The sequence below is a fragment of the Umezawaea sp. genome, from assembly GCF_057122925.1.
This window is the reverse complement of sequence record NZ_DBNGPQ010000052.1, coordinates 1-56,455: the sequence shown is the minus strand read 5'-3', so window position 1 is coordinate 56,455 and position 56,455 is coordinate 1. Positions and strand designations below refer to the sequence as shown.

Below are 56,455 nucleotides of genomic sequence, written 5' to 3'. Positions count from 1 at the left end.
AGGCCACGCACCGGACCCGCGCCTCCATCCGGCCGCGGCGGGAGACCACGGCGGCGAGCGCGCCCTCGGCGAGCCCGGCGCGGGCGGCGGTGTCCGGGTGCACCTCCACGTACGCCTCGGGCACGGCGTCGTTCAGCTCCGGCACGTTCCGGGTCTGCGCGCCGGACTGGTAGTGCTGGAGCACCCGCCCGGTCGTGAGCTGCACGGGGTACTCGGCGTCCGTCGGCTCGGCGGGCCCCCGGTGGTCGACCGGGATGAACCGGGCCAGCCCGTCGGGGTGGGCGAAGCGGTCGAGGAACACCCGCGGCGAGCTGCCGGGGCCGACCACCGGCCAGTACAGGGCCTCCCCGCTCGCCAGCCGGTCGTAGGTGGCGCCGGAGTAGTCGGCCGCGCCGCCCGCGGAGGCCGCGCGCAGCTCGGTGAACACGTCCTCCGGCTCGACCGGGAACCGGTCCTCCGGCTGGCCGAGCCGGATCGCCAGGCCCCGCAGCACGTCCAGGTCGCTGCGCACGCCCTCCGGCGGCTCGACGGCCCGCTGCCGCAGCAGGATCCGGCCTTCGAGGTTGGTCATCGTGCCGCTCTCCTCGGCCCACTGCGTGACCGGGAACACCACGTCGGCCAGCGCGGCGGTCTCGGACAGCACGAGGTCGGCCACGACCAGCAGGTCCAGGTCGGCCAGGCGGTCGGCCACGTGGTCGGAACGCGGCGCGGACACCACGACGTTGCTGCCGAACACCAGCAGTGCCTTCGGCCCGGTCGGCGTGCCGAGCGCGTCCAGCAGCTCGTAGGCGGACCGGCCGGGCCCCGGCAGGTCGTCGGGGTCGATCCCCCACACGCCGCCGACGTGCGCGCGGGCCGCCGGGTCGTCGATCTTGCGGTAGCCGGGCAGCTGGTCGGCCTTCTGGCCGTGCTCGCGCCCGCCCTGGCCGTTGCCCTGGCCGGTCAGGCACCCGTAGCCGGAGCCGCGGGTGCCCGGCAGGCCCAGCGCGAGGGCGAGGTTGATCCACGCCGACACGGCGTCCGAGCCGCTGGCGTGCTGCTCGGTGCCGCGCCCGGTGAGGACGTAGGCGTTGTCGGCGTCGGCCAGCAGCTGCACGGCCGCGCGCTGGTCGGCGACCGACACCCCGGTGACGCGCTCGACCCGTTCCGGCCACCAGCCCGCCACGACCCGCCAGGCCTCCTCGAACCCGGTCGTGCGCTCGGCCAGGTAGTCCTTGTCCAGGTGGCCGTCGGCGACCACGACGTGCAGCAGCCCCAGCGCCAGCGCCAGGTCGGTGCCGGGCGCGGGCCGCAGGTGCAGCGTCGCCAGCTCGGCGGTGGCGGAGCGGCGGGGGTCGACGACCACCAGGTTCGACCGGCGCAGGTGCTGGAGGAACGGCGGCATGGTCTCCGCCGGGTTCGACCCGACCAGCAGGATCGTGTCGGCCCCGCCCAGGTCCTCGACCGGGAACGGCATCCCGCGGTCCAGCCCGAACGCCCGCATCCCGCCCGCGGCGGCGCTCGACATGCAGAACCGGCCGTTGTAGTCGACCTGCGAGGTGGCCAGGGCGACCCGCGCGAACTTGCCCAGCGCGTACGCCTTCTCGTTCGTCAGGCCTCCGCCGCCGAACACGCCGACCGAGTCCGGCCCGTGCTCGGCCCGCAGCTCGCCGAGCCTCGCCGCCACGAGGTCGAGCGCCTCGTCCCAGCTCGCGGGCTCCAGCACGCCGCACCGTCGGACCAGCGGCGTCGTCAGCCGGGCTGGCGACGTGAGCAGCGCGGCCGACGTCCAGCCCTTCTGGCACAGGCCACCGCGGTTCGTCGGGAACTCCCGCGGCGACACCGCGCCGTCCGTCAGCGTCATCGCGCACTGGAGCGCGCAGTACGGGCAGTGGGTGTCGGTCACCCGACCGACGCTAGGAAGGGCCTGTTAACGCTGGAAGGCAGCGTGTTTCGCGGAGGGGAACTTGCCTGCTCTAGCCCCACCGGGGCGCGGTGAGGCTAGAGGACCTCGGACACCAGGTGCACCGCCCGGTCCAGCCCGCCGAGCGACTGGCGGCTCGACCTGGGGTGCAGCGCGTGCACGGCCAGCCGGAACAGCGTCGCCCGCAGCAGCACCTGCGGCCAGTCCGGCAGGTGGCCCCAGCGCTCCACGATGCCCCGGTCCGCTCCGCCCCAGGCCAGCGCGTCGACGACCACCACGGCCGCCGCCCAGCCCGCCGGACGCCAGTACGCGGCGAAGTCGATGATCGCGGGCGGCTGCGAGCCGGAGAACAGCACGTTGCCGAACAGGTCGCCGTGCACGACCTGCGGCTTCGTCGCCACCGGCTTGCGCGACACGGCCAGCACCTCGAACATCCGGCCGCCGAGGTCCGGGTCGAGGTCCGGCTTCTCCTCGCCCCACGCGCACCGGTCCGCGACGGCGAACAGGCCCGTCCGCGAGCCGAGGAACCGCGGTTTCGGCAGTTCGGCGGTCGCGTGGTGCAGGCGTTCCGCCACGGCGATCACCTCGTCGTGGCGCGGCTCGGCCCGCCCGGAGAGGTGCTTCGTCGCCGCCCAGCCGCCGACGACGTACCGGCCGTCGGTCGAGCGCAGCGGGCGGCCGATCCGCAGGTCGGGAACCGACAGCGCGTCGAGGGTCTTCGCCACCCAGGTGGCTTCGGCCGGGTTGGCCGCCGGGCGGATCGCCGCCTCACCGCAGCGCCACACTGGCCCGCCGTCGATCAACTCCGGCTCGGCGTCTCTCGCGCCGAAGGCCGCACGCACGTGCGACGGGGGCGGCTCCGGAGTTGGGGTCACGGTTCGGCACGCTACCTGCCTCCGCCGTTCAGGTGGTGGAGGTAGGCGGCCGTCACGGTGCGTGCCACATCACCCGCGGGTGAACAGCACCGCCATCGCGACGAGTCCGAACCCGCTCACCACGCACCACGAGACGAGCGCGACCGGCGACAGGTCGCCGTCCTCGCGGGCGCGCGCCACCTCGTCCAGCCGGTCGTTGAGGCGTTCGAGCGGGTAGACCGTCCAGTGCGCGAGCCGGTCCAGCAGGCGTTCGTAGGTCGAGCGGAACCGCGACAGGTTGGGCGCCACGGGGGAACCGTATCCCCGCGGACGCGGTCGTGTCCGAATTTTCCTGATCGAGGAATGTCAATCCCCTGAGCGGCCGGCGGGCCGCCCAGCGGTTCCTCCTTTTGACGGGTTGCCGGATCTGCCAGGACCCCTACTTTGGAATTGAGCCTCGCGGCTTCCCTGCGTTTTCCCTGTTTGCGAGGAGACACCCTGTGTTCAAGAAAGCATTTCTGACCGCCGCCCTGACAGCGGCTGCCGTCCTGACCCCGTTCAGCGCCGTGCAGGCCTCCGCACAGCCCGCGCCGCCCAGCGCGGCAGCGGTCACCGTGTACTACAGCACCGCCAGCGCACCCACGTTCCGGAGCGTGATCCGGCAGGGCGCGGCCAACTGGAACGCGCGCGTGACCAACGTGAAGCTGGTCGAGAACGCCTCGGCCGCCACCCTGACCTACCGCGAGGGCAACGACTCGCGCGGGTCCTACGCCAGCACCAACGGCCACGGCCGCGGGTACATCTTCATCGACTACAGCCAGGCACGGGTGTACAACCCCACCCGCATCGCGGCCCACGAGACGGGCCACGCGCTCGGGCTGCCGGACCACTACTCGGGCCCCTGCTCCGAGCTGATGTCCGGCGGTGGCCCCGGCCCGTCGTGCACGGTCGCCGTGCCGAACTCCGCCGAGGTCTCCAGGGTGAACTCCCTGTGGGCCAACGGTCTCGCGTCGACGAAGTCCGACGTCTGGACGACGACGATCTTCGACCCGTCGCTCGCACTGGCGCTCGCGGGCTGACGACCTGACCGGCCGTGGAGGGCGACACCCCTGAGGTCGCCCCCCACGGCCGGTCGCCGCGGCACCGCTCGCGCGGCGCCCCACCAGTGCGCGGAAATCGCGATCAGGGGAAAGGCTCCACCAATTCCACCCGAGCCTCGACCTGTTCCGGTTCGAGATCGTTCGACAGTTCCGGGGCCGACGTGCGGGTGATCCCGTCGAATTCACAATTGACACCGTCGAATGCGCTGTCGATGAATTCGACGATCATCAGAAGAGGCCGCCCCCCTCACGGGGAGCGGCCTCTTCGGCGGTCGGTCCGCGACCTAGTAGGTCGGCAGGCTCGGGTCGACCTCGCGGGCCCACGAGAGCACGCCGCCGCCCACGTGCACGGCGTCGGAGAAGCCCGCCTTGTGCAGTGCGGCCAGGGCCTCCGCGGACCGCGCACCCGACTTGCAGTGCAGCACGATCTGCTTGTCCTGCGGCAGCTCGGCGAACGCCTCGCCGGACAGGATCCGGTCCTTCGGGATCAGGACCGAGCCGGGGATGCGGACGATCTCGAACTCGTGCGGCTCGCGCACGTCCACGAGCAGGAAGTTCTCGCCCGCGTCCTGCTTGTGCTTGAGCTCCAGCGGCGTGATGGTGCTGCCCGCCGCCGCCTCCTGCGCGTCCGTCGAGACGACACCGCAGAACGCGTCGTAGTCGATCAGCTCGGTGATCTTCGGGCTCTCCGGGTCCTTCCGGATCTTGATGGTCCGGTAGGTCATGTCGAGCGCGTCGTAGACCATGAGCCGCCCGAGCAGCGGGTCGCCGATGCCGGTGAGCAGCTTGATCGCCTCGGTCACCATGATCGACCCGATGGACGCGCACAGCACGCCCAGCACGCCGCCCTCGGCGCACGACGGGACCATGCCCGGCGGTGGCGGCTCGGGGTAGAGGTCGCGGTAGTTCAGGCCCTGGCCGCCGGGGGCGTCGTCCCAGAAGACGCTGACCTGGCCCTCGAAGCGGAAGATCGAGCCCCACACGTAGGGCTTGCCCAGCAGCACCGCGGCGTCGTTGACCAGGTACCTGGTGGCGAAGTTGTCCGTGCCGTCCAGGATCAGGTCGTAGTCGCGGAAGATGTCGAGCGCGTTCTCCGAGTTCAGGTGCACCTGGTGCAGGTTGACCTTCACGAACGGGTTGATCTCGGCCACGGAGTCGCGAGCGGACTCGGCCTTGGGCTTGCCCACGTCGGACTGACCGTGGATGACCTGGCGCTGCAGGTTCGACTCGTCGACGATGTCGAAGTCGACAACGCCCAACGTGCCCACACCGGCCGCGGCCAGGTAGAGCAGAGCGGGACTGCCAAGGCCACCCGCGCCGACGACCAGCACCTTCGCGTTCTTCAGGCGCTTCTGCCCGTCCACCCCGACGTCCGGGATGATCAGGTGCCGGCTGTACCGGGCGACTTCTTCCTTGGTCAGCTCCGCTGCGGGCTCCACGAGCGGCGGAAGCGCCATCTGTCCTCCTCGACGAAACATGTCCTCGTAAATCGGACAACACCAGACTGCCCGTTCGTCTTCCCGGATGGGAAGTCGTCCCAACCGGTGGACGTCGCTACTTGGGCGCGACCGGGAACGCGTTCGTCGTGCAGGTCTTGCCGTCCGCCGGGACGCGGCCCTTGTTGCTCTCGTCGACCTCGTTGAGCTGGGCCACGTAGTCGTTGGACACGCCGAACGTCTGCTGCATCATCACCGGCGCGGGCGCCCCGGCCTCCTGGCACGCCTCGTGGCCGTGGCCGAGCGCGTGGCCGACCTCGTGGTTGATGGCGTACTGGCGGTAGGACGAGATGTCGTTGCTGAACGCCTTCGCGCCGCGCAGCCAGCGGGCGTTGTTGATGATGACCCGCTTGATGTTCGGGTCCCAGCACGACGACTCGTACTGGATCTGGAAGCCGCAGATCTGGTGGGTCGTGTTCGTGCTCGTCAGGCTGATCGTGAAGTCGGCCTTCGTGGTGCCGTCGACGCGCTGCATCCCGACCTCGCCGGTGCCGACCCAGCTCCGGTTGTCGGAGAGGAACGACGCGATGGTCCGCGCGAACGCGTCCTTGTCGCCGCCGTAGTCGGCGGGCTCGACGCCGTCCTCGATGGCGATGGCGTAGGTGTAGACCTTGCCCTGGCCGACCACGTCGGTCGTGCCGGGGATGACCTGCCAGGTGCCCGCGCCGTTCTCGGAGTACGCGGGGCCGTCGGGCAGCACGGCGGTCGGGATGTTCAGGTCCAGCTTCGGCGGCGGCGTCTCGGACGCCGCGGGCGGCCCCTGGTTCGTCGACGTCAGGTCGGAACGGGGCTCGGTGCCACCACCGCCACCGTCCTCGTCAGCGCCGCCACCCAGGCCCGCGGCGCCGATCTGGAACGAGGCGGGCACCGCGCTGTCCAGCACGACCAGCAGCGTCAGCACGAGCAGCACGGGGATCGCGTAGACGCGCCAGCCGTAGTTCGACACCAGGCCCGCGACGCCCGTGCGGCGCCTGCGCGGCCGGTACTCCTCGGCCTCCGCCGGGTCCGGCTCCCACGAGGCGGCCAGCGGCTCCGCGCTGGTCCGGCGCGCGCCACGGCGGTAGCGCTCCTCCGACGTCGGCGGGGCCGAGGACCGGCCGTCCGCGGACGGGTGTCGCTCGCCCGATGGGCCACGGCCTCCCTGTGTCGTCCGGTTCACCGCGTCAGGGTCCCACATCGCCCGTTCAGTGGCCTGCACACCGTCACCACGTCCCCTCCCGCACCGACTCCCACATGCCGAGCACCGCACGCGCGACGGACCTGGGCCGCTCCATCTGGGCCACGTGACCGGTGTTCGGCAGCACGAGCAGCCTGCCGCGCGGCAGCGACCGGGCCGTCCGCGGCGCCCGCCGGACGCTGATCAACCGGTCTTCGGCACCCCACACCACCAGCGACGGCGCCCGCACCAGCCGGGCGAGCCGCCACATCGACCGCTGCCCGGCCGACACCCACAGCCGTACCAGCGACAGCGTGCTCCCGTTCAGCGCCGCGTTCACCCACGGCTGCCCGCCCATCTCGGCGGCCTCCTCCATGCTCTCCACGATCCGGTGCTCCGGCACCACGTCCGGCTCGGCGAAGACGAGCCGCATCACCTGCTCGGTCCGCACGCGCGCGCCGAGCGCGTCCAGGCTGCGCTGCATGGACCGCCCGATGAACGGCAGCACCGTGAGCGGCAGCCGCGGGTCGGACACCCGGCGCAGGCTGGGCCGCAGGTCCGGCATGGCGGGCGACACGAGCGTCAGCGTCCGCACCAGGTCGGGCCGCACGGCGGCCACGATGAGGGACACGGTGCCGCCCATGGAGTTCCCGGCCAGGTGCACCGCGCCCCGGTCGAGCGACTCGATGTAGTCGATCATCGTCCGGGCGTGGCTGACCATGCTGTAGTCGTACCCGGCCTCCGGCTCCGACCGGCCGAAGCCGGGCAGGTCGGGCGAGTACCCGTCGGCGTACCCGGCGAGCTGCGTCGACAGGTCCGTCCAGTTCGTCGAGGACCCGCCGAGCCCGTGCACGTAGACGGCGGTGGCCGCCGGGTCGCCGGGCGTGCGGCGCACGAACAGCCGGTGCTCGCGAGCCGTCACGTACTCACCGGGGTACGGCCGGACGCTCGTGTCGAGCGGCGGCAGCGGCGAGGTGGACAGCGGCACACGGGTGAGGGCGGGCCGTGCCGTCTCCAACATGTCGGTCATCACTCCAGGATGCCTGGTCAGCCGCTCGCCGGACGAGATCGGGGGAAGGACCGTTCACGAAAGAGGGCTACCAGCGAGTAAGGTTGCCGTCGGGCAGCGGGGGGCACACTCCTCGCAGGCTCTGCGATGACCTGGCTGGAGGCACGATGACGGAGACGGCCCAGACTGCGGTTGGGCACCAGAGCAGCACCCCGGCCGGACGCGGAGTGCGGCTCCCGCGCACCGCGCGCCGCGCCCAACTGCTCACCGCGGCGCAGGACGTGTTCGTGACGAACGGCTACCACGCCGCCGCGATGGACGAGATCGCCGAACGCGCGGGCGTCAGCAAACCCGTTCTGTACCAACACTTTCCGGGGAAGCTGGAGCTGTACATGGCGCTCCTCGACTCCCACGTGGACGAACTCGTGGCCAGGGTCCGCGGCGCCATCGGGTCCAGCACGGACAACAAGCTCCGCGTGCACGCGGCGGTGGCCGCGTTCTACGACTTCGTGGACGGCGAGGGCCAGGCGTTCCGCATGGTCTTCGAATCGGACCTCCGCGGCGAACCGGCGGTGGCCAAAGCGGTGGAGCGAGCCACCACGGACAGCGTGGACGCCATCACCGAGACCATCACGGCGGACGCGGGCCTGGACGAAGCGCGGGCGAGACTGCTGGCGACGGGCCTGGTGGGCCTGAGCCAGGTAACCGCGAGGGCCTGGCTGGCGGACAACCGCAAGGTCCCGAAGGAAGAAGCGGTGAACCTCATCTCGAACCTCGCCTGGCGAGGCATCGGCGGCGGCTTCCCCCTCCAGCACTGAAGAAGAACGAACAACGAGAGGGTCGCAGGCAACAGCCTGCGACCCTCTCGCCACGAAAGCCGGACCCACCACAAACCCAGGACGAGCGCCCTGGAGCAGTGGCCACCCGGTCCCCGAGGACCAGCAGCCACCCGATCCCCTGGAACCGGCAGCCACCCGATCCCCTGGAACCAGCGGCTACCCGATCCGACAGAACCAGCAGCCGGATCCGACGGGCCCAGCAGCAACCCGGAGCCCCAAGCCCCCTCACAAAAACCGCCGAATCCGCTCCCCCACCTCCCCCGCCCTCTCCATGGGCAACATGTGCCCAGCTCCTGGGAGAACGACCAACTCAGCCTGCGGCAACTCCCCGGCGACAACACGGGCATGCCGAACCGGGGTCAGCAAATCCGCCCCACCCGCCAGCACAACAGCGGGCACCCTGGCCAGCTCCGCCAACGCCTTGCCCCGGTCGTGCGCGGCCACCTCGTTCCGGAAGTCCACGAAAGCGCCCCCGGCACACCGCGCGATCATCCTCGACGCGGCCACCACGTCCTTCCACGAGGCCCGCCGCCCGAACAGCATCCACCGCAGCCCCACCGGCATCACGCGCGCGAACCCCAGCACCGCCCGGCGGCCCAGCCACCGCCCCAGCACCCTCTCCGCGGCCCGCACCGGCGGCAGCCCACCGCTGGACGTCGCCACGAACACCGCGCCGCGCACCCGGTCGTACACCGCGGGGTGCCGCTCGGCGAGCGCCATCATCGTCATGCCGCCCATCGAGTGCCCGACCAGGACGAGTTCACCGTCCGGCGCGCACGCCTCCAGCACCTCGGCCAGGTCGTCGGCGAGCTGGTCGAGCGTCCGCACCGTCCCACCGCCGGACGCGCCGTGCCCGCGGTGGTCGTACCGCAGCACCCGCCCCGGCAGAGCGTCCGCGACCCGGTCCCACGACGTCAGGTCCAGCGTCCACCCGTGCAGCAGCACCACCGTCACGTCGGACGGCGGGCCGCTCACCACCACGTTCAACGTGGTTCCGTCCGAGACCCTCACGGCAGCAGGAACGAGCGTCGCCACGCGCGCATCCCCGGCTTCCCCACGAGCCCTACCTCGTCCAGGAACTTCATGATCCGCTCCCCCGACCACCTGATCGTCTCCTGCCAGGCCGGGTTCCCCAGCGCGGCCCGGTGCGCCTCGTCCACGTCCAGCCCGACGGCGGCGTAGGCCTTCGGGTTGATGATGCTGCGGGTGATGAACATGGCCACGGTGGCCAGCAGCCACCGCTGGTACGGCAGCTCCGCCTTCGACACCGACGCCATCCCCCGCACCACCTCCTCCCGCGCGAACCGCACGTGCCGCGCCTCCTCCAGCACGTGGATCCGGTTCACCATCCGCACCAGCGGCTGCACCGTCTCGTCGGCCATCGTCTCGCGCTGCAACCGGTCGAGCACCTCCTCGGCGACCAGGATCGACCCGTACAGGGCGGGCCCGTACCCGATGACCGGCAGCAGCCGCCCCAGGCGGTGCACGTGGGCGGGAGGCCCGTAGGGCGGGCACCCGATCCGGTCCACCATGCGCGCGAACATCGTCGAGTGGCGGCACTCGTCGGCGATCTCGGTCAGCGCGTACTGGACGTGCATCGTCGTCGGGTCCGACCGGTAGACCTCCTTGAGCAGCATCTGCATCAGGAGCACCTCGAACCACAGCCCGACGCTCGCGATGCTCGCGATCTCGTGCTTGCTCAGCTCGACGCGCTGGTCCTCGCTCATCCGGTCCCACAGCGGCGTGCCGTAGAGCGAGCAGCGGTGCTCCGGCGTGTACCGCAGGCCGTCGACCAGCGGCGCGGCCCAGTCGATGTCCACGTCGGGGTCGTAGAACTTGTCTGCCGAGGAGTTGAGCAGCCGTTCCGCGGTCTTCTCGCGATCGGCGACCTTCAAGGGCCTCGTCATCAGGTCCTCCGCATGGAGTAAGTGTTACTTGAGGTAACGGTTACTTCTGGTAGCGTGCGTCACATGGCTCGCACTGTCAAGGGTGGTTCGGACGCACGCCGCGAACGGTGGAAGGGGCACCGCGAGGCCAGGCGTGCGGAGTTCGTCGAGGCGACGATCAGGGCGGTCGCCAAGCACGGTCCCGACGTGGGCATGGACGAGATCGCGACCGAGGCGGGCGTCAGCAAGCCCGTCCTCTACCGGCACTTCGCCGACAAGTCCGACCTCTACCTCGCCGTCGGCCGTCGCGGCACCGACATGCTCATGGACCGCCTCGGCCCGGCCATCGAGAAGGACGGCCCGATCCGCGACCGGATCCGCGGCATCGTCGACGCCTACCTGTGCGTCATCGAGGAGAACCCCAACCTCTACCGCTTCGTCGTGCGCGGCTCGTTCACCGACCGCCCGGTGGAGCAGGACGTCGTCCACGAGGACAAGGCCCTGATCGCCGCGAACCTGGCCCGCATCCTCGGCGACTACCTGCGCGCGTTCGACATGGACTCCGGCGGCGCGGAACCGTGGGCGCACGCGCTGGTCGGCATGGTCCAGAACGCGGGCGACTGGTGGCTGGACCGCCAGTCGATGAGCAGGCAGAGCCTCAGCGAGTACCTGGCCACCATCATCTGGCACGCCATCGACGGCCTGCTCCGCTCGGCGAACATCACCGTCGACCCGGACACGCCCCTGCCGGGCAGCGTCTTCACCACCGGACCGACCTTGCGCCTGATCAACTCGGAGGAAGCGTGAGCGCCGACGAAGAGGGCTACACCGGCAGGGCGGAACTGCTGGCGGACGGCCAGACGATCGAGGTGGACGTGGACCTGAGGGGCTTCTTCCAGCCGATCGACGGCCGCTACCACTGGTACGGCCGGATAGCCGCGAACGCCCAGGTGACCACCCTCGCCGAATCGGGCACCAGAACGGCCCTGCTGCGCACCCCGACGGGCGAGGCGCAGGGTGCCCTGACCGACCCGGACCCGTGGCACCGCTACCGGGTGAGCGGCACCAGCACCCCACCGTTCAAGGTCGACTGACAGACGACTGACAGAGGTCCTCCAAAGGTGAGGACCCCAACCAACCTGACCGTGCCCAACGCAAGCGTGACCGGTTTTACCAGGGGATTCGCCCCTCACCCTTGTTGATCGGGCAGGCCACCGCCCCTGCCCGCAAGCCCGATCGAGGGACCCCGAGCCGAACCGGCCACACCACAACGGCACGGGCGGACAACTGGCAACACACCCCACAAATGCCACAAGGGACCACCCGATCAGGTGATCCCTTGTGCAGGAAAAGCCTAGTCCCCCGAAGCGAACCCGACCCGACGCGTGTCGCTGGGCCCGATCTCGACGTAGGAGATGCGCGTCGTGGGCACCACGAACCGGGCACCCTTCTGGTCCACCAGCACGAGCTGGCCGCTCTGCTCCTTGAACGCGACGGCGACCAGCGACTCAACCTCGTCAGGGGTGAGACCGCTGGACACGACGAGCTCCCGCGGGCTGTCCGCGATGCCGACCCTGACCTCCACGCTGACCTCCGTGCACAAAGATTCGACGCTCAACCGGCTAACCGGCGACCATGACCGACATCAACCCTAGCCGAGCCCGAGGTTCCCCATGCGCCGCGTGTGGCTCTGCTGGAGCCGCCGGAACAGGCCGGCGATGCCCGCGAGGTCGCCCGATCCTCGGATGATCAGCTCGGCGAGCCCGTCGCGTTCGGCCACCACGTACTGGGCCTGCGTCAACGCCTCTCCGAGCAGCCTGCGGCCCCAGAGCGTGAGCCGGTCCTTCAGCTTCGGGTCGGCCGCGCAGGCGGCGCGGACTTCGCGCTCGGCGAACGCGGAGTGGCCCGTGTCGTCGAGCACGGCGAGCACCAGCGCCTTGGTGCCCTCGTCGAGCCACTCGGCGATCTCGCGGTAGAAATCGGCGGCCAGACCGTCGCCGACGTAGGCCTTGACCAGTGACTCGTGCCACGACCGGGGGGCCGTGGACGCGTGGAAGTTGTCGAAGCCGGCGACGAACGGGCGCATCACGTCCTCGATCACCACACCGCGCTCGGCGAGGTAGCGCTCCAGCTGCGCGTAGTGGCCGATCTCGGCCGCCGCCATCGCCGAGAGGTCGGCCCTGCCCGCCAGAGTCGGTGCTGTGCGGGCATCTTCCGCCAGCCGGTCGAACGCCGACAGCTCGCCGTACGCGAGCGCGCCGAGCAGGTCGACGACACCTTCCTCAACGCTTCCGCCCTCGACGACCCCGGCCGTCTCCGCCTCGCTCATGGGTCCGAGCCTAGTCGGGCGCGGTGTTGCGCGGCGGTGACCGGCAGGTCTCGGTCGGTGGTCGAAGTCGCGTGGAAACCCCGAACGACGTGCCCGGCGGGTAGACTCGCTCTTTGACGCCCGGCGGTCGACGCTGCGCGGCCCAGGTCGGCATGCCTGCCGACGGGCTCGCGGCAGTGGAGGAGCCGCGGTTGCAGATCACGGCGGCATGGTGCCGCCACGTGAGGGTGCGCGCACAAACCTCGCTGGCCCTCCCGCTCCACGCCCGGCCACTCCCGATCCGGCCCGCTGGCGGTGGTGCGGTCGAGAGGCCCGTCCAGGGCCCGTGCGCGCTGGTATGAGAGAGGCGATCACCCTGACCGCTAGCGATGAAGACCTGACCAATCTCGACCCGGTGGCACTGGAGCACAGCGAGGCCGGTGTCCCCGACGAGGACACCTCGCAGCCGCTGATGGCCAACGCGCCCGTCGAGAACACCGCCCCGACGTTCGCCGAGCTGGGGGTGCGCGAGGAGATCGTGCGCGCGCTCGGCGAGGCGGGCATCGAACGCACGTTCGCGATCCAGGAGCTGACCCTCCCGCTCGCGCTGGCGGGTGACGACGTCATCGGCCAGGCCCGCACGGGCACCGGCAAGACGCTGGGCTTCGGCATCCCGCTGCTCCAGCGCATCGTCTCCCCCGGCGACGGCACGCCCCAGGCGCTCGTGGTGGTCCCGACCCGCGAGCTGTGCCTCCAGGTCACCCGCGACCTGACCGAAGCCGCGAAGTACCTCGACATCACCGTCCTGGCGATCTACGGCGGCCGTCCCTACGAGCCCCAGATCGCGGCGCTGCGCAAGGGCGTCGACGTGGTCGTCGGCACGCCCGGCCGCCTGCTCGACCTGGCCGAGCAGCGCCACCTGGTGCTCGGGAAGGTCCGCAACCTCGTCCTGGACGAGGCGGACGAGATGCTCGACCTGGGCTTCCTGCCCGACATCGAGCGCGTGCTGCGCATGGTCCCGGACGAGCGCCAGACGATGCTGTTCTCGGCGACCATGCCGGGCCCGATCATCACGCTCGCGCGCACGTTCCTCACCCAGCCCACGCACATCAGGGCCGAGGAGAACGACGCCAGCGCGATCCACGAGCGCACGGAGCAGTTCGTCTACCGCGCGCACGCGCTGGACAAGGTGGAGCTGCTGGCCCGCCTGCTCCAGGCGAAGGACCGCGGCCTCTCGATGATCTTCACGCGCACCAAGCGGACCGCGCAGAAGATCTCCGACGACCTCGCCGAGCGCGGTTTCGCCGCGGCGGCGGTGCACGGCGACCTCGGTCAGGGCGCCCGTGAGCAGGCGCTGCGCGCGTTCCGCGCGGGCAAGGTGGACGTGCTGGTCGCGACGGACGTCGCCGCGCGCGGCATCGACGTGGCGGGCGTGACGCACGTCGTCAACTACCAGTGCCCCGAGGACGAGAAGACCTACGTGCACCGCATCGGCCGCACGGGTCGCGCGGGCCGCACGGGCGTCGCGGTCACGTTCGTCGACTGGGACGAGGAGCCGCGCTGGAAGTCGATCAGCGACGCGCTGAACCTCGGCAAGCCGGAGCCGGTGGAGACGTACTCGACGTCGGACCACCTGTTCACGGACCTGGACATCCCGCCGAGTTCGACGGGCAGGCTGCCGCTGGGCCAGCGGACCCGCACCGGTCTGGACTCGGAGCCCGAGGAAGACCTCAAGGGCGACAAGAAGGGCGGCGCGCGCAAGCGGAGCCGCAGCCGCACGACGCGCTCCGGCGGTTCGTCCGCGGGCACCGAGCAGCAGGCGAGCACGTCGAGCACCCCCGCGACGAAGACCGCCGAACCGGGTGAGGAGGACGGCCAGCGCCGTCCCCGCAGGCGGCGCAGCCGCGGCGGCGCACCGGTCACGGGCGAAACCGCAGCTCAGGCCCCCGAGGCAGTGGCGGAGAGCGCGCCGGGCGAGAACGGCGAGCGTCCCGCGAGGCGCCGCAGGCGGCGGCGCGCGGGCGGCGAGTCGGGCGGAAACCCGGAGGCGGCTGCGAACGACGCCGTGTCCTCGGCAGACTGACACCTGACGCGAGCGGTGCACGAACGAACGATCGGGAGCCAGGCAGTGGGACAGTCGGAGCAGGTCGAGGATTCCGCACTCCTGGCTCCCGAGTCGAACGGGGCTACACCTCCGCCCGAGGACGTGCTGGTCGCGCCCTCGGCGGACACCCCGGAGCCCCCTCCGGACCTGCCCGAGCGGTCGTTCCGCACGCGCGGGGACTTCATCGCCGCCGCGCTGCTGGCGGTGGTCGTCCTGGTGACGGGGTCGCTCGTGTACCTGTTCAGCGACGCGCGGGCGACGACGTCCGAGACGACCTCCGCGCCCGCGCCCGAACTGCCGGTGGCCGACAAGCTGCCGCCGTCGCTCGCCGAGATCTGGCGGGCGCCCAGCGGCGGCACCCAGGCGCCGACGTGGATCGGCAGCGTCGTCGTGACCGGCGACGGTGGCGAGGTCGTCGGCCGCGACCCGCTGAGCGGCGACGTCCGCTGGCGCTACCGCCGCGACCTGCCGCTGTGCACGATCACCGCGGCCTGGGACAAGGCGCTGGTGTCCTACAGCAAGGGCACCGGCTGCTCCGAGATCACCTCGCTGGACCCCGTGAGCGGCGCTCGCGGCCCCCAGCGCAACGGTGACGCCGAGCTGGGTTCGCGCCTGCTCACCGAGGGCTCGCACGTCCTGACCACCGGCAAGGAGTACGTCGAGGTCTACCGCAAGGACGACCTGGTCCGCTCCCTGGAGTACGGCAAGCTGCGGGCCATCGTGAACCCGAACAAGCAGCCCCGCACCGGCTGCGAGTACAGCTCCTTCGCCGTCACGACCGGCAAGATCGCGATGATCGAGCGCTGCTACGCGAACGACCCGTCGGACCGCCTCACCGTGCTGAAGCCCAACCCGGAGAAGTCGGACTCCCCCGAGGTCATCAGCAGCGTCGTGCTCGGCACCAAGGGCGCCCGCGTCGTCGCCGTGACGACCAACCGCGTCGCCGTCGCCACGCCCGGCACCCCCGCCAAGCTGTCCGTGTTCGACGCCGACACCGGCGGCCTGGTCAACGAGTACCCGCTGGACCTGCCCGAATCCGACCTCGCGGGCGACGCGCCCGGCGGCGTCGTGCCGATCACCGTCAGCACGGCGAACGTCTACTGGTTCACCGGGTCCCGCACGATCGCCCTGTCGCTGGAAGACCTCGGTCCGAAGTGGACCGCGCAGGACACGATCGGCGCGGGCAGCACCCTGGCGGGCCAGGTCCTGATCCCCGTCGAGGACGGCCTCAAGGTGCTCGACCAGCTGACCGGCACCGAGATCGGCACGGTCCCGGTGAACCGCAAGGGCTACGAGGGCAGCATCCAGTCCAGCACGATCGGCCCGGTGGTCCTGGAGCAACGCGGCGGCACCCTGGTGGCCCTGCGCTGACGGTCGCGGTTCACCAGACCGAACCAGCCCCGTTGCGGCAGACTGAAGCCGTGTACTCGCAGATCAGCCCCCACCGCGCCAGCAGGGTCGACCTGCCGGGCCGCTACGGTCCGGTGGCGGCCTTGCGCGCCACCCCGGTAGGCACCGACCTGGGTGCCACGGCCCTGCTCGTACCGGGCTTCACCGGTTCCAAGGAGGACTTCGCCCCGCTGGTCGACCCGCTGTCGGACTCCGGTCTGGACGTCGTGGCGATCGACCTGCCGGGCCAGTACGAATCAGCGGGCCCGACGGCGGAAGCCGACTACCGGCCGTCGGTGCTGGGAGAAGCACTGGCGGAACTGGCGGCGAAACTGGCGGCCGAGGGCCGTCGGGTCCTCCTGCTCGGTCATTCCTTCGGCGGACTGGTGGCACGCGGCGCGGTGTTCGCGGGCGCCCCGATCGCCGGTCTGACCCTGATGTCCTCCGGTGCCGGTGAACTCCCCTCGGGTGAACGCCGAACCGCCCTGGACCACAGCGAGATCATCATGCGGGAATTGGGCGTGGAAGCGGCGCAGAAGATCGCGGAGCAGAGTTCCTCGCGAAGCCCGAAATGGCAGAACCCGCCGGAGCGGCTCCGTGCGCTCCTGCGAGACCGCTTCCTGAAATCGGCTCCGCAGAGTCTGCTGGGCATGGGGGCGGCGATCCGCACGGAGCCGGACCTGGTGGCGAAACTGGCCCGCACCCTGCGCACGGCGCAGGTCCCCTGCCTGGTCGTGTGCGGGGAGGCGGACGATGCCTGGTCACCGGCGGGCCAACGAGACATGGCAGAACGCCTGGACGCGGACTTCGCGGTACTACCGGGGGCGATCCACTCACCGAACACGGAAACGCCGGAAGCCCTGCTGACCACCCTGCTGCCCACCTGGCGTGCGTGGCTCACGTCGTGACGTGCTTCGCGTCGTGACGTGGTTCGCGACGGTAGGTGGTTCGCGACGGTAGGTGGAGTTGATCGGGCAGGCCGCCGCTTCTGTTGGCAAGTTCGATCGAGGGGGTCTGGGTCGTTCCCTTCCACCACCCCGCTCGCGCGATTGTCTCGTACGGTTTCCGGAGTTTGTCAAGGCGGGAAAGATGCCTTGACAAACTCCGGAAACCGTGAGGTCGCTTGTCGACCGGGGCGGTGGAGGGTGGGAGGTTTGAGGCTCCGGGTTGGGTGGTGGGGCTGGTTGGCAGGGGATGCCTTGAAAAGGTGGCCCGGTTGCGTTGTCGTGTTTGGAGGTGCCTCGGCTCCGTCGCCGAGCTTGAAAAGGTGGCCCAGTTGCGTTGCCGTGTTTGGAGGTGCCTCGGCTCCATTGCCGGGCTGAAGGTCGCTCGGCTTCGTCGCCGTGACTGGAGGTGGCCCAGTTGCGTTGCCGTGCTTCGGGTTTGGGCGGGTTGAGAGTCCCGCCGTGAAGGTGCCTCGGCTCCGTTGCCGTGCCTCGTCGTGGGCTCGGTGGGAGTCCCGCCCTGGTGGTCCACGCCTGTGCGGTGTCGGGCTGCGGGTCGGGCTTCGCCCTCGCCTCGGGTGTGCCGGTCCCGTTGGCCCCTCTGGTCATGCGCCGGCAGCGACTGCGGTCGGTGAGGCCTCAGGCCCACCAGTAGATCCACAAGCCCGTGAAGCCCACCAGCAGCACTCCGAGTGAGAACAGGGCCGCTGTCCAGCCTCGGCGTCTGTCCGCGAAGATCTGGCAGACGACGGCCAGTGCCGCCACCACCCAGTGGCCGATCACCACTCCCCACCCGAGGCCCGGCAGGTTTCGGCCTCCCGCGTACCACTGCACCGCCACCGTCGCCACGGCCAGCAGCACCAGACCCACCGCGAACGCCCCGCTGATGCCGCGCCAGGCGCGCGCGACGAGTCGTTCGCGGCGCGGTCTCGCTTCGGGTGTGTGGAGTTCAACCGTGATCGGTTCGCTCATGAAGCCTCCTCAGGGTGCGAGCATGGCCCACGGGTCCAGCGAGGGTGCGGCCTGCTGGCCTTCCGGGCAGCTGCGCCGGAAGTCGCACCAGGTGCACTGCCTGCCGGTGCGCGGCGGGAACAGGATTTCCGGGTCTCCGCCGGCGGCCAAGGTATCGGCTGCCAGGCTCAGCTCGTCAGCGGCTTCCTCCGCCCGCGACACGTGCCTGCCCAGGCTCTCGTCGGTGTGGTCCCACGCCGAGACGGTCCCGGTCGGCAGGTGGTGCAGTTCGACGCGGTGGCAGGGCTTGCGGAGCGTCCGCCGCGCGGCGAGCGCGTAGAGCGCCAAGGCCAACGAACCACGGGCGTCGTCGACCGTCAACGCGTGCCTACCGGTCTTGTAGTCGACGATGACGAGTTCGCCGTCGCGCAGGTCGATGCGGTCCACCCGGCCCTCGGCGACGATCTTCGACGTCGAGGTGGAGACCCAGCGCTCGATCCCGACGGGCTCGATGGTCGTGTCCAGCTCGCTCACGTAGTCGCGCACCCAGCCGTCCGCGCGCTCGCGGTAGACCGCCGCCTGCTGGGCGTCGCGGAAGCCGTCGTCCTTCCACTGCCGGTGCACCAGCGCCACGGCCTGGTCCGGGGTGCGCTTGGCGGCGGGCAGGTCGAACAGGGCCTTCAACGCGTTGTGCACCACCGCGCCCAACGTGTTGTGCGCCCACGCTCCGCCGCGCGGTGGCGTGGGCCTGTCCAGGTACGCCATGCGGTACCGGCGTGGGCAGTCCGCCCAGTTGGCCAGCTTCGACGGCGTCACCCGAACGAGCTTGCGCGGCAAGCTTCCGAAATCGAACCCGAGCTGCTCCTGCACCCGGCCAAGGCTACGCAAGGACACCGACAGTGCCGCCACGAGCACCCACCGGCAGGATGTCGACATGGAGATCTGGCACAACCCGCGCTGCTCGAAGTCCCGCGCCGCCAAGCAGGCGCTGGACGCCGCGACCATCGACCACGTCGAGCGCCGCTACCTCGACGACGCCCCGACGGCCGTCGAAATCGCGGCCGTGCTGGACAAGATGGGCGCCGAGCCGTGGGACATCACCCGGCTCGGCGAGGCCCGCGCCAAGGAGCTCGGGCTGGCGACGCTCGCCCGTGACCGCGACGCCTGGCTGGAGGTGCTGGCGGCGAACCCGGTCCTCATCGAGCGCCCGATCGTCATCACGGACACCACGGCGTTCGTCGCCCGGACGGACGAGGCGCTCGCGTCGCTGCGGTGACGGTCGGGCCCGGAGGCACGGCCGACCGGGTGATCACCCGGAAGACCCTGGTACCGCTCACGCACCGTGGCCGGGCGCTCGACCCGAACCCCGGCCCGGCTCCACCCGCGCCTAGCCGACGAGGACCTTGCTGCCCGTCGCGCGGTCGGCCAGGGCGTCCAGCATCTCCGGCGCGGTGGTCTCCGCGCCCAGCCGGACGGTCTTGTTGGTCCCGTGGTAGTCGCTGGACCCGGTCACCAGCAGGCCCAGGTCGCCCGCGAGCGAGCGGAGCCGGTCGCGGGTCGCGGTGTCGTGGTCCGGGTGGTCCACCTCGACCCCCGTCAGCCCCTTGCCCGCCAGGTCCGCCACGACCTGGTCGGTCACGATCGGACCGCGCGACACGGCGAACGGGTGGGCCAGGACCGTCACGCCGCCCGCGTCGGTGATCATCTCGATCGCCCGCTCGACGGGTGTGTCGGTCTTCGGCACGTAGTACCGGCCGCCGGTGAGGTACTTGGCGAACGCCTCGTTGACGCTCTCGACCACGCCCGCGCGCATCAGCGCCATCGCCAGGTGGGGCCTGCCCGCCGGAGCGTCCTCCGGCAGCGCGGCCATGAGTTCGTCGGGGTCGATGGGGAAGCCGTCCTCGACCATGCGGGCCGCCATCACGCGGACCCGGTGTCTGCGCTCGGACCTCAGCCTGAGCTGCTCCTCGATGATCGCCACCGAGGTGGGGTCGTAGAGGTAGGCCAGCAGGTGGACTGTGATCAGCCGCCCCAGGCCGTCCATCGAGGCGCACGACAGCTCGGCACCGCGGACGAGCCGCAGACCGGGCGGCAGCGCGGCGGCGGCTTCCTGCCACCCCGCTGACGTGTCGTGGTCGGTGATCGCGACCGCGTGGAGCCCGGTGGCCGCCGCGGCGGCCACCAGTTCCGCGGGCGTGTCGGTGCCGTCGGACTGACTTGAATGGGCGTGCAGGTCGATGCGCACCCGTGCAGTGTGGCCGACGGCCTCGACCACCGCTCCTACGGCACCATCTTCTTGCCTCGCGCGACCCGTTGAGCCTTGATCATCGAGAAGCGGTCGGCCTGGGCCTTCTTGTCGCCGAAGGTCAGTTCCGAGATGGCGTCGTACACCTGCTCGGGGTTCGGCAGGAACTCGATCCGGTTCAACGCCTGGATCTGCCCCGCCGACTCCACGACCAGGGTGCCGTAGCCGAACATCCGGCCCAGCACCGTCCGCTCGTAGGTGAGGTCGGTGACCTTGGTGATCGGCATCATCGCCACCTTGGTCTCGAAGACCCCGGAGGAGATCATGAACCGCTTGTCGGTCACCACGATCCGCTCGACCCACCACTCCATGACGAAGTAGGCCAGCCGGAGCAGCACGAACAGCGCGGCGTACCAGAGCACGTTCTGGACGATCCCCGCGTTGTCGGGCAGCAGGTAGGAGATCATCATCGCGCCGGCGAGCAGAGCCGCCGCTTCGAGGATGTCCCACAGCAAGCTGCTCCAGTGCCTGCGCACCCTGATGACCCGACGCTCGGTACCGAGCAGGTACTCGTCGGGGTCTCTCGGAGCGAACACGGCCTACCGCCTCTCGCCGTCGGAGGGAGCCGGGCGACTCAGAACAATTGTTTCACGAAAGTGATCAGCGCCTCAGCTGCTCCCCGGAGCGTGGCCAGGATGTTCTGCACCAGCTGAGCCGCTTGCTGTGGCTCGGCGATGAGGAAGAACAGCAGCAAGCCGACCCCTGCGAAGGTGAGAATCTTCTTCAGATTCACAATGATCAACCCCGTCCGCTACCCGCACCCTGTTGGCGCCAGATGAAAACCGTTGTACCGCACTCCGCGGCACGTTGGAGGATTTGTACCGCACATGGGTCAGTGCGGTGCACCACCGATCCGGTACGACTACGTTCGGTAACCGTGACGCGGAGCGTTGGACCGAGCATCCGGTGCGTTGGTGGGATCGTGTTCGACACCGACGGGCGACTACTACTTGTGCGACGGCTCAATCCACCAGGTGAGGGACTGTGGTCGATCCCCGGCGGCCGAGTGGAGCCCGGAGAGGCCGATGACGAGGCCGTGAGGCGCGAACTGGCCGAGGAGACGGGACTCTCCGTCACCGTCGACCGGTGGGTCGGCACCGTCACCCGTCCGGCCGCAGGCGGCGCCTACGAGATCCACGACTACCTCTGCCAGGTCGAATCGGGTGTGCTCCTAGCGGGGGACGACGCATCGGATGCACGCTGGTGCTCCACTGCGATCTTGACCACACTTCGGGAGGCCGATCTACTCACCGAGGGCCTCTACACCGCTCTTGACGAGTGGGGACAGCTGCCGCGGAGCTGAGCGGCTTCGCCCGATCGGGTTCGGTTCACTCCCACGATGTGGGAACGCATCACGCCAGCCAGACGAGCCGCTGGCCGTGCAGCCCCGTCTTCGCCAGCGCCCGCGCGACGGGCGGCGCGCCGGTGCCGTCCCAGTGCGCCGTGCCGAGCACGCCGAACGCCGGTTCGCGGTCCCCCGGCCGCAGGTCGTCGCGGCCCGGCAGCACGTGCGCGAGGCCCGCGCCGTAGGCCTCGTGGCTGATCCACCACACCGGGCGGCCGAGGTCGCCGAGCGCGGCCACGAACTCCGCGCGCCTCCCCTCGGGCAGGTACGGCATCAGGGTGCTGGTGATCACCACGAGCGGCAGCTCGGCGGGCACGAGCGCGGCGGCCCTCGCCAGGTCGTCGACGGCGTCGCCCTCGACGAACACCGGTGGCGCCTTGCGCTGCACGGTGGCGGCCACGCCGAAGTACCGCAGCCGCTCGGGCTGGTCGGCCCAGATGCAGGCCTCCAGCCACGCGTAGGCGTCCTCGTCGGTCAGGTCGACGGGGGCGAGGTCCAGACCGACCTTCGCGGCCACCTTGACCGTCTTGGGCAGCTTCGGCAGCTCGACGCCGGGAGCGACCTCCAGCGCGCAGTGCAGCCCGAGCAGGGCCTTCGGCGGGCCGCTGACGAGCTGCCCGGCCTGGAGGGTCTGGTACCGGTAGCCGTACTGGTCGAGCCCGAGCAGCAGGCCCGCGCTCGTGCCGACCTCCAGCAGCCCCAGCGGCGACCCCGCCTGCTTCGCCACCGCGGCGACGGCCGGGAACAGCAGCGCGGCCCGGCGGACCTCGTTGGTCTGCGTGGTCCGGGTCGTGACGAGCGCGCGCACCTTCTCCGCGCGCTGGAGGACGAAGTCGCGGAACAGCGGCCACGTGCGCTCGTCGGCGCCGTACGTGCCGCCCAGCGACGGGTAGTAGTTCGACAGCTCGTGGAACGGTTCGGCCTGGAGCAGCCGGTGGGCCGCCGCGAGGAGGAGCGTCGGGTGCCCGAACCCCTCCGGCGCGGCGGCCAGCAGACCGGCGACCTCCGGATCGTCGGCGGCCTTCAGCGCGAGGTGCTCGTACAGCGGCGAGACCCCCGCGGCCTCCACCTCCGCGAACCGCCGCAGCTTGCTCCGCACCAGGTCCAGAGAGGTCACGTCACTCCTTCGGTTCAGGCCTACCCGGCTGCTCGCCACCGCGGCTCGCGCCGTAGGACTCCTTCGGCACCATGACCTTGCGCCGGAACACGCAGACGACCGTGCCGTCCTGCTTGTACCCGCGGGTCTCCACGTGCACGATGCCCCGGTCGTCCTTCGACTTCGACGGGGTCTTGTCGAGCACCTCGGTCTCACCGTAGATGGTGTCGCCGTGGAAGGTCGGCTTGATGTGCTTGAGGGACTCGACCTCCAGGTTCGCGATCGCCTTCCCCGAGACGTCCGGCACGGACATGCCCAGCAGCAGCGAGTACACGTAGTTGCCGACGACGACGTTCTTGCCGAAGTCGGTCGTCTCCGACGCGTAGTGCGCGTCCATGTGCAGCGGGTGGTGGTTCATCGTGAGCAGGCAGAACAGGTGGTCGTCGTACTCCGTCACGGTCTTGCCAGGCCAGTGCTTGTAGACGGCGCCGACCTCGAACTCCTCGTAGTAACGACCGAACTGCACCGCACGCCTCCAGTGGTGTGTGATCCGAACCCCACCGGTCGGGCGGACCGGGAATCCGACCGGGGAGACAGTAGAAACACCAAGGGAGTACCCTCGGCAACTGGTCTGTGAGCGAATCCACCGCTCGTGGCCGTCGACCCGAGGAGGTGAGGACGCACCCATGAACAAGGACCCCCATCCTGCGAGTACCACCCGCGTCCCCTCCGGTTGGGTCCACCTCTAGCGGTCGGCCCCTGCGGTACCGGTCGGGACGCTCCGGTGTCGGAGCCCCTCTCCCAGCAAGTCAGCGAGGCTCCGGCGCGTCGTCAGCGAGTTCACGACGTGTGCCTGGAGGACCAATGCGCAACCTGCCTTCGCTGGGCGGCCTGAGAGGCCGCGCGCCCCGCCGCGCCGCCCCGCGGGCCGTCCCCGTCCCCGTGCCGCTGTCGGCCTACGTCGTGGACTGCGCGGTCTACGTCGACGGGAAGCGCCTGCCCGGCCGCTGGACGCACACGGCGGCGGTGGAGGAGGTCCGCGAGCGCGGCGACGGCTTCGTGTGGATCGGTCTGCACGAGCCGGACGAGGAGCAGATCCAGGGCGTCGCCGAGACGTTCGGGCTGCACGAGCTGGCCGTCGAGGACGCGGTGCACGCGCACCAGCGGCCGAAGCTGGAGCGCTACGACAACACGCTGTTCATGGTGCTCAAGACCGTGAAGTACGTGCAGAACGCGTCGCCGGACACCGCGAACGAGATCGTCGAGAGCGGCGAGATCATGGTGTTCCTCGGGCGCGACTTCGTCGTCACGGTGCGGCACGGCAACCACTCGGGCCTCAGCGCCGTCCGGCACGACCTGGAGTGCGACGCGGAGAAGCTGCGGGTGGGCCCGGCCGCGGTGCTGTACTCGATCTCGGACCACGTCGTGGACAACTACCTCGACGTGACGTCCCGGATCGAGGACGACATCGACCAGATGGAGGCGATGGTGTTCGCGCCGCGCAGCCGGGTCAGCGCGGACCAGATCTACCTCATGAAGCGCGAGGTGCTGGAGCTGCGGCGCGCGGTCATGCCGCTCGCGATCCCGTTGCGGCGCTTGGCTGAGGGCTACACGCCGCTGATCCCGGAGCAGGTGCGCTCGTACTTCCGCGACGTGGACGACCACCTCATCGAGGTGTCGGAGCGGGTCACCAACTTCGACGAGCTGCTCACCACGCTCGTCGACGCGACGCTGGCGAAGATCACCCTCCAGCAGAACTCGGACATGCGGAAGATCTCCGCGTGGGTCGCGATCATCTCGGTGCCGACGATGGTGGTCGGCGTCTACGGGATGAACTTCGAGAACATGCCCGAACTCAAGTGGAAGTACGGCTACCCGCTGGTGGTCTCCGCGGTCATCGTGGCGTGCCTGATCCTCTACCGAATATTTCGTCGGAACCGCTGGCTCTAGCCCCCCAGTCCCCACCCGACCCGACGGGATGTCCCCACCATGACCAGAATCCTCTCGAACCCCCGCTTCTGGGTGCTCGCCTTCCTCATGGCCTGGCTCACGATGATCACCACGATCATCGCGCAGCAGCCCTGATCTCCGTCCGGAACGCTCCTAGTCCCACGCCTGCTGGTCCCACGTGAACGGGATGCCGTGCCCGCTGCCGCTGCCCAGTCGCAGCGAGACCCCCGCGGGCCAGGTCTTCAGCAGCAGGTGGAACTCGTAGCCGGTGTGCGTGCGTCGGGGCTCGAACACCAGCAGCGCCAGCGGGGCTCCGGGGGTCGCGCGCGCGACGGCGTCAGCCAGGATCGCGCGGCCCTCGGCCCTGTCGGCCGACGAGACGTACTGCCACACCACGGAGTGCCAGACCACGGTCAGCACGTCCGGCGCGCTGTCGGCGAGCCGGTCCGCGAGCCACTGCGGACCGGTCGTCCGCCGCACGGGCGCCGGGGCGACCGCGGCGAGCGCCAGCGCGGTCTGCAACCGCTCCCAGCGGTCGAGCTGGTCGGCCCACACGAACGACGACAGCGCCAACCTGCCGTCCTCTGTGGACACGTCGATCGGGTTGAGGTCGCAGCCCTCCCGCTCGACGATCCGCAGCGGCCGCGACAGGTCGACGGCGGGCCGCCCCGTCCACCGCGCGTCGAGCTCGAACGGGCTGTCCCGGTCGCCGACGACCTCGTCGGCGCCGAGCCGGTAGGCGATGCGGTCCGGGTGCAGGTTGAGGCCCGCGCTGGCGCCGATCTCCAGCAGGCGCACGGCGAACGGCGTCGACCGGCCCGCCGCGAGCGCCGCGGCGTGCGCGGCGACCTGGAGGCCGCCGAACAGCGGCGCGCTGCGGCCGGGCTCGTTGGTCTGCACGACCGTCGCGCCGATGCGGGCCCTCAGCTCGTCGGTGTGCTCGTGCAGCACCGGGAGCGCGGCCTCCCACAGCGTCTCCAGGCGCGGGCTGCCGCCGACGGTCGGGTAGTGCTCGGCCAGGCCGGGAGCCCGACCCTCCAGGACGAGCCGGTGCAGGGCCGCCGCGAACCGCAGGCCGGGCACCGTGCCCCTGCGGTCGCACTCGTGGCCCGCCATCACGCGGGTGGTCACGCCGCCAGCTCCGTGGTCGGCCGCGGCGCTCAGGAGCAGGGACTCGGTGAGGGGACTTGACCCCTCGCAGCTCTTGGCCGCGTCGGTGAAAAGCTGGGCGAGCACCACCAGACGCTAACCCCGTTCACCGCGCTCCGACGGCCGGAACACGCTATTTCACCCGTCCCGGCGCAACGGCGCCAGCAGTCGTCGCACAGCGTTGCGCAGGTCCTCGCGGGACAACGGGTTCGCGCTGACCCACTCGCCGTCCTGCGACACCCGGTAGCGCCCGCGCGGGGTGTCCAGCCAGGACAGCTCGGCGCCGAACCGGACGTCCTCGCGGTCCTCGCCGTGCAGCCCGTTCGGCCTGCTGGCGCCGAGCTGGCCCTGGCCGAGCACGGGTTGCAGGTGCGCGATCATCCGGCGCAGCACGCGCTCGTCGACGCCGTTGTGCTCCAGCAGGTCCGGCAGCTCGGACTCGCGGAACTCCTCGCCGTCCTCGATCCGCCTCGCCATCTCGGACTCGGCGGCCCGCAGCGCCCGCAGCGGCACGCTGATCGGGCTCGACCCCGCCTGCTCCACGTCCGGGACGAGCCGGACGAGCGCGTCCACCGCGCGGTCGATCGGCATCGACCGCAGCCGGACGACCTCGTCCTCCTCGTCGGAGCGCTGCACGGCCAGCAGCGCCGTGTGCCCGTCGACCATGGCGACGGCGCGGGTCGTCGTCTTGTCGTCCACGACGACGACGTCCAGCGCGCCACCGCGGTCGCGCAGCAGCCGCACGAACTCCTCGGCGGCCCCGAGCGGGCCGCCCTCGTTCGCCAGGCCGCGGGCTTCGAGGGTCTGCTGCGCGGCCTGGAACACGACCGACCGCTCCAGCTCGGTCGTGCCGCTGGACGGGACCTCCAGCGGGAACGGCGGCTCGACCTCGGCGTACGTGCAGAGGAGGTCGACCTCGTAGGGGTGCAGCTCGCTCACGTCGTGCGCAGCGAGTGAGCGGCGTTGGCGTCGTCGGCGCGGTAGCGGGCGACGGTCTGCTCGGCGCTGTCCACGAACTCGTCCATCCGCGTGAGCGCGACGCCGAGCTGGTCGAGCAGGCCGTCCGCACCGGCGAGCCGGTCGGTGAACTTGTCCGACAGGGCGCTGCCGACCGGGCTCGTGCCCATGTGCGGGCTGTTGGCCGGGTGCATCAGCTCCTCGGCGTCGCGGCGCATCGCCTCGAAGTGGGCGCGCACCTCCGCGACGGCGAGGGCGAACTCCTTGACCTGATCCGGCTCGACCTGCCAGCCGCCCGCGGAACTCGATTCCTGGGTGTACACGATCCTTGCTCCTCCACGGGTTCTACAGGCCGATGACCGGCGGTGCGGCTTTCTGGTCGCTGCTGAACAGGTCTTCCTCCAGCGGGAAGCGCCGGTCGTACTCGCGGTCCTCGTCGCCCTGGCCTCGGCCCGCCAGCGGACCACCGGCCATGCCGACGCCCCCGCCGAGCCGTCCGCCCGCGCCGAACCGGTTGCCGCCGCGCAGCATGTCCCGCGCCCCGGCTCCGACGCCGCCCGCGCCACGGCCGGGCGGCAGCGCGCCCAGCAGGCCACCGGGGCCGCCGAACGGACCGCCGAAGCCGAACTTGCCCGCACCCGCGAGACCACCGGCGCCCGCGCCCCGACCGAGGGCGTCCGCGCCCAGCGCGTTCGGACCACCGGTCAACGCCGCCCAGCGCGGGTCGTGGCCACCGCCCGCGAAGCTCGGGATCGTGGTGCCCCTGCCGCCGGACGTGCCGGTGTCGCCACCGGACGGACCGCCGCCACCACCGGGCAGGGGCTGGTGGTCACCGGGGAGCGTGCCGACACCGCCGCTGCCGCCACCGGGCGGGAGCCCGCCCGCGCCGCCACCGGGACCCGTCGCGGGCCCCGTGAACGCGGGGGTGGTGCCGTCGACGTCCATCGCCGCGTTCTCGAACCGCTGCATCGTCTGCACGGCCCGCCGCTTCAGCTTCCGCTTCTTGCTGGCCCCGCCGAACACCGAGCCGATGCCGCCGATCATGGCGCCGATGCCCGCGCCGATCGGGCCGCCGACCGCGAAGCCCGCCGCCGCGCCGCCGCCGAGCGCCGACCAGCTGAAGCCACCGGGGGGAGCGGGCATCTGCTGCTGGGCGGAGCGCAGTGCGCCCGCCGCGCTGTCGATCGGGCCCGCCATCCTCGCCGCGGTCTCACCGAGGTCGTTCAGCCAGGAGACGTTGCTCTTCACCGTCGCCGCGGCCTGGTCGGCGGCGCTGCCCGACCAGAAGCGCATGAGCTTGTCGAGCGAGCGCTGGAGCTCCTCGGAGCGGTTCGCGATGCTCTCGCCCTGCCGGGTCCACGTGTCGGCCAGCCGTTCCACGTTGACCGGGTCGGCGTTCTCCCAGACCATCTTGAACAGGGCCTTGTGGCTGAACCCGTCCCAGTGCGTCCCGCCGACCACGTACCGGTCGTCCTCCCGACCGTGCGCCCGCGACTCGGAGAACTCCCGCGCCGCCTGCACCACGAAGGTGAACAGGCCCTGGAACAGCCCACCGCTTTGCACCACGTCCGTCTCCCCCGGCATAGATGTCGAACCTGCAAGCTAGCGGATCCGACGCCGCGCACGACAGGTCAGTTCCGCCGAATCCGAACTACCCTCGGGGGATGCCGAAGGTTCTCGCCGTGGCCGATGAAGTGGTCGAACAGCTCTGGACCGACCAGGTCCGCAAGCACGACGTCGACCTGATCGTCGCCGCGGGCGACCTGCCGTTCGACTACCTGGAGCACCTCTCGTCGGCACTGGACAAGCCGTGCGTGTTCGTGCCGGGCAACCACGACACCGACCTGACCGGCTACGCCAACGTGCGGGGGCTGTGGACCAGGGCCGGGATCCCGTCGCGCTGGCCAGGCCCGGACGGCGGCACGAACGCCGACCAGCGGGTCGTCGACGTCGCGGGCCTGCGGATCGCCGGGCTGGGCGGGTCGATCCGGTACAACGAGGGCCCGAACCAGTGGACCGAGCGCCAGCAGGCGAGGCGGTCGCGCCGGATGGTCCGCCAGGCGGGCTGGCGGAAGCTGCGCGACGGCCGCGGCGTCGACGTGCTGCTCACCCACTCCCCGCCGCGCGACTGCGGCGACGAGCAGGACGCCCCGCACCGCGGGTTCGCGTGCCTGCACTCCACCGTCCGCAGGCTCCGGCCGCCGCTCCTGCTGCACGGGCACATCCACCCCCACGGCGAGCGGAAACCCGATCGCCACCTCGGCGACACCCGCGTGGTGAACGTCGTGGGCTACAAGGTGCTGGACATCCCCTCGACCACCTCGGAGGCGCGCGGTGCGCCGTGACACCGGGTTCCCCGTCGCCGACGCGGAGAACGACTTCACCAGGATGCGGCGGCAGCAGGTGCTGTCGCGGCTCTCGACCTGGCTGCGCCGCGAGCCGGACGACGTGAACATCATGCTGCCGTTCGACGAGGTCGTGGAGGCCCTCGGCCGGGTCAGCGAGCGCCGCGTCGGCATGCAGACGATCCGGCTGGACTCGATCGTCGGCAGCGTCGACCGCACCCGCGACTTCGACCGCCGCTTCCGCCCCACGTCCGCGCGGGTGCGGGAGCGCTGGCAGCGCCTGGCGCTGGCGGCGCGGCGGGGCGAGTCCGTGCCGCCGATCGACGTGTACCGCGTCGGCGACCTCCACTTCATCGTGGACGGACACCACCGGGTGTCCGTCGCGCACGCCCTGGGGCTGGACGTCATCGACGCCTACGTGACGGAGGTCGTCACGCGGATCGACGCGCACGGCATCCGCCACCGCGGCGACCTCATCGTCAAGGACTACCGGCGGCTGTTCCTGGAGCGCGTGCCCCTCACCGGCGAGGCCCGCGCCTCGGTCGTGCTGGCCGACTCGTGGGACTACGCCAAGCTCGGCGAGCACGTCGAGGCCTGGGGCTTCCGCCTCATGCAGGACGAGGGCGCGTTCCTGGACCGCGCGACCGTCGCGCGGCGCTGGTACGCCGAGGAGTACCGCCCGGTGGTCGAGCTGCTGCGGCAGGCCGACATGGTGGGCGCCCGACCGGAGACGGAGGCCTACATGTGGGTGGCGGGCGAGCGCTACCGGCTGATCCGCAACCACCGGTGGGACAACGACGTGATCGACGCCCTGCGCGCGACTACCGAGGTGCCTCGGTAGCGGGCAGCGGTCTGGCCTGGTCCATCACCTTGTCCGCGTAGCTGTCCAGCAGGCGCGTCGCGAGCTGCTGCGAGTACCCGAGGATGACCGCCCACAGCAGCAGGGCGGCCTGCGACGCGATCCCGATCAGCCCCGTCGTCACGCCGGCGCCGAGCGCCAGGATGCCGACCACCGCGAGCGCGGAGCCGAGCAGGATCTTGATGGCGGCCTGGTAGCCGATCATCACGTACGGGGAGAGGCTCGGTCTGCGGCGCAGCAGCAGCACGACGGCGGCGAGGACGGCACCGAACGCGCCCAGCAGCTGGATCAGCCACACGTCCGCCGCCGACGACGCCCGGCCTCCGGGGCAGACCATCGGGAGCCGCTCGGAGCTGACGCACATCGGCAGCAGCCCCGGCTTCACCAGCCCCACGACGCCCAGCACGGTGTTGATCAGGAACAGCACCGCGGACGCCGCGATCAGCTTGTTGCGCAAGGCTCGCGACCCGGCGTGGGCGAAGTCGGAGTTGTCGAACGCGGCGCGCAGCGCGTCCACCACGATCGCCCGCTCGATCGCGGGCGTGAACTCACCGGGCCGCAGCTCCTCCAGGGCTCTCCGCCTCGGGTCGTCCTCCGCCAGGTTGGCGGACACCCTCGCCCTCAGGCCCGGCATGCGCCCCAGCAACCCCTTCTCCGCCGCGACGGTCGCGATCTCCGCCTCGTGCAGCGACCGCCAGGCCCGCTCGATGTGCCAGCCGGACCACCAGGACGCGACGCCCTTCCACCGCGACTCCTTGCGGGTCAGCATGTCCTCCACGACGGCCGCCTCGCGCTCGGCCGTCTCCCTCCACACCGTGCCCTCCGGGTCGAGCGGGTCGGGAGGGCCCAGCGCCGCCAGGTCGGCCCGGACGCGGTCCAGCCGCGACTGCACGACCAGCCGCCAGTCGCTCACCTTCGGAGTGCGCTCGCCCATGCAGTGATGGTGGCACCGGGCACCGACAGAAAAGCGATCACCCGAACGTGTGGCCGGCCGCGAATCCCGTCGAATTCATCCCACTGCGAGCCTGCGGACGTGGAGCGCGGCCACCGGGCGCGTGTCCGGCCGCCCGAGCACGACGGGCTGGACCCGTGGTCCGACCTGCCCACCCGGACCTCGGCCCGGCCGCCGTGCTCACCGACGGTGACGGCGGCGCGTCCCGCTGACCGATGTGGACCAGCGGTCCCGGAGCCCGGCACCGAAGCCACCAGGCCCGACCGCACGGCGGTCGCGGTCCCTCCCGCGCCGACCCGCCGGGCTGGTCGGGTGGGTGCGCCGAACGGTCCGGCGCACCCCGTTCGGCTCACGCCGTCTGCGACGGCTCCACGATCTCGCGCAGCCGCGGCGGCATGCGCTTCTCCAGCCCGAACGGCTCCAGGTGGGCCTGGAAGACCCCGGTGAACGCCCGCTCGACGCTCGCGGTGTCCCAGGTGTCGCTCTCCAGGATCGGCTGCTTGAAGTACGGGTGCCCGACCAGGTGCAGCTGGCGGCCGTTGCAGCGGATGATCTGCCCGGTGATGCCGACCGAGGCCTCCGACAGCAGGAACATCACCAGCGGGGCGACCTTGCCCGGCAGGCGGTCGGCGGGGATCGCCCGCAGGGACCGCTCGGACTTCCACACCATCCTCGTGTGCGCGACCGGGCAGACCGCGTTGACGCGGATCCCCTCGCCCTCCAGGTCCAGTGCCCACGAGGAGCTGAGGGACGCCACGGCGCCCTTGGTCGCGGAATAGGTGGCGAGTTTCCGCTGGCCCAGGAAAGCGCCGGAGGAGATGTTCACGATCGACCCGCCGCCGCCGTGTTCGCGCATGGCGCGCATGGCGGCCATGCCGGTGTAGATGACCCCGAGGAGGTTCACCTCGACGACCTGGCGGATCGTCTCGGGGTCGTCCTCCCACGGGTGGGTCTCGTAGTTCAACCCCGCGTTGTTCACCAGACCGTCGAGCCTGCCGAATTCCGAAAGGGCGAGACCCACGATCTTCTCGGCCTCGCTCGGATCGGCGACGGTGTGCGTGCTGGCCACCGCCGTGCCGCCGTGGTCCCTGATGTGCTTCGCGACCTGTTCGGCCAGGTCACCGTCGTTGTCGTTGACCACCACGGAGGCACCGGCCAGAGCCGCGTGCATCGCGTAGGCCTCACCCAGACCTCGGCCGGCCCCCGTGATGACCACTACTTTTCCGTCAAGAATCCCCATAGCGCGCCCAACTCTCGTCCCGGTTCCCCGACGAAAACCCAGCCGGGATGTTTCCGCCTTCGACCAGCGTGAGCCGGTTCCGAAGGTGTCCCGCTCTGGTTTCGACGAGAAGTCGTCGGGCTGCGCTGAATGGCCGTGGGATCTTCGTCCGGGCTAGTGAAGGCGACTAGTCAGTAACCGACCGTGACGCAGAGTTCACCAAAGAGAAAGCGGGCCACTCGTGAGTGACCCGCTTTCCTTGTTTCGACAACTAATTCGGACTAGTCCTCGGAAAACGTGAGGTTCCGGCCGGTGGCCGGGTCGAAGAGCTGCACCTTGTCGGCGTTGAACCAGATCTCCGCCTGCTCGCCCTCCTTGGCCCCGGAGGCCGCGGAGATGCGGGTGACGAGCGGGACGCCCGCGCTGCTCCCCGCGTCGGCCGTGCCCGAGTCGGCGGCCAGCTCGGCCAGCTCGGCGGACGTCGCCTGCTCACCGGAGAGGGTGAAGTAGGCGAACTTGTCCGAGCCCATGGACTCCAGCACGTCGACGTTGCTGGTGAACGTGTGCCCGCCGCCGCGCTGGTGCTCCTCGACGAGCCGCGAGTCCTCGAAGTGCTCGGGGCGGATGCCGACGATCACCTCGCGGGGCGCGTCGGCGGCCTCGGCCATGCGGCGGACGCGGTCGCTGAGCGGCACGTCGCCCAGCGGCGAGCGCAGCACGCCGTCCTCCAGCCCGGCCGGGACGAAGTTCATCGACGGCGAGCCGATGAACCCGGCGACGAACAGGTTGGCCGGGTGGTCGTAGAGGTACTGCGGGGCGCCGATCTGCTGCACCGCGCCGCCCCGCATGACCACCACGCGGTCGCCGAGCGTCATCGCCTCGGTCTGGTCGTGCGTCACGTAGACCATGGTCGTGCCGAGCTGCTTCTGCAACCGCGACACCGAGGTCCGCATCTGGACGCGCAGCTTCGCGTCCAGGTTGGACAGCGGCTCGTCCATGAGGAACGCCTTGGGGCTGCGGACGATCGCCCGGCCCATCGCGACGCGCTGCCGCTGACCACCGGAGAGGTTGGACGGCTTGCGGTCGAGGTGCTGGCCGAGGTCGAGGATCTCCGCGGCGTCGTTCACCTTCTTCTCGACGGTCGCGTCGTCCACCTTGGCCAGTCGCAGCGGGAACGCCATGTTCTCCCGCACGGTCATGTGCGGGTACAGGGCGTAGGACTGGAACACCATCGCGATGTCCCGGTCCTTCGGCGCGCGCTCGTTGACGCGCTCGCCGCCGATGCGCAGCTCGCCGGTGGTGATGTCCTCCAGCCCGGCGATCATGTTGAGGGTGGTGGACTTCCCGCAGCCGGACGGGCCGACCAGGATGATGAACTCGCCGTCGGCGATCTCGATGTCCACCTCCTGGACGGCCAGGGCACCGTCCGGGTACTTCTTGGTCACCTTGTCCAGAACGATTTCGGCCATGTGCAACTCACCCCTTGACGGCGCCGGAGGTCAGCCCCGCGACGATTCGGCGCTGGAAGAACAGAACGAACAGGATGATCGGGATCGTGATCACCACGGCGGCCGCGGCGATCGAGCCGGTCGGGTCCTCGAACTGGGAGCTGCCGGTGAAGAACGACAGCGCGACGGGGACCGTCCTCGACTTCTCGGTCGAGGTCAGCGAGATCGCGAACAGGAAGTCGTTCCAGCAGAAGATGAACACCAGGATGGCGGTGGTGAACACACCGGGCGCGGCCAGCGGGGCGATGACCCTGCGGAAGGCCTGCCCCGGGGTGGCGCCGTCCATCTTGGCGGCCTTCTCCAGTTCCCACGGGATCTCCCGGAAGAACGCCGACAGCGTGTAGATCGCCAGCGGCAGCGCGAACGTGATGTACGGCAGGATCAGGCCGGGCCACGTGTCGAAGAGGCCGAGCGAGCGCTCGATCTCGAACAGCGGGGACACCAGCGACACCTGCGGGAACATCGCGATCAGCAGGGAGACGCCGACGAGCAGCGACTTGCCGGGGAAGTCGAGCCTGGCGATGGCGTACGCCGCCATCGTGCCGAACACGACGGCGACGGCGGTCGCGATCAGCGCGATGCCGATCGAGTTCGCCAGCGCCCGCACGAACTCCGTGGTGGCGAAGATGTTCGAGTAGTTGTCGAACGTCCAGTCGCGCGGGATGAAGTTGCCGTCCGCCAGGGTTTCCTTGGACTTGAACGACAGCGACACGATCCACAGCACCGGGAACAGCGCGTAGATGACCACGATCGCGTTGAGGATGCCCCACCGGGTCTTCTTGGCCGTCGTCTCGGCCCCACCGATGCCCGCCATCAGCGCTTCCCCCCGTCGTCGCTACCAGGGGCAGCCGTGCCGAACAGCTTGATGAAGATGAACGCGATGATCGCGACGGCGATGAAGATGAGCACCGACATCGTCGAACCGATGCCGAGGTTCAGCCCCTTGATGAGGTTGTTGTACGTCAGCATCGACACCGACGACGTCCCCTGGGACCCGCCGGTGAGCACGAACAGGTTGTCGAAGATGCGGAACGCGTCGAGCGTGCGGAACAGCAGCGCGACGAGGATCGCGGGCTTCATCAGCGGCAGGATCACCTTGGTGAACCGCTGCCAGCCCGACGCGCCGTCGAGGGCCGCGGCCTTGAGCAGGTCGTCCGGCACGAGCGCCAGGCCCGCCATCAGCAGCAGCGCCATGAACGGCGTCGTCTTCCACACCTCGGCCAGGATGACCACGGCGAGCGCCGGGATCTTCTCCGTCAGCACGGGGTCGCCGCCCATCAGCTCGGCCAGGTAGCCGGTGCCGGGCGTCCACGCGTACCGCCACGAGAAGGCCGCCACGACCGTGACGATGCCGTACGGGATCAGCGTCGACGTGCGGACGACGCCGCGGCCGACCAGCGTGCGGTGCATGATCAGCGCCAGCGCCATGCCCAGCACCAGTTCGATGACGACGGACACGACCGTCAGCACGACCGTCACCCACACCGCGTTCCACCAGTACGGGCTGGAGAGGACGGTGACGTAGTTGTCCAGCCCGACGAACTCCTGCCGGTCGGGGAACTTCAGGTCGTAGCGCTGGAGCGACAGGTAGACGGAGTAGATGATCGGCCACGCGGTGACCGCGATCATGATGATCGCGGCGGGTGCGCAGAGCAGCAGCCCGAGCTTCCGCTCGGCCTTCTTGCCCTCGCTCAGCACCACCTTCTTCTTGGGCTCGGCGGCCTTCACCGCCGCGCCGGACTTCTCGGTCGTCGCCTGGCTCACGGCAGCACCCCCTTGGAGTCGAGCGCGTCCTGGAGCTCGGAGCGCAGGCGGTCTGCCGTCGCCTGCGGGTCGATGCTCGCGGGCGGCGAGAGGATGGTCGAGATGACCGTGGAGACGTTCTGGTACGCGGGGGTCCGCGGGCGGACGCTCGCGGTCTTCAACGTCTCCAGGATCGCGTCCTTCATCGGGTACGGCTTCGCCATCTCCGGGTCGTCGTAGACGGACTCGATGGTCGGCGGGACACCGTCGTTGATGGCCGCGTACTTCTGGCTCTCCGCGCTGCGCAGGCACGTCACCGCGTCGAACGACTCGTCCGGGTGCTCGGTGTAGCTGCTCACCGCGTAGTTGATCCCGCCGACGGTGACCTTGGAGTCACCGCTGCCGACCGACGGGTACGGCGCCCACTTCAGGTTCTTGATGTAGTCGGGGTTCTTCGCGCCCGCCGCGTAGACGTACGGCCAGTTCAGCATGAAGGCCGCCTTGCCCGCCTCCATCGCGAGCCGCGCGTCGTCCTCGGCCGCGTTGGAGAACGACGGGTCGACCACACTGGACGTCGCGAACTTCTTCAACGTCTCCAACGCCTTCACGGCGCCGTCGTCGACGATCGCCTTGGTGCCGTTCTCGTCGAGGATCTTGCCGCCAGCGGAGTTGACCAGGGTGTTGTAGAGGACGACGAGGCCCTCGTACTGCTTGCCCTGGCCCTCGATCAGCCCCGGCTTGCCCTGGGACTGCAACTGCTCCGCCATCTGGATCATCTCGTCCCAGGTCTTCGGCGGTGTGGGCACCAGGTCGCCCCGGTACCAGAGGAGCTGGACGTTCGTGTTGTCCGGAGCCCCGTAGAGCTTGCCCTCGTACCGCGCGGTGTCCAGGGGTGTCTGGAGCGTCCCGTCCTCCACCTCGGACTTCGCCGAGCCGGTGAACTCCTTGATCCAGCCCGCCTTGGCCAGCTCGGCGGTCCACGTGACGTCGAGGCCCAGCACGTCCATGCTGGTGTCCTCGGCGGCCAGCCGCCGCACCATCTGCTCGCGCTGGCCGTCGGCCTCGCGCGGGAGCTTGTGGTAGACGATGTCGTAGCGACCGCCGGACTTCGAGTTGCACTGGTCGACGATCTTTTGAAAACTCTCCTGCGGGTACTTGTACACGTTGATGGTGACCCCGCCATCGCTGGACCCGCATGCCACGAGCACCGGAGCCGCGACGATCGCGGCCCCCAGAGCCGCGGCGATCCGATGGCGTGGTTTTCGGCTACGACCTGACCGGTCGACGTCCCTCATCGGCCTTGCCTCCTTCCGACAAACCACGGAGGAGCCAGACTCGCTGGGTCCGGCACCCCGTCGTGCCCAACCGGCCCCGGACTGCAGTCGCAGCCCGTGGACCGGTGGAAGAAACCTAGGCCTGGTGATCACGAGCCGCAACCAAAGGAGGCAACGATTCAGTCGCGAGCAGCCTCTACCCGATCAAGAGTGCCGCTAAACCCCTAATCTTTCGAGTCTTTCGGCCCCACCGGGCGCATGGCCAGCTTGGCCAGCAGGTCGCGCCCCCGTTCGGCCGAACGGGGTTGGCACAGGACGTCGTAGCGGCCCGCGACGAGCTGGCTCGCGGACTGGAAGTCGCGCTTGCCGCGCGTCGAGCCGTACCCGACGGCGGCGAACACGAGACCGAACACCACGCCGATCGTGAGCCCGACCAGGATCGGCCCCGCGCTGGCTCCGGGGCTGCTGTTGAACAGGCTGAGCAGGACGCCGACGAACAGGCCGAACCAGGCGCCCGACGCGGCGCCCGTGCCCAGCACGCGACCCCACGACAGGCGGCCCGTCACCCGTTCCACCAGCATCAGGTCGACCCCGACGATCGTCACGTCCTGGACCGTGAAGTCGCCGTCGGCCAGGAAGTCGACCGCGCGCTGGGCCTCCTCGTAGGTGGCGTAGGACCCGATCGGCCAGCCGGTTGGCGGCGTGGGCAACCGGGGTGGAACCCCTGGTCGGTTCTGACCGGAGAACTGACTCGTCAAGGTGACCACCTCTTCGCGGTGCTGATCACCCCATCCTGCCAACACCGGGCAAACAGCGCGAAGCGGGTTCGCCGAACAAGACGCGATCGTGATCGTCAGCCGCGGGTGCGGTAGTCCCGCAGCAGCCCCCGGCTGATGATCGTCTTCTGGATCTCGCTGGTGCCCTCGCCGATCAGCAGGAACGGCGCCTCGCGCATCAGGCGCTCGATCTCGTACTCCTTCGAATACCCGTAGCCGCCGTGGATGCGGAACGCCTCCTGGGTCACCTCCGCGCAGAACTCGGAGGCGATCAGCTTCGCCATGCCGGCCTCGACGTCGTTGCGCGCGCCGGAGTCCTTCAGGCGGGCGGCGTTGACCATCATCAGGTGGGCCGCCTCGACCTTGGTGGCCATCTCGGCGAGCTTGAAGGCGATGGCCTGGTGCTCGACGATCGGCTTGCCGAACGTCTTGCGCTGCTGCGCGTACTCGATCGCCAGCTCGAAGGACCGGATGGCGATCCCGCACGCCCGAGCGGCCACGTTGACCCGCCCGACCTCGACGCCGTCCATCATCTGGCTGAAGCCCTGGCCGGTCTGCCCGCCGAGCACCTGCTCGGGGCTGATCCGGAAGCCGTCGAACACCATCTCGGTGGTGTCGACGCCCTTGTAGCCCATCTTGTCGATCTTGCCGGGGATCGTGAGGCCGGGGGCGACCTCGCCGAAGCCCTCCGGCTTCTCCACCAGGAACGCGGTGAGGTTCTTGTGCGCCTTGTCCGCGCCCTCGTCGGTCTTCACCAGGACGGCCGTGAGGTTCGAGCTGCCGCCGTTGGTCAGCCACATCTTCTGGCCGTTGATCACGTAGTCGTCGCCGTCGCGGGCGGCGCGGGTGCGGATGGCGGCGACGTCGGAGCCCAGCTCGGGCTCGGACATGGAGAACGACCCGCGCACCTCGCCCGTGGCCATGCGCGGCAGGTACCGGGCCTTCTGCTCCTCGGTGCCGTGCTGCTTCAGCATGTGCGCCACGATGAAGTGCGTGTTGATCACCCCGGAGACGCTCATCCAGCCGCGCGCGATCTGCTCGACCACCAGCGCGTAGGTCAGCAGCGACTCGCCGAGCCCGCCGAACTCCTCGGGGATGGTGAGCCCGAACAGGCCCATCTCCTTCATGCCCTCGACGATGTCCGCCGGGTAGGTGTCGCCGTGCTCCAGCGCCTGGGCGTGCGGGATGATCTCCTTGTCCACGAAGGTCCGGACGGTCGACAGGATCTCTTCCTGGATGTCGGTGAGTCCAGCGGTCTGGGCCAGGCGCGCCATCGCACTTTCCCTTCGTAGCCTTGGGTTACCGGTGAGTATGGACCGGTTAACGCCCGTTCGCGCCGGCAAGGTGGCCCACCCCACCCCCTGAACCGAAAAAGGCCTCCGAGGTGCGGGTCAGGCGGCGAAGACCTCCAGCGCGCCACCGCAGTGGCGGCAGACGTCGGCGAAGACGTGGACGGCGGCGTCGCAGCCGGGGCAGGTGCGGATGCTGCGCTCCAGCAGGTCGTCCTTGCGCTTGCGGAACAGGCGGAACCCCTGCCGGGCCTGGGCGTGACGTGCTCGTGACATACCGGCAGTCTGCCCAGCAGGCCCCCTCGGATCGCCACTCCGCGGGCCGTTTTGTGCGCCGACTCACCTGAAGCGGACGCAACCCGTGACGACGCCGTACTCGCGAGTAGTGGTGGTGATGACCTGCGCCACAACGGCTAACACCCGTTCCGGGCCCGGATCGCGAACCCGGAACGGGGAGTTCTCACGCCTCCGGCGGGCTCCACGGGGAGGTGCGCTCCATCCCCGCGGCACGGCCCTTGGACGAGATCACGAGGGCCATCTTGCGGGACGCCTCGTCGATCATCTCGTCGCCGAGCATGACCGCTCCGCGCCGTCCGCCCGCCTCCGAGGTGAAGTACTCGTACGCGTCGAGGATGTTCTCGGCGTGCTCGTAGTCCTCCTGCAAGGGGCTGTAGGTCTCGTTGGCCGCGTCGATCTGGCCGGGGTGCAGGACCCACTTGCCGTCGAAGCCCAGCGCGGCCGACCGGCCCGCCACCCGCTTGAAGCCGTCGACGTCGCGGATCTGGAGGTACGGGCCGTCGATCGCCTGGAGGTCGTTGGCGCGGGCGGCCATCAGGATCTGCATGAGGATGTGGTGGTAGGCGTCGCCGACGTCGTAGCCGGGCGGCTGCTCCCCCACCACGAGCGACTTCATGTTGATGCTCGCCATGAAGTCGGCCGGTCCGAAGATGATCGTCTCGACGCGCGGGGACGCCGTGGCGATGGCGTTGACGTTCACCAGGCCCTGCGCGTTCTCGATCTGCGCCTCGATGCCGATACCGCCGACCTCGTAGCCCATGGTCTTCTCGATCTGGGTGAGCAGCAGGTCGAGGGCGTGGACCTGCTCGGCCGTCTGGACCTTCGGCAGCATGACGCAGTCGAGGTTCGCGCCCGCGCCCTCGACGACCTCGGTCACGTCCCGGTAGGTCCACTCGGTGGTCCAGTCGTTGACCCGCACGACGCGGGTCTTGTCGCCCCAGCCGCCCTCGTTGAGCGAGGCCACGATGGTCTTGCGGGCGTCCGGCTTGGCCAGCGGCGCGCAGGCGTCCTCCAGGTCGAGGAAGACCTGGTCCGCGGGCAGCGTGCGCGCCTTGTCGATCATCTTCTGACTAGACCCCGGAACAGCGAGGCACGAGCGACGGGGACGCTGCTGATCGACCACTGGGGTACCTCCTCGTACCAGCCGGTAACAACCTGTAGGCGCCCACCGTGGCACGACCGAACTGGCGCCGCCCGGCACTGAGTCACGATTCACAGGTCCGTGGGACGCTTGATCGGTGGAGACGGCACAGGTGATGGACGCGGCCCTGCGCAAGGCCGCCGCGCTGTGGGTCGCGGTGCCCGGCCGGAGGGGTCGGCTCGTGTGGGCGCTGTGGCGCGACGGGTCCGTGTGGGTCGCCGTGGGCGGCGACCAGGAGGTGCCGGGACTGGCCGACGGTCAGCCCGTCACGATCACGGTGCGCTCGCCCACCACGCACTCCTTCCTGCTGGAGACCCCGGCCGTGGCGCACCTCGTCGAACCGGACGGGGACGTGGAGGCCGCGCTGCGGGCGGCCAGGCTCAACGGCCCGGCGACGTGGACCGGGGTCTACCGCCTGGACCTGCCGTGATCACCGTGCCGGAGGGCTTCGGCGACGGCCTCGGCGAGGGCGCCCCCGAATGGGTCGGAACGCTGCCGAAGCTGGCGACGGAGTTCTGCGCGCGCTGGCGCCTGGCCCCGGACGGAGCCCTGCTGAACGGCTACGTGGCGGTCGTCCTGCCGGTGCGCCGGGCCGACGGGACGCCTGCGGCGCTGAAGCTGACCTGGCGGGACACCGAGACCGAGCACGAGGCGCTGGCCCTGCGCCTGTGGGACGGCCGGGGCGTCGTCCGCCTGCTGGAGCACGACGACGAGCACGGCGCGCTGCTGCTGGAACGCCTCGACCACACCCGCACGCTGATGACCGCCCCCGTCGAGACCGCCGTGCAGGTGACCGGCGGGCTGCTGCGCGACCTGCGCCTCCCGGCCCCGCCGGAGGTCGGCCCGGTCGGCTTCCGCGACTTCGCGGCCGACAACGCCGCGCACGGCCACCCGGTGCCCGCGCCGCTGCTGGACGCGGCGGTCGCGCTGGTCCGCGACCTGACGGCCGACGCGGGCCGCACCCTGGTCAACGGCGACCTGCACTACGGCAACGTGCTGGCGGGCGACCGCGCGCCGTGGCTGATGATCGACCCGAAGCCGCTCGCGGGCGACCCCGAGTTCAGCGTGCTCCCGTTGCTGTGGAACAGGTTCGGCGAGATGGACGGGCACCGCGGGACGTGGGACCGGCTGCGGGCGCTGGCCGACATCGGGGGGCTCGACGTCGAGCGGGCCCGCGCGTGGGGGCTGGTGCGGGCGGTCGAGGGTGAGCTGTGGGCGCTGAGGGTGGGCGACACCGGGTTCCGCGACACGTGCCGGGCGCTGGCGGAGCGGCTCGTCCGGCCCTGAGGCCACTGTGGAGGGACGCGGTGGCGGAAGCCGCGCTTTCCCCCCGCGACGGCTAACCTGGCGACGTGGTTGCCGTGAACAGGGTTTTCGCCGCTCAGCTCGCCGGTCTCCCGGTCTTCGGACCGGACGGCGAATCCATCGGCAAGGCCCGCGACATCGTCATCGGCCTGCGCATCGACCGGCAGCCTCCCCGAGTGCTCGGCATGGTCGTCGAACTGGCGACCCGCCAGCGGATCTTCGTCCCGATGCTGCGGGTGAACTCGATCGAGCCGAACGCCGTGACGCTGGCGACCGGGTCGGTGAGCCTGCGGCGGTTCCACCAGCGCGCGAACGAGGTCCTGGTGGTCGGGCAGCTCCTGGACGCGCGGGTCTCCCTGGACTCCGGCAGTCCGGCGGTGCTGGTCGACGCCGCGATGGAGCCGACGCGCACCAGGGACTGGCGGGTCGTCAAGGTCGCCGTGCGGGAGCGCACCGGGAGGCTGGCGCGGCGCGGTCCGCTCCAGGTCCTGCGGTGGGAGGAGATCAGCGGCGTCAGCGTGTCCGAGCTGGCCGGGCAGCCGCAGGGCGCGCAGCAGCTGCTGGCGGTCTTCGAGACCATGCGGGCGGTCGACGTGGCGACGACGATGCACGACCTGCCCGCCAAGCGGCGGTACGAGGTCGCGGACGCGATGGACGACGAGCGGCTCGCCGACGTCATCGAGGAACTGCCGGAGGAGGACCAGAAGGACCTCCTCGCCTACCTCGACGACGAGCGCGCCGCCGACATCCTGGAGACGATGGACCCGGACGACGCGGCCGACCTGCTGGCCGAGCTGTCGGAGTTCGACAAGGACCGGCTGCTCGGGCTGATGGAGCCGGAGGAGTCCGAGCCGGTGAAGCGGTTGCTGGAGTACAACTTCGACACCGCGGGCGGTCTGATGACGCCGGAGCCGGTGGTGCTGGCCCCGGACGCGACGGTCGCCGAAGCGCTGGCCCGCGTCCGCAACCCCGACCTGACGCCCGCGCTGGCGAGCATGGTGTTCGTCTGCCGCGCGCCGACCGCGACCCCGACCGGCCGCTACCTCGGCTGCGTGCACATCCAGCGGCTGCTGCGCGAACCGCCGTTCGACCTGGTGGCGGGCGTGCTCGACACCGACCTGGCCCGGCTGGGGCCGGACGCGTCGCTGGCCGAGGTCACCCGCTACTTCGCCGCGTACAACCTGGTCTGCGCACCCGTCGTCGACGAGACCGACCACCTGCTGGGCGCGGTCACCGTGGACGACGTGCTCGACCACCTGCTGCCGGACAACTGGCGCGAAACGGGGCTCTCCCATGCCTGAACTGCCACCGGGTCGCCGACTCGACCAGCCCAAGCGCACCGGCAGGTTCCGGTTCGCCATCGACCCCGAGGCGTTCGGCCGCGTCTCCGAGCGGCTCGCGCGCTTCCTCGGGACGGGCAAGTTCCTGTTCTGGCAGTCGCTCCTGGTGATCGCGTGGATCGCGCTGAACCTGTTCGCCGTGTCGCTGCGCTGGGACCCGTACCCCTTCATCCTGCTGAACCTGGCGTTCTCCACGCAGGCCGCCTACGCCGCCCCGCTGATCCTGCTGGCGCAGAACCGCCAGGACGACCGCGACCGCGTGTCGCTGGAGGAGGACCGGGCGAGGTCGGCCCAGACGAAGGCCGACACCGAGTTCCTGGCGCGGGAGCTGGCCGCGGTCCGGCTGGCGCTCGGCGAGGTCGCGACCCGCGACTTCCTGCGCGGCGAGCTGGACCGGGTGTTCCGGGAGAACGCCAAGCAGCGCCGCAAGAACCCGTCACCGGAGGTGCTCAGGGACGACCCGCGCTGGAACGACGTCCCGTCATGACACCAGGTCGGCGGACACCAGGTCGGCCAGCAGCCGCACGATCGCGGGTGCCGTCTCGGGGTGCGCGGCGTACTCGGCGGCCGTGACGAGCCGCAGTTCGGCGATCTCCCCGCTCGGCACCGGCCGCCCGTCCAGCTCGCCGGTGTAGCAGGCCATGTCGACCAGCGTGTCCGGTCCTTCGCCGTACGCGGGCTCCAGGTACCGCCGGTGCGGGGCCACGTCGACCAGCCCCACGCCCAGTTCCTCCCGCACCTCCCGGTGCAGCGCCTGCTCGGGCGTCTCCCCCGGTTCGAGCTTCCCGCCGGGCAGGTAGAACGCCCCCTTGGTGCGCGACCGCACCACCAGCAACCGCCCGTCCCGCACGTGCACCAGCCCGACCACCGAGATGACCGGCGCGGTCACGCGTTCTCGTCCGCGAGCCTGCGGCACGTCACGCCGAACGCCTCCAGCTCGACCTCGGAGAACCCCCCGGCGAAGTGCCGGGCGACCCCGGCGAGGTGCGTGCCGGACGCGACCCGGAGCCGCTCCTCGCCCGCCGGTGTCAACACGGCGACGATGCCCCGCCCGTCGCCGTCGGCCCGTTCCCGCCCCACCAGACCGGCCCGCTCCAGTCGGTCCACGAGCCGCGTCACCCCCGAGCGGGACAGCAGGACGGCGTCGGCCAACTCGGTCATGCGCAGCCGGTGGTGCGGCGCTTCGGCCAGTTGGACCAGCACGTCGTAGGCGGCGAGCGATAAGCGCTGCTCAGCGATCAGCTCGGCCTCGAGGGTCCGAGTGATGCGGGCATGCGCGCGGAGGAACGATTGCCACACCACGAGCTCGACGTGGTTGGGCAACCGGGCACTACCCGATTCCGGCACGGAGCCGGATGTTACGGAAAGCACTGGACCACCTCACCGCTGCCCCCGCACTGGTAGGTGACCGACCGGTAGCTTGGAGGCATCCCCCGTCGCCGTAGCATGGCTGTCCAGACGTCGGCAGACGTTTCCCGGCAAGACCATCACCAGTCCACGAAGGTCGGTGCTCGATCCCGTGACCACCACGCCCACCACCCCCACCGCCGATGAGGTCCGAAAGGCGCTGTCCGGAGTCCAGGACCCCGAGATCAGGCGCCCCATCACCGAACTCGGGATGGTCAAGGACGTCACCGTGTCACCGGATGGCGCGGTCGCCGTGGGCGTCTACCTGACCGTCGCGGGCTGCCCGATGCGCGACAAGATCACCAAGGACGTCACCGCCGCGGTGACCGCCCTCCCCGGCGTCACCGACGTGGCGGTCGAACTGGACGTCATGAGCGACCAGCAGCGCACCGACCTGCGGAAGAACCTGCGCGGCGGCACCGAGGAACCGGTGATCCCCTTCGCCCAGCCGGGCTCGCTCACCAGGGTCTACTGCGTGGCGTCCGGCAAGGGCGGCGTCGGCAAGTCCAGCGTCACGGTGAACCTCGCCGTGGCCATGGCCGCCCGAGGCCTCTCGGTGGGCGTGGTCGACGCCGACATCTACGGCCACTCGATCCCCCGCATGCTCGGCACCGACGCCAGGCCAACGCAGGTAGAAAAAATGATCATGCCGCCCCAGTCCCACGGGGTGAAGCTGATCAGCATCGGCATGTTCACCCCCGGAAACGCCCCGGTGGTCTGGCGCGGCCCCATGCTCCACCGCGCACTCCAGCAGTTCCTCGCGGACGTCTTCTGGGGCGACCTGGACGTCCTGCTCCTCGACCTCCCGCCGGGCACCGGCGACGTGGCGATCTCCGTGGCCCAGCTGGTCCCCAACGGCGAGATCCTCGTGGTGACGACACCCCAGCAGGCGGCGGCGGAGGTCGCGGAACGAGCGGGCTCGATCGCACTGCAAACCCGCCAACGAATCGCGGGCGTGGTGGAGAACATGTCGTGGCTCGAAATGCCGGACGGCTCGAAGATGGACGTCTTCGGCTCAGGCGGCGGCCAAGCGGTAGCAGACTCCCTCACCAAGGCGGTGGGTTCGGAAGTGCCCCTGCTGGGCCAGGTCCCCCTGGACCCCCGCCTGCGCGAACAGGGCGACGAAGGCACCCCCATCGTCCTGGCGCACCCGGACTCGGCAGCAGCAAAAGTACTGGCAGAGGTGGCGAAGAAGCTCTCAGTACGGTCACGTGGACTGGCGGGCAGGCTGTTGAACGTCACCCCAGCAGGCCGATAGCCAGCCCGGCAACGAACACCCTCAGTACCCACGACGAACGAGAGCCACGGCCTTCCCGACAGCAGTGGCCGATTTTGCTCGGGGGATTCGCCCCTTGCCCCGGTGGATCGGGCAGGTGGTCACCACCTGCCCTCAGCCGATCACAGGGGCGAATCCAGGGCCCCCCGAGTCAAATCGGCCACCACGCCGGGACCGGCAGCTACCCGATCCCGCGAAAACGCCACCTCACGTGGCGTCAGGATCGTAAGGAGCCCGCTCCCCTGGGTTCAACGGCCTCTCCACGGGAGCGGGCGAAGCAACCGGATACCCGTTCGGCTTGCTCGACTCGGCCGGAGCATCGTCGAAGAGGTGCTTCGTCACAGCCTTCTTCGGGTCGAAGCTGCGCAGCTCCCGCAAATCCTCCAACGGCTTGCGCAACTGCTCGAACTCCGGCCCCATCTCCTGCTTCAGCTGCTCCCGAGCACCGGTGGCGTAGTCCCGCACCTGCCGGATCGTCCGCCCCACCCAGCCCGCGGCCTCGGGCAGCCGCTCAGGCCCGAGGATGAACAGCCCAGCGACGATGATGATGAGGATTTCCACCCACCCGATGCTGTCGAACACGTCGGCGCCTCCACCGTTAGCCCTGAAGCCAGACTAGCCGCAGCTCAGTCCGACTTGAGCGTGACCTGCAGCGTCAATTCGCGCCCCTGCCGGGCCAGCACGACGGGCACCGTCTCCCCGATCTCGTGCTCCCGCACGGCCACCGTCAGCTCGGCCGCGTTGCGCACCATCCGGTCACCGACGCGGGTGATCACGTCGCCCTCGACGATCCCGGCGGCGGCGGCGGCCCCACCAGCGGGCACGTTCTGCACCTGAGCGCCCTCGGCGGTCTCGGCGGACGCGGACCGCGCGTTCACGTTCATGTCCGCGTGCTTGACCTCGCCGGTCTGGATGAGCGCCTCGGAGATCTTGCGCGCGTAGTTGCCGGAGATGGCGAACCCGAGCCCCACGGAGTTGCCGGTCTGGGTCTGGATGGAGGAGTTGATCCCCACCAGCGCGCCCGACGAGTCGACCAGCGCGCCGCCCGAGTTGCCGGGGTTGATGGCCGCGTCGGTCTGGATCGCGTCGTAGGTGACCTGCGGTCCGCCGTTCTCCCCCGCGGCCGTCACGGGTCGGTTCAACGCGCTGACGATCCCCTGCGTCACGGTGTTCGACAGCGACAGCGGCGATCCGATCGCGATGACCGAGTCGCCGACCTCCAGGTCGTCGGAGTTGCCGAACTGGATCACCGTCGGGTTGGTCACCTCGACCTTGATGACGGCGAGGTCGGTCTTCGAGTCGCGCCCCACGATCCGGGCGACGGCCCTCTTGCCGTCGGTGAAGACGACCGTCAGCTTCGCCGACGCGTCCTGCACGGCGGGGGCGACGACGTGGTCGTTGGTCAGGATGTAGCCCTCGCCGTCGATCACGACGCCGGAGCCGACGCCCGCGACGTTGGACCCCTTGAACTCGATCGACACCACACCGGGCGTGGTCCGGTTCGCGATGTCCGAGACCGACCCGACCGGCCGCTCCTTGGCGGGCTTCACCTCGGCCAGCGTCACGCCGCCGTCCGTCAGCGGGTTCCCGGCCCTGCCGAAGAACCAGCCGACGAGTCCGCCGGCGGTGCCGACCAGGAGGGCGGCCACCAGCAGCAGGACGAGGCCGACGGGCTTGACCCGCCTGCCGAACAGCAGTTCCGGAACGCTCAGCTGAGGACCGGGTGCGGCTTTCGCGGACGAGGGGCCGGAGGACTTCTCGCCCACGGCGGGCGGTCCGATCACGGCACCGGAACCCGGATCGCGCCACGGGTCGCCGGCGGGTTTGCCGTCCCAGAAGACGGGGTCGATGTCCGGGTCGACCGCGTGGTCGGCACCGGGGGGCCGCTGGAGCTTGAGGTCGTCGCCGCCGACGGGCCTGCCGAACGCCGTGGACAGCGCCTCGGGCGGGGGCGGGGCCATGGGCACCTGGCCGTTGAGCGGCGGGCGCCGCGCGTCGAACGCGGTGTCGACGCCCTGGGGGCGACCGAACGCGGCCGTGAGCGACGGATCGACGGCGGGGCGGTCCAGGGGACGCGGCGCGAGCCTGCGGTGTTCCCCGTCGTCGACCCCCGACACCGGGGTCGCGGGCGTCCGACCGTTGCCCTGCTCTGGCTGGCTCATCGCTCCCCGAATGGTTCCGCCTGGACTGGCTCACGCTGTGGGGGCAAGCCTGCCTGGTGCCCGGTGAAGTCCGCGTACGCGGGTCCTCAACGCCCGTTGGCGACGGATCGGAGCAGGTCAAGGCGGGCGTTCTCGTCGTGCTGGAGCGGCCCCACGGCGGGCGCGGGCCGCACCGCGACGGTGGGTGTCCCCGGATCGAGGGAGGGCGTCGGCCGGGCCTCGGGTGAGGTCTCCCCGACCGGCGCGACCAGCACCAGCGCTCCGAGCACCAGACCGGACACCACGGCACCCGCGCTGTTGCGCGCGCGCCGGGCGCCGAAGCGCCCCAGCACCGAGGAGCCGGTGCCGAGCGGCCTCGACTCGCCGAGCACGGGACCGGTGCCGAAACCGGCGGGCACGCGGTCGGGGCGGAGCACCGTCACGAGCTGCCCGTCCTCCGTGACGGCGAGGCCGTCCGGGGCGCTGGGCAGGTCGACCTCCTGCGGGATGGCCCGCAGCCGGTCGAGGAACCCCGATGCGCAGTTGGGCATCCCGGCGGCGCGGACCGCGAGGCGGACCTGCTGCTGGTAGGCGGCTTCAGCCGAGCAGAGCGGACACCGGGCCAGGTGCGCGGTGGCCCGGCCGTGCGCCGTGGACGACAGCTCGCCGTCGACGAAGGCCACCACCACGTCGGGCAGCAGGTGTTGCTCCGACAATCCCCAACCTCGCAGGTCGGTCATGCAGAGTCCTCCAGCACTTGCTCCCGACGGCGTTCCAACGCGGACCGCAGGGCCTGGCGGCCCCGGTGGATCCGACTCCTCACGGTACCCAGTTTCACCCCGAGGGTGGCACCGATCTCCTCGTACGACAGGCCTTCGACGTCGCACAGGACCACGGCGGCGCGGAACTCCGGCGGCAGCTCGTCGAGAGCGGCCTGGAGGTCGGGGTCGAGGTGGGTGTCGGAGTAGACCTGCTCGGGGCTCGGGTCGTCGCCCGCGAGCCGGTCGGTGTCCTCGGGCAGCCCCTCCATGCGCAGCCGCGAGCGGCGGCGCGCCATGTCGAGGAAGAGGTTGGTGGTGATGCGGTGCAGCCAACCCTCGAACGTGCCCGGCTTGTAGGAGGCGAGCGAGCGGAACACCCGGATGAACGTCTCCTGGGTGAGGTCCTCGGCGTCGTGCTGGTTACCGGTCAACCGGTAGGCCAGCCGGTACACCCGGTCGGCGTGCTCACGGACGACCTCGTCCCATGAGGGCGGCGTCCAGTCCGCCGACTCGATGGTGGCGACGGTCGGCGTGGGGGCGGCGGGGGACAACGCCACCGGCGAAGTCGGCTGCGTGCGCATCGGGCGGTGAAGCACCTCCAGTGGGCTGGCTAGCCCTGTGCACAGGTCAACGTAGGTTCGGTTCCCAGTGTTCCCGTGTTCTGATCTGACACCAGCGTGCCGGTCTTGCTTATAACCATCGTGAGAGTCCCCTGAGAGCACGCTGAGAATCGGGATGTACCCATCCGGGTTCCGGATGACACCCTGGCGGGTGGATCCCGGCGCGCAACGGCGGCGCACTTCACGGCGGGTTCACCCGATTTCACCCCTTGCGGCGCTAACCTCCTGCCTTGTGACACCGGATTCGCCGCTTCGGGACTACGTGGAGCACTTCCTCCCCGAGGACGACGTGCTGACGGCCGCCCGGAGCAGGGGTGTCGAACTGGGCTGCGTGCCGATCGGCAGCGGCGGCGGGGCGGCCCTGCGGTTCCTGGCCGCCGCGCTCCAGGCCAAGGCGGTCGTCGAGGTCGGCACGGGCGCGGGGGTGAGCGGCCTCTACCTGCTCGGCGGGATGCCCGTGGCGGGCGTCCTGACGTCGATCGACGTCGACCCGGAGCACCAGCGGGCGGCCCGCAAGGCGTTCACCGAGGCGAAGGTCCAGGTCAGCCGCACGCGGCTGATCATGGGTCACGCGCTGGACGTGCTGCCGCGGCTGACCGACGGCGCCTACGACCTGGTGTTCGTCGACGGCGCGAAGGCCGAGTACCCGCGCTACCTGGACGAGGGCGTCCGCCTGCTCCGGCCGGGCGGCGTGATCGCGTTCGACAACGTCCTGTGGGACGGCCGCGTCGTGGACCCGAGCAACCGGGACCAGGACACGACGGCCATGCGCGAGGTGGCGCGCTCGGTCCGGGAGGACGACAGGCTCGTCCCCGTGCTCCTGCCCCTGGGCGACGGTCTGCTGGTCGCCGCCAAGAAGCGGTGACACCGGCCGTCCGGAGTCGGCGGTTCGGCCCCCCGACCTCCTCGACGCCGGGGGCTTCGCCGCCGACGCCGAGGAGGTGGTGACCGACCTGCCGACGCGCCCTCGCGGGTGGATCGGCGGGGGGTGGGCCCTACTCGGCCCTCACGTTCTTGCCCAGGACCGTCACGCCCCCGGCGCTGATCGTGTAGCGCTGGCGGTCCATCGCCTGGTCGACGCCGATGAGGGCCCCGTCCGGGACGACGACGTTCTTGTCCAGGATGGCCCTCCTGACCACCGCGCCCTTGCCGATCCGCACGCCCGGCAGCAGCACGCTCCCCTGCACGACGGACCCGACCTCGACGACCACGTCCGAGCTGATCACCGACCCGTGGATCGTCCCGGAGATGATCGAGCCGGGCCCGACCATGGAGTCCTCGGCGCTCCCCCCCGCGATGAACTTGGCGGGCGGCAGCGGCGGGGTGGCGGTGCGGATGGGCCACGCCTGGTTGTAGAGGTTGAACACCGGGCGGACGGAGACCAGGTCCATGTGCGCCTCGTAGTAGGCGTCGATGGTCCCCACGTCGCGCCAGTAGCCGCGGTCGCGCTCGCTCTCGCCCGGCACGACGTTGTCCGCGAAGTCGTAGACGTGCGCCTTCCCCGCGTCGACCAGCATGGGGATGATGTCGCCGCCCATGTCGTGGTCGGAGTCCGGGTTGGCGGCGTCGGACCGCAGCGCGTCGAGCAGCGCCTCGGTCGTGAAGATGTAGTTGCCCATCGACGCGAACGTGACCTCGGGGTCGTCCGGCACGTGCGGCGGGTCGGACGGCTTCTCCAGGAACTGGGTGATCAGCCCGGTGGAGTCCGAGTCGATGCAGCCGAACGCCTTCGCCTCGGCCCTCGGCACGCGCATCCCCGCGACGGTGACGCCCGCGCCGCTGTCGACGTGCTGCTCCAGCATCTGGCCGGGGTCCATGCGGTACACGTTGTCCGCGCCGAAGACCGCGATGTGGTCCGGCTTCTCGTCCTGGACGAGGTTGAGGCTCTGGAAAATCGCGTCAGCGCTGCCGGTGTACCAGCGCGGGCCGAGCCGCTGCTGGGCCGGGACCGGCGTCACGTACTGGCCCAGGACGTTCGAGAGCCGCCACGTCGTGGAGATGTGCTTGTCGAGCGAGTGCGACTTGTACTGCGTCAACACGCAGAGCTTGACCATTCCCGCGTTGACGAGGTTGGACAGCACGAAGTCGACCAAGCGGTAGTTGCCCGCGAACGGCACCGCGGGTTTGGCCCGGTCGGCTGTCAGCGGCCAGAGCCGCTTCCCTTCCCCGCCTGCCAGGACAATTCCGAGTACGTGCGGCTGCCCTTTCACGCCCTGACCCTAACGGTGCGGAAGCGGGGCCACCAACGGTGCGGCGCGGCGGATCTCACGTTTTCCGGGTCCGTTCACCCGGCTGCCCCACTTCCGGGGTTACGGTGAGGCCCGTGCGAGTAGGACTGCTGACACGGGAGTACCCCCCGGAGGTGTACGGCGGAGCCGGAGTCCACGTCGGATTCCTGGTTCCCCGCCTCCGCGAGCTGATCGACGTCGACGTGCACTGCTTCGGCGGTCCACGGCCCGACGCCCACGCCCACGAGGCCGCGAAGGGGTTGGACAGCGCGAACGCGGCGCTGCGGACCCTGTCGGTCGACCTGGAGATGGCCGCGGCGGTGGCGGGGGCCGAACTGGTGCACTCGCACACCTGGTACGCGAACATGGCCGGTCACCTGGCGAAGCTGCTGCACGGCGTGCCGCACGTCGTGACGGCGCACTCGCTGGAGCCGCGCAGGCCGTGGAAGGCCGAGCAGCTCGGCGGCGGCTACCGGGTCTCGTCCTGGGTGGAGAAGACCGCGTACGAGGCGGCGGACGCGATCATCGCGGTCAGCGAGGGGATGCGGCTGGACGTGCTCGCCTGCTACCCGGACCTCGACCCGGCCCGCGTGCACGTCGTGCGCAACGGCATCGACACCGAGGCCTACCACCCGGTGACCGAGACGGACGCGCTCGAACGCCACGGGATCGACCCGGACCGGCCGATCGTCGCGTTCGTGGGCAGGATCACCCGGCAGAAGGGCGTCGGCCACCTGGTCGCGGCGGCCCACCACATCGCGCCGGAGGCCCAGGTCGTGCTGTGCGCGGGCGCGCCGGACACCCCGGAGATCGCCGAGGAGACCCGGCTCGCGGTCGCCGAGCTGGCCGCGGTGCGCTCGGGCGTGTTCTGGATCCAGCAGATGCTCCAGCCCGCCGAGGTGCGGCAGATCCTCAGCCACGCGGCGGTGTTCGTGTGCCCGTCGGTGTACGAGCCGCTCGGGATCGTGAACCTGGAGGCCATGGCGTGCGGCACGGCGGTCGTCGCGTCGGACGTCGGCGGCATCCCGGAGGTCGTCGACCACGGCAGGACCGGCCTGCTGGTGCACTACGACGAGGCGGACACGTCGAAGTACCGGGCCGAGCTGGCGGACGCGATCAACGAGGTGCTGGCGGATCCTGCGAGGGCCGCGGCGTTCGGCGCGGCGGGCAGGCAGCGGGCGGTCGACGAGTTCTCGTGGTCGACCGTGGCCGAGCAGACGGTAGAGGTCTACCGAGAGGCTCTTCACATTTAGACCTCTCACCAGCGAGTTTTAAAACGTGAGCTGAGTCACACTCGTCCGAGTGCAACCGCGACGTCCAGTAACCGCCTTTAAACCGGTAGTAGGACTTTCACCCATCTACCGGGGGTACCCGCTGTGCGTTTCGGACGCGTCTCGTTGGGCTTGGTCGCCGTGGCCCTCGCTGCGGCGGGCTGCGCGACCCCTCCAGCCCGGAGCGCGCCCGAGCCGGAGAAGCTCACCATCGGCGGCAAGGCGGTGCTGGACGGTGAGCTGCTCCAGTCGCAGGCCGAGGCCGAGCTGACGTTCACCCTCAACTTCGGCTACGTGTCCCGCACCGGCAGCAAGCCGGTCGACTGCTGGTTCGCCCGCACCAACGCCGACACCGAGGTCGACACCAGGCTGTGGTGCGGCCCGGTGCAGGTGCCGGGCACCGCGGCGTCGGCGGACTGGGTGCCCGTCCCGCTCAAGGAGACCGGGCAGGAGTCCGACGGCGCTCGGTTCGAGGTGCAGCCGCCGCAGATCCCCGAGCAGGGCACGCGCAGTTCCCCGGTCGGTTCGCTGGTGCGCTCGGACGGCACCGAGACCGACCCGAACAAGGAGGAGACGACCAGCACCGAGGCGGGTCCGGACTTCCTGGCCGTGCTGCCGGACGACCACGAGAAGTCCAACGAGGACCTCGGGCTCTCCGACGCGAACGACCTGAAGGTGCGCGACGACCTCCTCAGCGCGACCGCGACCGGCTGGGGCTCGCCGGAGAGCTTCCCGGAGGGCAAGACCGTCCTCAAGCCCGGTCCCGGTCTCCAGCTGCGGGTGCTGCGGCTCAAGGTCGAGCGCCTGCTCTCGACCGACCCGGCGTTCGACCAGCTCCCGTGGCAGGGCTACACGCCGCAGCCGTCGGAGCTGGCGCTGGAGCTGCCCGGCAGGCGGCAGCAGCTGCCCGCCGACCGGCTGCCGGAGAACGACACGGTGTTCGTCGTCTACACCGTCGCGACCGGCACGCAGGGCGGCGAGGTGCTCGCGCTCAACACCATCGGCACGAAGTCGCTGGAGCAGCGGGTGGAGATGCCGTCGGGCCGGGCGACGACCGAGATCCCCGCCGTGCTGCGCCGGAACGCCCAGCCGGGGAAGTCCGTCGACGGCAAGCAGAGGATCGAGGTCGGCGGCAAGGCGGGCGAGCTGAAGGTGCTCGGCGTGCGGCTCGGCCGCCAGCGCCCGGTGAAGGTCAACGGCGACTACCAGGTGGCCACCGCGTCCGCGCCGGACAAGGCGCTGCTGGAGCTGCGGATCAGCGCCAGGGGCGACGGCTTCCCGGACACCGTCGGCGGTGACCTGACGAAGGGCATGTTCACGGTCCGGCTGCCGGACGGCTCCGAGGCGCCGCAGGTCGGCATCCGCTACGACGGCGGCGTCTTCCCGGTCGCCCTGGTCGTCGAGGTGCCCGCGCAGCTCAAGTCCGCGACCCTCGAGCTGACCGAGGGCGACGTGGCGCTGCCGATCGCGGGCTCGACGTCGATCCGGCCGCTCGACGGACCCGTGACCGTGCCGCTGGACTTCTGAGCGACCAGCACGGCCACGCCCGCCAGGGCCAGCCAGCCCACGACGGCGGCCACCAGCGCACCCCAGCCCCACGCGCCGAACACGGCGCTGCCCGCCGTGCCGCCCGCGCTGCTGCCGACGTAGAACGCGAACAGGTACACACCGGAGGCCTGCCCCTTCGCGTTCGACGGCGCCCGCGCGCCGACCCAGCCGCTGGCGACCGAGTGCGCGGCGAAGAAGCCGCCGGTGAACAGGGCCAGGCCCGCGGCGACGAAGACCAGCGAGTCCGGCAGCGTGAGCAGGGCTCCGCCCGCCGCCACGCCCAGCGCGGCCAGCGCGACCCGTGCCCGGCCCAGCCGGTCGGCCAGGCGGCCTGCGACGGCGGAGCAGACGCCGCCCGCGGCGTAGGCGAGGAAGACGAGGGCCGCGAAGCGCGCGGGGAGTTCCAGCGGCGGAGCGGCCAGGCGGAAGCCGATCACGTTGAAGAGGGAGATGAACGCGCCCACGGCGAGCGCCGCGATGGCGTACTGGCAGAGGAGGACCCGGTCGCCCAGCGCCGTCCGGAGGCCGCGCGGGACCCTGGTGGGCTTGCGGCTGTCCGGCGGGAGGGTGGCGGCGACGACCGCGGCGCAGACCACGCCCAAGCCGGCCACGGCGGCCAGCGCACCGCGCCAGTCCAGCCAGTCGACGCCGATCCCGGCGACCAGCCTGCCGATCATGCCGCCCGCGCTGTTGCCCGCGATGAGGGCGCCGATGGCCGCTCCCACCCCGGCCGGACCCACCTCGTCGGCCAGGTACGCCATCGCCACCGCGGGCACCCCCGCCACGGCGACCCCCTGGAGGACCCGCAGGGCGATCAGCGCGGAGAAGGTCGGGGCGAACGGCAGGAGCAGGGCCATCAGGGCAGCCGCGGCCACGGCGGCCACGATGACCCGCCTGCGGCCGACGCGCTCGGAGAGCATCGCGATCGGGACCACGACGAGGGCGAGCGCGCCCGTTGCCGCGCTGATGGCCAGCGAGGCGCCGCCGGGGGTCAGGTGGAACTCGGCCGCCAGCTGCGGGAGCACCGGTTGGGGGGCGTAGAGGAGTGCGAACGAGCCCAGTCCCGCTGCGGTCGCGGCGAGCGTGATTCGCCTTCTGCGTGTCACGTCTTCGACGCTAACCCATGCGTCCAATACGGAATTCTGCCAAAATCCATACGGTGATGGATGAGATGTCGCTGGCTCCCCGGTTGGCCGTGCTGCGCGCCCTCGCCCACGAGGAGCACGTGACCCGCGTGGCCGAGGTCGTGGGACTGCCGCAGCCGACCGTCAGCCGGTGGCTGGCGGCGATCGGGGACGAGCTGGGTGCGCCGATCGTGGAGCGGGCCGGGCGCGGGGTGCGGCTGACGCGCGCCGGACGGCTGCTGGCCGAGGCCGCCGAGCGGTCCATGGCCGTGCTGGAGGCCGGGTGGCGGTCGGCCGCCGAGGAGGTCGACCCCGAGCGCGGGCAGGTGGTGCTGGGGTTCCTGCACATGCTGGGGCGGTCGCTGGTGCCGGAACTCGTCCGCGGGTTCCGGACCGCCCACCCGCACGTGCGGTTCCGGCTGGTGCAGAACTCGCGGCAGGTGGTGCTCGACGCACTGGCCCGCGGCGACATCGACCTCGCACTGGTGGCGCCGCCACCGGTGGCGCCGGAGTTCGAGGCCGTGCTGCTGCACGAGCAGGAGCTGGTGCTGGTCGTGCCCGCCGGGCACCGGCTGGCCGGGCGGGCGGGGGTGCGGCTGGCCGAACTGGCCGACGAGGACTTCGTGGTGCTGGAGCACGGGTACGGGCTGCGGCAGATCACGGACGACCTCTGCGCGGAGGCCGGGTTCGTGCCCAGGGTGACGTTCGAGGGGCAGGAGATGGAGACGGTGCGCGGGTTGGTCGGGGCGGGGCTGGGGGTGGCGCTGCTGACGCGGGCGGAGGTGGTGGCCGCTCCGGACGTGGTGGAGCTGCCGATCACGCCTCGGGCTACTCGGACGTTCGCGCTGGCCTGGCGGGCCGGGATTCCGCTGCCGCCCGCCGTGGTGGCCTTTCGGGGACATGCGGAGGAGCGGATCCCTCGGTGATGGAGGGCAGGTGCTGCGGCTCCGGCTGCGGCTCCGGCTCCGGCTCCGGCTGTGGGCGTGGGCGTGGGCGTGGGCGATCCTCCCCCCGCTCGCGTGATTGTCTTCATGGCCGTACGCACCGTGTCAAGGCTGGAAAGATGCCTTGACACGGCACGGCCGGCCGTGAGGGCGCTTCGGATCGGGGGCAGGGAGAGGGCTGGGCTTGGCCCGAGTCGGTTGGCCCTGCTCGGGACACCGGTCGGTTGGCCCCGCTCGGGACGCCGGTCGGTTGGGCGGTCGGCGGGGGTTGTTGGCGCCGTGTGGTGAGGTGCTGCGGCTTTCCGGCAGCGCAGAACGCCGCCTGCCCGTCGGAGAGGGCGGCGGC

The 56,455-nt window shown here is 70.9% G+C and carries 60 protein-coding genes (1 of these 60 cut by a window edge); 20 read left to right on the top strand and 40 right to left on the bottom strand.

The annotated features are described in order from the left end of the window. From AC156L_RS11405 to AC156L_RS11395, 3 genes are all read right to left on the bottom strand, one after another. A protein-coding gene (locus tag AC156L_RS11405; protein WP_330880707.1) for a molybdopterin oxidoreductase family protein crosses the window boundary here: on the bottom strand, positions 1–1,843 show its 5' portion. 140 nt of this gene lie to the left of the window's left edge; the window shows 1,843 of its 1,983 coding nt (coding positions 1–1,843); the start codon lies at positions 1,841–1,843; its stop codon lies beyond the left edge, outside the window. A gap of 137 nt (positions 1,844–1,980) precedes the next feature. Next, a complete protein-coding gene (locus AC156L_RS11400; RefSeq protein WP_330880651.1) occupies positions 1,981–2,778 on the bottom strand; it encodes a TIGR02569 family protein in 798 nt (265 codons plus the stop codon). A 69-nt stretch (positions 2,779–2,847) separates the two neighbouring features. After that, entirely contained in the window at positions 2,848–3,066 is a 219-nt protein-coding gene (locus AC156L_RS11395) for a hypothetical protein (RefSeq protein ID WP_330880649.1), read from the bottom strand. A gap of 191 nt (positions 3,067–3,257) precedes the next feature. Here AC156L_RS11395 and AC156L_RS11390 point away from each other — a divergent pair, with 191 nt between their 5' ends. Then, positions 3,258–3,836, top strand: coding sequence for a snapalysin family zinc-dependent metalloprotease (locus AC156L_RS11390; protein WP_414720093.1), 579 nt, complete (start codon positions 3,258–3,260; stop codon positions 3,834–3,836). A 103-nt stretch (positions 3,837–3,939) separates the two neighbouring features. Here the strand turns inward: AC156L_RS11390 and AC156L_RS11385 are convergent, their stop codons facing one another. The 4 genes from AC156L_RS11385 to AC156L_RS11370 form a co-directional block, all read right to left on the bottom strand. Then, positions 3,940–4,086, bottom strand: coding sequence for a hypothetical protein (locus tag AC156L_RS11385; RefSeq protein ID WP_330880647.1), 147 nt, complete (start codon positions 4,084–4,086; stop codon positions 3,940–3,942). 55 nt (positions 4,087–4,141) lie between these two features. Then, positions 4,142–5,314: an adenylyltransferase/sulfurtransferase MoeZ gene (gene moeZ, locus AC156L_RS11380; RefSeq protein WP_330880644.1), complete on the bottom strand. Its 1,173-nt coding sequence runs from the start codon at positions 5,312–5,314 to the stop codon at positions 4,142–4,144. A gap of 97 nt (positions 5,315–5,411) precedes the next feature. After that, positions 5,412–6,512 (bottom strand): DUF3152 domain-containing protein, encoded by a 1,101-nt coding sequence (locus AC156L_RS11375; RefSeq protein ID WP_330880642.1) that lies wholly within the window; start codon positions 6,510–6,512, stop codon positions 5,412–5,414. Between the two features lie 43 nt (positions 6,513–6,555). Beyond that, the gene (locus tag AC156L_RS11370) at positions 6,556–7,539 is read right to left on the bottom strand and encodes an alpha/beta fold hydrolase (RefSeq protein WP_330880640.1); all 984 of its coding nucleotides are present in this window, start codon (positions 7,537–7,539) and stop codon (positions 6,556–6,558) included. 146 nt (positions 7,540–7,685) lie between these two features. On the opposite strand from AC156L_RS11370, the gene AC156L_RS11365 reads away from it, so the two are divergent. Further along, positions 7,686–8,336, top strand: coding sequence for a TetR/AcrR family transcriptional regulator (locus AC156L_RS11365; protein WP_330880638.1), 651 nt, complete (start codon positions 7,686–7,688; stop codon positions 8,334–8,336). Positions 8,337–8,582: 246 nt separating this feature from the next. Here the strand turns inward: AC156L_RS11365 and AC156L_RS11360 are convergent, their stop codons facing one another. Then, complete coding sequence (locus AC156L_RS11360) at positions 8,583–9,338, bottom strand: alpha/beta fold hydrolase (RefSeq protein WP_330880703.1); 756 nt, start codon at positions 9,336–9,338, stop codon at positions 8,583–8,585. 26 nt (positions 9,339–9,364) lie between these two features. Continuing rightward, on the bottom strand, positions 9,365–10,264 hold the full coding sequence (locus tag AC156L_RS11355; RefSeq protein ID WP_330880636.1) for an AurF N-oxygenase family protein: 900 nt from the start codon (positions 10,262–10,264) through the stop codon (positions 9,365–9,367). 63 nt (positions 10,265–10,327) lie between these two features. Here AC156L_RS11355 and AC156L_RS11350 point away from each other — a divergent pair, with 63 nt between their 5' ends. Together AC156L_RS11350 and AC156L_RS11345 are read left to right on the top strand one after the other, a co-directional pair. Beyond that, complete coding sequence (locus tag AC156L_RS11350) at positions 10,328–11,050, top strand: TetR/AcrR family transcriptional regulator (RefSeq protein WP_330880634.1); 723 nt, start codon at positions 10,328–10,330, stop codon at positions 11,048–11,050. After that, the gene (locus AC156L_RS11345; RefSeq protein ID WP_330880632.1) at positions 11,047–11,337 is read left to right on the top strand and encodes a DUF4873 domain-containing protein; all 291 of its coding nucleotides are present in this window, start codon (positions 11,047–11,049) and stop codon (positions 11,335–11,337) included. Before AC156L_RS11350 ends, AC156L_RS11345 begins: the two co-directional genes overlap by 4 nt. A 260-nt stretch (positions 11,338–11,597) precedes the next feature. Here the strand turns inward: AC156L_RS11345 and AC156L_RS11340 are convergent, their stop codons facing one another. Then, positions 11,598–11,828 carry a DUF3107 domain-containing protein gene (locus tag AC156L_RS11340; protein WP_330880630.1) on the bottom strand — a complete coding sequence of 77 codons (231 nt, stop codon included), beginning with the start codon at positions 11,826–11,828 and terminating at the stop codon, positions 11,598–11,600. 66 nt (positions 11,829–11,894) lie between these two features. After that, positions 11,895–12,572, bottom strand: coding sequence for a ferritin-like fold-containing protein (locus AC156L_RS11335; protein WP_330880628.1), 678 nt, complete (start codon positions 12,570–12,572; stop codon positions 11,895–11,897). 337 nt (positions 12,573–12,909) lie between these two features. On the opposite strand from AC156L_RS11335, the gene AC156L_RS11330 reads away from it, so the two are divergent. The 3 genes from AC156L_RS11330 to AC156L_RS11320 all read left to right on the top strand — a co-directional run bounded on the left by AC156L_RS11330 (position 12,910) and on the right by AC156L_RS11320 (position 16,952). Beyond that, positions 12,910–14,634, top strand: a complete 1,725-nt coding sequence (locus AC156L_RS11330) for a DEAD/DEAH box helicase (RefSeq protein WP_330880626.1) — start codon at positions 12,910–12,912, stop codon at positions 14,632–14,634. A 123-nt stretch (positions 14,635–14,757) separates the two neighbouring features. Further along, positions 14,758–16,026: an Rv3212 family protein gene (locus AC156L_RS11325; protein WP_330880624.1), complete on the top strand. Its 1,269-nt coding sequence runs from the start codon at positions 14,758–14,760 to the stop codon at positions 16,024–16,026. A 50-nt stretch (positions 16,027–16,076) separates the two neighbouring features. Beyond that, positions 16,077–16,952, top strand: a complete 876-nt coding sequence (locus AC156L_RS11320; protein ID WP_330880622.1) for an alpha/beta fold hydrolase — start codon at positions 16,077–16,079, stop codon at positions 16,950–16,952. A 675-nt stretch (positions 16,953–17,627) separates the two neighbouring features. On the opposite strand, the gene AC156L_RS11315 is transcribed toward AC156L_RS11320, so the two are convergent. Both AC156L_RS11315 and AC156L_RS11310 read right to left on the bottom strand, forming a co-directional pair. Beyond that, positions 17,628–17,960, bottom strand: a complete 333-nt coding sequence (locus tag AC156L_RS11315) for a hypothetical protein (protein WP_330880620.1) — start codon at positions 17,958–17,960, stop codon at positions 17,628–17,630. 9 nt (positions 17,961–17,969) lie between these two features. Further along, on the bottom strand, positions 17,970–18,809 hold the full coding sequence (locus AC156L_RS11310; RefSeq protein WP_330880617.1) for a RecB family exonuclease: 840 nt from the start codon (positions 18,807–18,809) through the stop codon (positions 17,970–17,972). A 64-nt stretch (positions 18,810–18,873) separates the two neighbouring features. On the opposite strand from AC156L_RS11310, the gene AC156L_RS11305 reads away from it, so the two are divergent. Then, positions 18,874–19,215 (top strand): ArsC/Spx/MgsR family protein, encoded by a 342-nt coding sequence (locus AC156L_RS11305; protein ID WP_330880615.1) that lies wholly within the window; start codon positions 18,874–18,876, stop codon positions 19,213–19,215. Between the two features lie 111 nt (positions 19,216–19,326). Here the strand turns inward: AC156L_RS11305 and AC156L_RS11300 are convergent, their stop codons facing one another. Genes AC156L_RS11300 through AC156L_RS11290 form a run of 3 tightly spaced genes read right to left on the bottom strand, consistent with a single transcriptional unit; the run spans position 19,327 to position 20,977 of the window. After that, positions 19,327–20,184 (bottom strand): PHP domain-containing protein, encoded by an 858-nt coding sequence (locus AC156L_RS11300; protein ID WP_330880613.1) that lies wholly within the window; start codon positions 20,182–20,184, stop codon positions 19,327–19,329. Between the two features lie 35 nt (positions 20,185–20,219). Beyond that, positions 20,220–20,780: a PH domain-containing protein gene (locus tag AC156L_RS11295; RefSeq protein WP_330880611.1), complete on the bottom strand. Its 561-nt coding sequence runs from the start codon at positions 20,778–20,780 to the stop codon at positions 20,220–20,222. Between the two features lie 38 nt (positions 20,781–20,818). Continuing rightward, positions 20,819–20,977, bottom strand: a complete 159-nt coding sequence (locus AC156L_RS11290) for a hypothetical protein (RefSeq protein WP_170155688.1) — start codon at positions 20,975–20,977, stop codon at positions 20,819–20,821. Between the two features lie 144 nt (positions 20,978–21,121). On the opposite strand from AC156L_RS11290, the gene AC156L_RS11285 reads away from it, so the two are divergent. Next, positions 21,122–21,547 (top strand): NUDIX hydrolase, encoded by a 426-nt coding sequence (locus AC156L_RS11285; protein ID WP_330880607.1) that lies wholly within the window; start codon positions 21,122–21,124, stop codon positions 21,545–21,547. Positions 21,548–21,596: 49 nt separating this feature from the next. On the opposite strand, the gene AC156L_RS11280 is transcribed toward AC156L_RS11285, so the two are convergent. Together AC156L_RS11280 and AC156L_RS11275 are read right to left on the bottom strand one after the other, a co-directional pair. Next, on the bottom strand, positions 21,597–22,706 hold the full coding sequence (locus tag AC156L_RS11280; RefSeq protein WP_330880605.1) for a DUF2332 domain-containing protein: 1,110 nt from the start codon (positions 22,704–22,706) through the stop codon (positions 21,597–21,599). Position 22,707: 1 nt separating this feature from the next. Then, positions 22,708–23,211 (bottom strand): MaoC family dehydratase, encoded by a 504-nt coding sequence (locus AC156L_RS11275; protein WP_330880603.1) that lies wholly within the window; start codon positions 23,209–23,211, stop codon positions 22,708–22,710. Positions 23,212–23,549: 338 nt separating this feature from the next. On the opposite strand from AC156L_RS11275, the gene corA reads away from it, so the two are divergent. Beyond that, positions 23,550–24,635: a magnesium/cobalt transporter CorA gene (gene corA, locus AC156L_RS11270; RefSeq protein ID WP_330880601.1), complete on the top strand. Its 1,086-nt coding sequence runs from the start codon at positions 23,550–23,552 to the stop codon at positions 24,633–24,635. A gap of 153 nt (positions 24,636–24,788) precedes the next feature. Here the strand turns inward: corA and AC156L_RS11265 are convergent, their stop codons facing one another. The 4 genes from AC156L_RS11265 to AC156L_RS11250 are packed head-to-tail and all read right to left on the bottom strand — an operon-like array spanning position 24,789 to position 28,307. After that, on the bottom strand, positions 24,789–25,871 hold the full coding sequence (locus AC156L_RS11265; protein ID WP_330880599.1) for a DUF2332 domain-containing protein: 1,083 nt from the start codon (positions 25,869–25,871) through the stop codon (positions 24,789–24,791). Positions 25,872–25,922: 51 nt separating this feature from the next. Further along, positions 25,923–26,723, bottom strand: coding sequence for an ESX secretion-associated protein EspG (locus AC156L_RS11260; protein ID WP_330880596.1), 801 nt, complete (start codon positions 26,721–26,723; stop codon positions 25,923–25,925). Continuing rightward, positions 26,720–27,064 carry a hypothetical protein gene (locus tag AC156L_RS11255; protein ID WP_330880594.1) on the bottom strand — a complete coding sequence of 115 codons (345 nt, stop codon included), beginning with the start codon at positions 27,062–27,064 and terminating at the stop codon, positions 26,720–26,722. Before AC156L_RS11255 ends, AC156L_RS11260 begins: the two co-directional genes overlap by 4 nt. A gap of 22 nt (positions 27,065–27,086) precedes the next feature. Beyond that, positions 27,087–28,307, bottom strand: a complete 1,221-nt coding sequence (locus AC156L_RS11250; protein WP_330880592.1) for a PPE domain-containing protein — start codon at positions 28,305–28,307, stop codon at positions 27,087–27,089. Positions 28,308–28,405: 98 nt separating this feature from the next. Here AC156L_RS11250 and AC156L_RS11245 point away from each other — a divergent pair, with 98 nt between their 5' ends. Both AC156L_RS11245 and AC156L_RS11240 read left to right on the top strand, forming a co-directional pair. Continuing rightward, positions 28,406–29,086, top strand: coding sequence for a metallophosphoesterase family protein (locus AC156L_RS11245; protein WP_330880590.1), 681 nt, complete (start codon positions 28,406–28,408; stop codon positions 29,084–29,086). A gap of 43 nt (positions 29,087–29,129) precedes the next feature. After that, on the top strand, positions 29,130–29,927 hold the full coding sequence (locus tag AC156L_RS11240) for a chromosome partitioning protein ParB (protein ID WP_330880701.1): 798 nt from the start codon (positions 29,130–29,132) through the stop codon (positions 29,925–29,927). On the opposite strand, the gene AC156L_RS11235 is transcribed toward AC156L_RS11240, so the two are convergent. From AC156L_RS11235 to AC156L_RS11190, 10 genes are all read right to left on the bottom strand, one after another. Then, on the bottom strand, positions 29,908–30,879 hold the full coding sequence (locus AC156L_RS11235) for a hypothetical protein (protein ID WP_330880588.1): 972 nt from the start codon (positions 30,877–30,879) through the stop codon (positions 29,908–29,910). The two genes, AC156L_RS11240 and AC156L_RS11235, sit on opposite strands and share 20 nt — an antisense overlap. Before the next feature lie 367 nt (positions 30,880–31,246). After that, on the bottom strand, positions 31,247–32,137 hold the full coding sequence (locus AC156L_RS11230; RefSeq protein ID WP_330880586.1) for an SDR family NAD(P)-dependent oxidoreductase: 891 nt from the start codon (positions 32,135–32,137) through the stop codon (positions 31,247–31,249). Positions 32,138–32,397: 260 nt separating this feature from the next. Next, positions 32,398–33,585, bottom strand: a complete 1,188-nt coding sequence (locus AC156L_RS11225) for an ABC transporter ATP-binding protein (RefSeq protein WP_330880584.1) — start codon at positions 33,583–33,585, stop codon at positions 32,398–32,400. A gap of 7 nt (positions 33,586–33,592) precedes the next feature. Then, positions 33,593–34,438, bottom strand: a complete 846-nt coding sequence (locus tag AC156L_RS11220; protein ID WP_330880582.1) for a carbohydrate ABC transporter permease — start codon at positions 34,436–34,438, stop codon at positions 33,593–33,595. Next, positions 34,438–35,388, bottom strand: a complete 951-nt coding sequence (locus tag AC156L_RS11215; RefSeq protein WP_414720092.1) for a carbohydrate ABC transporter permease — start codon at positions 35,386–35,388, stop codon at positions 34,438–34,440. The genes AC156L_RS11220 and AC156L_RS11215 overlap by 1 nt, the downstream gene beginning before the upstream one ends. Then, positions 35,385–36,662: an ABC transporter substrate-binding protein gene (locus AC156L_RS11210; protein WP_330880580.1), complete on the bottom strand. Its 1,278-nt coding sequence runs from the start codon at positions 36,660–36,662 to the stop codon at positions 35,385–35,387. The genes AC156L_RS11215 and AC156L_RS11210 overlap by 4 nt, the downstream gene beginning before the upstream one ends. Positions 36,663–36,865: 203 nt before the next feature. Further along, positions 36,866–37,408: a YflT domain-containing protein gene (locus AC156L_RS11205; protein ID WP_414720091.1), complete on the bottom strand. Its 543-nt coding sequence runs from the start codon at positions 37,406–37,408 to the stop codon at positions 36,866–36,868. Positions 37,409–37,494: 86 nt separating this feature from the next. Next, a complete protein-coding gene (locus AC156L_RS11200) occupies positions 37,495–38,691 on the bottom strand; it encodes an acyl-CoA dehydrogenase family protein (RefSeq protein WP_330880576.1) in 1,197 nt (398 codons plus the stop codon). Between the two features lie 117 nt (positions 38,692–38,808). After that, positions 38,809–38,982: a hypothetical protein gene (locus tag AC156L_RS11195; protein WP_330880574.1), complete on the bottom strand. Its 174-nt coding sequence runs from the start codon at positions 38,980–38,982 to the stop codon at positions 38,809–38,811. Positions 38,983–39,166: 184 nt separating this feature from the next. Then, positions 39,167–40,126: an HpcH/HpaI aldolase/citrate lyase family protein gene (locus AC156L_RS11190; RefSeq protein WP_330880572.1), complete on the bottom strand. Its 960-nt coding sequence runs from the start codon at positions 40,124–40,126 to the stop codon at positions 39,167–39,169. 115 nt (positions 40,127–40,241) lie between these two features. Between AC156L_RS11190 and AC156L_RS11185 the strand changes: the two genes are divergently transcribed. From AC156L_RS11185 to AC156L_RS11170, 4 genes are all read left to right on the top strand, one after another. Beyond that, complete coding sequence (locus AC156L_RS11185) at positions 40,242–40,574, top strand: hypothetical protein (protein WP_330880570.1); 333 nt, start codon at positions 40,242–40,244, stop codon at positions 40,572–40,574. Further along, positions 40,571–41,431 carry an aminoglycoside phosphotransferase family protein gene (locus tag AC156L_RS11180; protein WP_330880568.1) on the top strand — a complete coding sequence of 287 codons (861 nt, stop codon included), beginning with the start codon at positions 40,571–40,573 and terminating at the stop codon, positions 41,429–41,431. Before AC156L_RS11185 ends, AC156L_RS11180 begins: the two co-directional genes overlap by 4 nt. A gap of 65 nt (positions 41,432–41,496) precedes the next feature. Continuing rightward, positions 41,497–42,750 carry a magnesium transporter MgtE N-terminal domain-containing protein gene (locus tag AC156L_RS11175; protein WP_330880566.1) on the top strand — a complete coding sequence of 418 codons (1,254 nt, stop codon included), beginning with the start codon at positions 41,497–41,499 and terminating at the stop codon, positions 42,748–42,750. Beyond that, positions 42,743–43,276: a DUF1003 domain-containing protein gene (locus tag AC156L_RS11170; protein WP_330880564.1), complete on the top strand. Its 534-nt coding sequence runs from the start codon at positions 42,743–42,745 to the stop codon at positions 43,274–43,276. The genes AC156L_RS11175 and AC156L_RS11170 overlap by 8 nt, the downstream gene beginning before the upstream one ends. Here the strand turns inward: AC156L_RS11170 and AC156L_RS11165 are convergent. Continuing rightward, on the bottom strand, positions 43,271–43,678 hold the full coding sequence (locus AC156L_RS11165; RefSeq protein ID WP_330880562.1) for an NUDIX hydrolase: 408 nt from the start codon (positions 43,676–43,678) through the stop codon (positions 43,271–43,273). The two genes, AC156L_RS11170 and AC156L_RS11165, sit on opposite strands and share 6 nt — an antisense overlap. Further along, a complete protein-coding gene (locus AC156L_RS11160) occupies positions 43,675–44,136 on the bottom strand; it encodes a MarR family winged helix-turn-helix transcriptional regulator (RefSeq protein WP_330880560.1) in 462 nt (153 codons plus the stop codon). Before AC156L_RS11160 ends, AC156L_RS11165 begins: the two co-directional genes overlap by 4 nt. 172 nt (positions 44,137–44,308) lie before the next feature. Here AC156L_RS11160 and AC156L_RS11155 point away from each other — a divergent pair, with 172 nt between their 5' ends. Then, positions 44,309–45,454, top strand: coding sequence for an Mrp/NBP35 family ATP-binding protein (locus tag AC156L_RS11155; RefSeq protein ID WP_330880558.1), 1,146 nt, complete (start codon positions 44,309–44,311; stop codon positions 45,452–45,454). A 225-nt stretch (positions 45,455–45,679) separates the two neighbouring features. Here AC156L_RS11155 and tatB read toward each other — a convergent pair whose 3' ends face one another. The 4 genes from tatB to sigE all read right to left on the bottom strand — a co-directional run bounded on the left by tatB (position 45,680) and on the right by sigE (position 48,955). Continuing rightward, entirely contained in the window at positions 45,680–46,054 is a 375-nt protein-coding gene (gene tatB / locus AC156L_RS11150) for a Sec-independent protein translocase protein TatB (protein ID WP_330880556.1), read from the bottom strand. A gap of 44 nt (positions 46,055–46,098) precedes the next feature. Next, on the bottom strand, positions 46,099–47,634 hold the full coding sequence (locus tag AC156L_RS11145; protein ID WP_330880554.1) for a S1C family serine protease: 1,536 nt from the start codon (positions 47,632–47,634) through the stop codon (positions 46,099–46,101). Between the two features lie 86 nt (positions 47,635–47,720). Further along, complete coding sequence (locus tag AC156L_RS11140; RefSeq protein WP_414720090.1) at positions 47,721–48,329, bottom strand: anti-sigma factor family protein; 609 nt, start codon at positions 48,327–48,329, stop codon at positions 47,721–47,723. A 20-nt stretch (positions 48,330–48,349) separates the two neighbouring features. Continuing rightward, complete coding sequence (gene sigE, locus AC156L_RS11135) at positions 48,350–48,955, bottom strand: RNA polymerase sigma factor SigE (protein ID WP_330880550.1); 606 nt, start codon at positions 48,953–48,955, stop codon at positions 48,350–48,352. Positions 48,956–49,226: 271 nt separating this feature from the next. Here sigE and AC156L_RS11130 point away from each other — a divergent pair, with 271 nt between their 5' ends. Further along, positions 49,227–49,859, top strand: coding sequence for an O-methyltransferase (locus tag AC156L_RS11130; RefSeq protein ID WP_330880548.1), 633 nt, complete (start codon positions 49,227–49,229; stop codon positions 49,857–49,859). Between the two features lie 130 nt (positions 49,860–49,989). Here AC156L_RS11130 and glgC read toward each other — a convergent pair whose 3' ends face one another. Beyond that, positions 49,990–51,204 (bottom strand): glucose-1-phosphate adenylyltransferase, encoded by a 1,215-nt coding sequence (glgC, locus tag AC156L_RS11125; protein ID WP_259625262.1) that lies wholly within the window; start codon positions 51,202–51,204, stop codon positions 49,990–49,992. Between the two features lie 113 nt (positions 51,205–51,317). On the opposite strand from glgC, the gene glgA reads away from it, so the two are divergent. After that, complete coding sequence (glgA, locus tag AC156L_RS11120; RefSeq protein ID WP_330880543.1) at positions 51,318–52,475, top strand: glycogen synthase; 1,158 nt, start codon at positions 51,318–51,320, stop codon at positions 52,473–52,475. Positions 52,476–53,857: 1,382 nt separating this feature from the next. Here glgA and AC156L_RS11115 read toward each other — a convergent pair. Continuing rightward, entirely contained in the window at positions 53,858–55,147 is a 1,290-nt protein-coding gene (locus AC156L_RS11115; RefSeq protein WP_330880541.1) for an MFS transporter, read from the bottom strand. Between the two features lie 56 nt (positions 55,148–55,203). Here AC156L_RS11115 and AC156L_RS11110 point away from each other — a divergent pair, with 56 nt between their 5' ends. Continuing rightward, positions 55,204–56,091: a LysR family transcriptional regulator gene (locus AC156L_RS11110; protein WP_330880698.1), complete on the top strand. Its 888-nt coding sequence runs from the start codon at positions 55,204–55,206 to the stop codon at positions 56,089–56,091. Positions 56,092–56,455 lie beyond the last annotated feature (364 nt).

Excerpts from the sequence above, each read along its gene's own strand:
- AC156L_RS11385 (WP_330880647.1), bottom strand. The coding sequence starts at position 4,086 with ATGATCGTCGAATTCATCGACAGCGCATTCGACGGTGTCAATTGTGAA.
- moeZ (WP_330880644.1), bottom strand. The coding sequence starts at position 5,314 with ATGGCGCTTCCGCCGCTCGTGGAGCCCGCAGCGGAGCTGACCAAGGAA.
- AC156L_RS11370 (WP_330880640.1), bottom strand. The coding sequence starts at position 7,539 with ATGACCGACATGTTGGAGACGGCACGGCCCGCCCTCACCCGTGTGCCG.
- AC156L_RS11365 (WP_330880638.1), top strand. The coding sequence starts at position 7,686 with ATGACGGAGACGGCCCAGACTGCGGTTGGGCACCAGAGCAGCACCCCG.
- AC156L_RS11355 (WP_330880636.1), bottom strand. The coding sequence starts at position 10,264 with ATGACGAGGCCCTTGAAGGTCGCCGATCGCGAGAAGACCGCGGAACGG.
- AC156L_RS11350 (WP_330880634.1), top strand. The coding sequence starts at position 10,328 with ATGGCTCGCACTGTCAAGGGTGGTTCGGACGCACGCCGCGAACGGTGG.
- AC156L_RS11335 (WP_330880628.1), bottom strand. The coding sequence starts at position 12,572 with ATGAGCGAGGCGGAGACGGCCGGGGTCGTCGAGGGCGGAAGCGTTGAG.
- AC156L_RS11330 (WP_330880626.1), top strand. The coding sequence starts at position 12,910 with ATGAGAGAGGCGATCACCCTGACCGCTAGCGATGAAGACCTGACCAAT.
- AC156L_RS11315 (WP_330880620.1), bottom strand. The coding sequence starts at position 17,960 with ATGAGCGAACCGATCACGGTTGAACTCCACACACCCGAAGCGAGACCG.
- AC156L_RS11305 (WP_330880615.1), top strand. The coding sequence starts at position 18,874 with ATGGAGATCTGGCACAACCCGCGCTGCTCGAAGTCCCGCGCCGCCAAG.
- corA (WP_330880601.1), top strand. The coding sequence starts at position 23,550 with ATGCGCAACCTGCCTTCGCTGGGCGGCCTGAGAGGCCGCGCGCCCCGC.
- AC156L_RS11245 (WP_330880590.1), top strand. The coding sequence starts at position 28,406 with ATGCCGAAGGTTCTCGCCGTGGCCGATGAAGTGGTCGAACAGCTCTGG.
- AC156L_RS11240 (WP_330880701.1), top strand. The coding sequence starts at position 29,130 with ATGCGGCGGCAGCAGGTGCTGTCGCGGCTCTCGACCTGGCTGCGCCGC.
- AC156L_RS11235 (WP_330880588.1), bottom strand. The coding sequence starts at position 30,879 with ATGGGCGAGCGCACTCCGAAGGTGAGCGACTGGCGGCTGGTCGTGCAG.
- AC156L_RS11230 (WP_330880586.1), bottom strand. The coding sequence starts at position 32,137 with ATGGGGATTCTTGACGGAAAAGTAGTGGTCATCACGGGGGCCGGCCGA.
- AC156L_RS11225 (WP_330880584.1), bottom strand. The coding sequence starts at position 33,585 with ATGGCCGAAATCGTTCTGGACAAGGTGACCAAGAAGTACCCGGACGGT.
- AC156L_RS11220 (WP_330880582.1), bottom strand. The coding sequence starts at position 34,438 with ATGGCGGGCATCGGTGGGGCCGAGACGACGGCCAAGAAGACCCGGTGG.
- AC156L_RS11210 (WP_330880580.1), bottom strand. The coding sequence starts at position 36,662 with ATGAGGGACGTCGACCGGTCAGGTCGTAGCCGAAAACCACGCCATCGG.
- AC156L_RS11200 (WP_330880576.1), bottom strand. The coding sequence starts at position 38,691 with ATGGCGCGCCTGGCCCAGACCGCTGGACTCACCGACATCCAGGAAGAG.
- AC156L_RS11195 (WP_330880574.1), bottom strand. The coding sequence starts at position 38,982 with ATGTCACGAGCACGTCACGCCCAGGCCCGGCAGGGGTTCCGCCTGTTC.
- AC156L_RS11170 (WP_330880564.1), top strand. The coding sequence starts at position 42,743 with ATGCCTGAACTGCCACCGGGTCGCCGACTCGACCAGCCCAAGCGCACC.
- AC156L_RS11145 (WP_330880554.1), bottom strand. The coding sequence starts at position 47,634 with ATGAGCCAGCCAGAGCAGGGCAACGGTCGGACGCCCGCGACCCCGGTG.
- sigE (WP_330880550.1), bottom strand. The coding sequence starts at position 48,955 with ATGCGCACGCAGCCGACTTCGCCGGTGGCGTTGTCCCCCGCCGCCCCC.
- AC156L_RS11110 (WP_330880698.1), top strand. The coding sequence starts at position 55,204 with ATGGATGAGATGTCGCTGGCTCCCCGGTTGGCCGTGCTGCGCGCCCTC.